41 protein-coding genes and 1 tRNA gene (2 of these 42 running past the window's edge) are annotated in these 57,671 nt (G+C 55.8%); 20 read left to right on the top strand and 22 right to left on the bottom strand.

Annotated elements, in window-relative coordinates; translation table 11 throughout:
- A protein-coding gene (locus KTE_RS09580) for an HAD family hydrolase (protein ID WP_201380539.1) crosses the window boundary here: on the bottom strand, positions 1 to 733 show its 5' portion. Its footprint begins 155 nt before the window's first position; only the first 733 of its 888 coding nucleotides appear in the window; its start codon is at positions 731 to 733; its stop codon lies beyond the left edge, outside the window.
- 429 nt (positions 734 to 1,162) lie between these two features.
- Between KTE_RS09580 and KTE_RS09575 the strand changes: the two genes are divergently transcribed.
- Positions 1,163 to 2,566 (top strand): HD domain-containing protein, encoded by a 1,404-nt coding sequence (locus KTE_RS09575; protein ID WP_236600338.1) that lies wholly within the window; start codon positions 1,163 to 1,165, stop codon positions 2,564 to 2,566.
- A gap of 63 nt (positions 2,567 to 2,629) precedes the next feature.
- On the opposite strand, the gene KTE_RS09570 is transcribed toward KTE_RS09575, so the two are convergent.
- Complete coding sequence (locus KTE_RS09570) at positions 2,630 to 3,727, bottom strand: tetratricopeptide repeat protein (RefSeq protein ID WP_201380537.1); 1,098 nt, start codon at positions 3,725 to 3,727, stop codon at positions 2,630 to 2,632.
- A 320-nt stretch (positions 3,728 to 4,047) separates the two neighbouring features.
- Here KTE_RS09570 and KTE_RS09565 point away from each other — a divergent pair, with 320 nt between their 5' ends.
- Positions 4,048 to 5,430 carry a S1C family serine protease gene (locus tag KTE_RS09565; protein WP_201380535.1) on the top strand — a complete coding sequence of 461 codons (1,383 nt, stop codon included), beginning with the start codon at positions 4,048 to 4,050 and terminating at the stop codon, positions 5,428 to 5,430.
- 240 nt (positions 5,431 to 5,670) lie between these two features.
- Here the strand turns inward: KTE_RS09565 and KTE_RS09560 are convergent, their stop codons facing one another.
- From KTE_RS09560 to KTE_RS09550, 3 genes are all read right to left on the bottom strand, one after another.
- Positions 5,671 to 6,447: a hypothetical protein gene (locus tag KTE_RS09560; protein WP_201380533.1), complete on the bottom strand. Its 777-nt coding sequence runs from the start codon at positions 6,445 to 6,447 to the stop codon at positions 5,671 to 5,673.
- A 137-nt stretch (positions 6,448 to 6,584) separates the two neighbouring features.
- Positions 6,585 to 7,322: an anti-sigma factor gene (locus KTE_RS09555; protein ID WP_201380531.1), complete on the bottom strand. Its 738-nt coding sequence runs from the start codon at positions 7,320 to 7,322 to the stop codon at positions 6,585 to 6,587.
- Positions 7,323 to 7,374: 52 nt separating this feature from the next.
- A complete protein-coding gene (locus tag KTE_RS09550) occupies positions 7,375 to 8,004 on the bottom strand; it encodes a sigma-70 family RNA polymerase sigma factor (protein WP_201380528.1) in 630 nt (209 codons plus the stop codon).
- A gap of 305 nt (positions 8,005 to 8,309) precedes the next feature.
- Between KTE_RS09550 and KTE_RS09545 the strand changes: the two genes are divergently transcribed.
- Positions 8,310 to 9,428, top strand: coding sequence for a citrate synthase (locus KTE_RS09545; RefSeq protein WP_201387035.1), 1,119 nt, complete (start codon positions 8,310 to 8,312; stop codon positions 9,426 to 9,428).
- Between the two features lie 163 nt (positions 9,429 to 9,591).
- On the opposite strand, the gene KTE_RS09540 is transcribed toward KTE_RS09545, so the two are convergent.
- Both KTE_RS09540 and sufB read right to left on the bottom strand, forming a co-directional pair.
- On the bottom strand, positions 9,592 to 11,508 hold the full coding sequence (locus KTE_RS09540) for a protein kinase (RefSeq protein WP_201380526.1): 1,917 nt from the start codon (positions 11,506 to 11,508) through the stop codon (positions 9,592 to 9,594).
- Between the two features lie 147 nt (positions 11,509 to 11,655).
- Positions 11,656 to 13,056 (bottom strand): Fe-S cluster assembly protein SufB, encoded by a 1,401-nt coding sequence (sufB, locus tag KTE_RS09535; protein WP_201380524.1) that lies wholly within the window; start codon positions 13,054 to 13,056, stop codon positions 11,656 to 11,658.
- Positions 13,057 to 13,529: 473 nt separating this feature from the next.
- Between sufB and KTE_RS09530 the strand changes: the two genes are divergently transcribed.
- The 3 genes from KTE_RS09530 (at position 13,530) to KTE_RS09520 (ending at position 16,280) form a co-directional block, all read left to right on the top strand.
- Positions 13,530 to 13,602, top strand: a tRNA-Arg gene (locus KTE_RS09530).
- A 428-nt stretch (positions 13,603 to 14,030) separates the two neighbouring features.
- Positions 14,031 to 15,056 (top strand): SRPBCC family protein, encoded by a 1,026-nt coding sequence (locus tag KTE_RS09525; protein WP_201380522.1) that lies wholly within the window; start codon positions 14,031 to 14,033, stop codon positions 15,054 to 15,056.
- A 168-nt stretch (positions 15,057 to 15,224) separates the two neighbouring features.
- Positions 15,225 to 16,280: an SRPBCC family protein gene (locus KTE_RS09520; RefSeq protein WP_201380520.1), complete on the top strand. Its 1,056-nt coding sequence runs from the start codon at positions 15,225 to 15,227 to the stop codon at positions 16,278 to 16,280.
- A 66-nt stretch (positions 16,281 to 16,346) separates the two neighbouring features.
- Here the strand turns inward: KTE_RS09520 and KTE_RS09515 are convergent, their stop codons facing one another.
- Both KTE_RS09515 and KTE_RS09510 read right to left on the bottom strand, forming a co-directional pair.
- The gene (locus tag KTE_RS09515) at positions 16,347 to 17,306 is read right to left on the bottom strand and encodes a sensor histidine kinase KdpD (RefSeq protein ID WP_201380518.1); all 960 of its coding nucleotides are present in this window, start codon (positions 17,304 to 17,306) and stop codon (positions 16,347 to 16,349) included.
- Between the two features lie 618 nt (positions 17,307 to 17,924).
- Complete coding sequence (locus tag KTE_RS09510; RefSeq protein ID WP_201380516.1) at positions 17,925 to 18,551, bottom strand: hypothetical protein; 627 nt, start codon at positions 18,549 to 18,551, stop codon at positions 17,925 to 17,927.
- A gap of 329 nt (positions 18,552 to 18,880) precedes the next feature.
- Between KTE_RS09510 and nth the strand changes: the two genes are divergently transcribed.
- Complete coding sequence (nth, locus tag KTE_RS09505; RefSeq protein WP_201380514.1) at positions 18,881 to 19,543, top strand: endonuclease III; 663 nt, start codon at positions 18,881 to 18,883, stop codon at positions 19,541 to 19,543.
- 371 nt (positions 19,544 to 19,914) lie between these two features.
- On the opposite strand, the gene KTE_RS09500 is transcribed toward nth, so the two are convergent.
- From KTE_RS09500 to KTE_RS09470, 7 genes are all read right to left on the bottom strand, one after another.
- Positions 19,915 to 20,436 carry a GNAT family N-acetyltransferase gene (locus KTE_RS09500; protein WP_201380511.1) on the bottom strand — a complete coding sequence of 174 codons (522 nt, stop codon included), beginning with the start codon at positions 20,434 to 20,436 and terminating at the stop codon, positions 19,915 to 19,917.
- Positions 20,437 to 20,661: 225 nt separating this feature from the next.
- Entirely contained in the window at positions 20,662 to 21,096 is a 435-nt protein-coding gene (locus KTE_RS09495) for a hypothetical protein (RefSeq protein ID WP_201380509.1), read from the bottom strand.
- A gap of 164 nt (positions 21,097 to 21,260) precedes the next feature.
- Positions 21,261 to 21,995, bottom strand: coding sequence for an ABC transporter ATP-binding protein (locus tag KTE_RS09490; protein ID WP_201380507.1), 735 nt, complete (start codon positions 21,993 to 21,995; stop codon positions 21,261 to 21,263).
- Positions 21,995 to 22,972 (bottom strand): ABC transporter ATP-binding protein, encoded by a 978-nt coding sequence (locus KTE_RS09485; RefSeq protein WP_201380505.1) that lies wholly within the window; start codon positions 22,970 to 22,972, stop codon positions 21,995 to 21,997. Before KTE_RS09485 ends, KTE_RS09490 begins: the two co-directional genes overlap by 1 nt.
- A 40-nt stretch (positions 22,973 to 23,012) precedes the next feature.
- Positions 23,013 to 26,081: an FtsX-like permease family protein gene (locus KTE_RS09480; protein WP_201380503.1), complete on the bottom strand. Its 3,069-nt coding sequence runs from the start codon at positions 26,079 to 26,081 to the stop codon at positions 23,013 to 23,015.
- Positions 26,082 to 26,203: 122 nt separating this feature from the next.
- Positions 26,204 to 29,431, bottom strand: a complete 3,228-nt coding sequence (locus tag KTE_RS09475) for an FtsX-like permease family protein (protein WP_201380501.1) — start codon at positions 29,429 to 29,431, stop codon at positions 26,204 to 26,206.
- Between the two features lie 300 nt (positions 29,432 to 29,731).
- Positions 29,732 to 32,788 (bottom strand): FtsX-like permease family protein, encoded by a 3,057-nt coding sequence (locus tag KTE_RS09470; RefSeq protein ID WP_201380500.1) that lies wholly within the window; start codon positions 32,786 to 32,788, stop codon positions 29,732 to 29,734.
- Positions 32,789 to 33,095: 307 nt separating this feature from the next.
- Here KTE_RS09470 and KTE_RS09465 point away from each other — a divergent pair, with 307 nt between their 5' ends.
- The 4 genes from KTE_RS09465 (at position 33,096) to KTE_RS09450 (ending at position 36,281) form a co-directional block, all read left to right on the top strand.
- Positions 33,096 to 33,311, top strand: a complete 216-nt coding sequence (locus KTE_RS09465) for a hypothetical protein (RefSeq protein WP_201380499.1) — start codon at positions 33,096 to 33,098, stop codon at positions 33,309 to 33,311.
- Between the two features lie 209 nt (positions 33,312 to 33,520).
- Positions 33,521 to 33,877, top strand: a complete 357-nt coding sequence (locus KTE_RS09460; protein ID WP_007907440.1) for a DUF2089 domain-containing protein — start codon at positions 33,521 to 33,523, stop codon at positions 33,875 to 33,877.
- Between the two features lie 4 nt (positions 33,878 to 33,881).
- The gene (locus tag KTE_RS09455) at positions 33,882 to 34,283 is read left to right on the top strand and encodes a hypothetical protein (RefSeq protein ID WP_201380498.1); all 402 of its coding nucleotides are present in this window, start codon (positions 33,882 to 33,884) and stop codon (positions 34,281 to 34,283) included.
- Positions 34,284 to 34,403: 120 nt separating this feature from the next.
- Positions 34,404 to 36,281, top strand: a complete 1,878-nt coding sequence (locus tag KTE_RS09450; protein ID WP_201380497.1) for a hypothetical protein — start codon at positions 34,404 to 34,406, stop codon at positions 36,279 to 36,281.
- A 97-nt stretch (positions 36,282 to 36,378) separates the two neighbouring features.
- On the opposite strand, the gene KTE_RS09445 is transcribed toward KTE_RS09450, so the two are convergent.
- Positions 36,379 to 37,632, bottom strand: coding sequence for a cysteine desulfurase-like protein (locus KTE_RS09445; protein WP_201380495.1), 1,254 nt, complete (start codon positions 37,630 to 37,632; stop codon positions 36,379 to 36,381).
- A gap of 428 nt (positions 37,633 to 38,060) precedes the next feature.
- Here KTE_RS09445 and KTE_RS09440 point away from each other — a divergent pair, with 428 nt between their 5' ends.
- From KTE_RS09440 to KTE_RS09425, 4 genes are all read left to right on the top strand, one after another.
- Positions 38,061 to 39,029, top strand: coding sequence for an aldo/keto reductase (locus tag KTE_RS09440; protein ID WP_201380492.1), 969 nt, complete (start codon positions 38,061 to 38,063; stop codon positions 39,027 to 39,029).
- A 236-nt stretch (positions 39,030 to 39,265) separates the two neighbouring features.
- Complete coding sequence (gene ung, locus KTE_RS09435; protein WP_201380489.1) at positions 39,266 to 39,943, top strand: uracil-DNA glycosylase; 678 nt, start codon at positions 39,266 to 39,268, stop codon at positions 39,941 to 39,943.
- Between the two features lie 103 nt (positions 39,944 to 40,046).
- Entirely contained in the window at positions 40,047 to 40,970 is a 924-nt protein-coding gene (locus KTE_RS09430; protein WP_201380487.1) for an FGGY family carbohydrate kinase, read from the top strand.
- Positions 40,967 to 41,554: an FGGY-family carbohydrate kinase gene (locus KTE_RS09425; RefSeq protein ID WP_201380485.1), complete on the top strand. Its 588-nt coding sequence runs from the start codon at positions 40,967 to 40,969 to the stop codon at positions 41,552 to 41,554. The genes KTE_RS09430 and KTE_RS09425 overlap by 4 nt, the downstream gene beginning before the upstream one ends.
- A 95-nt stretch (positions 41,555 to 41,649) precedes the next feature.
- Here the strand turns inward: KTE_RS09425 and KTE_RS09420 are convergent, their stop codons facing one another.
- The 4 genes from KTE_RS09420 to KTE_RS09405 form a co-directional block, all read right to left on the bottom strand.
- Complete coding sequence (locus tag KTE_RS09420; protein WP_201380483.1) at positions 41,650 to 43,413, bottom strand: FAD-dependent monooxygenase; 1,764 nt, start codon at positions 43,411 to 43,413, stop codon at positions 41,650 to 41,652.
- Entirely contained in the window at positions 43,410 to 44,684 is a 1,275-nt protein-coding gene (locus KTE_RS09415; RefSeq protein WP_201380481.1) for a beta-ketoacyl synthase, read from the bottom strand. Before KTE_RS09415 ends, KTE_RS09420 begins: the two co-directional genes overlap by 4 nt.
- Complete coding sequence (locus KTE_RS09410; protein WP_201380479.1) at positions 44,668 to 45,993, bottom strand: beta-ketoacyl synthase; 1,326 nt, start codon at positions 45,991 to 45,993, stop codon at positions 44,668 to 44,670. The genes KTE_RS09415 and KTE_RS09410 overlap by 17 nt, the downstream gene beginning before the upstream one ends.
- Before the next feature lie 105 nt (positions 45,994 to 46,098).
- Entirely contained in the window at positions 46,099 to 47,016 is a 918-nt protein-coding gene (locus KTE_RS09405; protein WP_201380477.1) for an alpha/beta fold hydrolase, read from the bottom strand.
- A 223-nt stretch (positions 47,017 to 47,239) separates the two neighbouring features.
- On the opposite strand from KTE_RS09405, the gene KTE_RS09400 reads away from it, so the two are divergent.
- A complete protein-coding gene (locus tag KTE_RS09400; protein WP_201380475.1) occupies positions 47,240 to 47,725 on the top strand; it encodes a nuclear transport factor 2 family protein in 486 nt (161 codons plus the stop codon).
- 104 nt (positions 47,726 to 47,829) lie between these two features.
- Here KTE_RS09400 and KTE_RS09395 read toward each other — a convergent pair whose 3' ends face one another.
- Positions 47,830 to 49,299 carry an MFS transporter gene (locus tag KTE_RS09395; RefSeq protein WP_201380473.1) on the bottom strand — a complete coding sequence of 490 codons (1,470 nt, stop codon included), beginning with the start codon at positions 49,297 to 49,299 and terminating at the stop codon, positions 47,830 to 47,832.
- A gap of 522 nt (positions 49,300 to 49,821) precedes the next feature.
- Between KTE_RS09395 and KTE_RS09390 the strand changes: the two genes are divergently transcribed.
- From KTE_RS09390 to KTE_RS09375, 4 genes are all read left to right on the top strand, one after another.
- Entirely contained in the window at positions 49,822 to 52,116 is a 2,295-nt protein-coding gene (locus tag KTE_RS09390) for a protein kinase (RefSeq protein ID WP_201380471.1), read from the top strand.
- 96 nt (positions 52,117 to 52,212) lie between these two features.
- Positions 52,213 to 53,979 (top strand): VWA domain-containing protein, encoded by a 1,767-nt coding sequence (locus KTE_RS09385; RefSeq protein WP_201380469.1) that lies wholly within the window; start codon positions 52,213 to 52,215, stop codon positions 53,977 to 53,979.
- Between the two features lie 232 nt (positions 53,980 to 54,211).
- Positions 54,212 to 56,428 (top strand): protein kinase, encoded by a 2,217-nt coding sequence (locus tag KTE_RS09380; protein ID WP_201380467.1) that lies wholly within the window; start codon positions 54,212 to 54,214, stop codon positions 56,426 to 56,428.
- A gap of 319 nt (positions 56,429 to 56,747) precedes the next feature.
- On the top strand, positions 56,748 to 57,671 hold the 5' portion of the coding sequence (locus tag KTE_RS09375) for an MDR family MFS transporter (protein ID WP_201380465.1). The gene runs 639 nt beyond the window's last position; the window shows 924 of its 1,563 coding nt (coding positions 1-924); it begins with the start codon at positions 56,748 to 56,750; the stop codon falls past the right edge of the window.

The raw sequence follows: 57,671 nt of genomic DNA, 5'->3' as shown, positions 1-57,671 counted from the left end.
CCCAGCCCACGCTTTGCAGCATCTCGATATCGTTATTCCCATCTCCTATGGCCATAACCTGGCTGAGTGGAATAGCTAGATAGTTTGCCAACGCCTGGACACCGCTGGCCTTGGAGCAATGTTGATGCATGATGGATAGCTCGGCTGTGCGATAACTGCCCAGGGGAGTTGTATTCCAGGCGCACTCAAGGGCTGAGATCTCAGGAAGCATACGCTGAATAATCTCCTCCGATGTAAAGGCGACGACGCGTAGGGGATCAGGCTGGCCGAGACAGCAGTGCTGATAATGCAGACGCCGGAGACCTTGCGCGATTTCGAGGTAGGGCGCGATCCAGGTCGTATCAAACTCCTCTGGGCCGGTCCAGGTCTCCTCTTGCTCCTCATGGTAGTGATGAATGATAGGCTGGACCTTGTGCCGAACCAGGATCTCCAGGGCCTGGTGCGCGATCTCGGCCTGCAACTTCTGCGTATGGAAGATGCGCCCACCAGGATGTTCAAGGATCAAGGCGCCGTCATACATAATGATCGGGAGGTCTATGCCCAGCTCGGAGGCGATATAGCCAGTGTTGACGTAGCGCCGGGCCGTAGCTAGTGTCACGATAATGCCTTCCTCGCGTGCCTGCTCTATCGCGGCGCGTGTACGCGGCGTGATATGTTTGTGTGGGTCGAGGAGCGTACCATCAATATCGATTGCGATCATTTTGATAGATGTGGGTGAAAGAGGTTGTTGCATAGCTTTTAGATAAATTATCTCATTCTAGTAGTTGATAGAGAAACTGCTCATATCTGTTGTATGGGATCTGCTATCCTCTATGCTCTGGCCTGGGTGCTAAGGCGTATTCCAGGTGCATAGTGCTCTTGTGCTTATTATAGGAAGTATGAAGCGACCTTGCAATGTTGAGCAAAAAAAGTACCGTGTGTGCAGCTCACAGACATTTCCATACTCTCTTTGTCGGCAGAGAAGAAGAATAAGAGCAGGGGTATCATACCCCTGGTATGGGGATGTCCTGGCATCATAAAATATGTATAGGCTTTTTTGTTTGGAACTAGATGGTAGAAAGATAGGGCGATACTGGTGGGTACGAATATGCAAGAAGAACAATTTGCTGAAATGGAACATACTCCTCACTTTGAGGTGAATGATAGAGAGCAGAGTACTAAGATGGAGAGAACACAACCAGTGGATACGAGCGTGATTCAGCCGCATATGCGCCATCACTGGATTGATAATGAGGACCTGCCGCTGTTGCCTGATATGCAGCCGATCAGCACAGTGCGCGATAGCCTGTATGAATTGATCCCCCTGGGACCACGCGAGATTAAGCTGATTGGAACCCCTGAGTTTCTCCGTTTGCAGCAGGTGAAGCAGCTTGGCTTTGTCTACCGCATCTGGCCGGGGGCGACGCATACACGCTATGAGCATAGTCTTGGTTGCTATCACCTGACTGTGCGGGCCTTACGAGCGCTGCTCCAGCGTGGCGAGCGTGGTGGTTTGGATGGGGTCGCGGTCAGCAGCATCCAGGCGCTTGTCGTGGCGTCTCTGCTGCATGATATTGGCCACTATCCCTACTCACACACGATTGAGGAGTTGGGTTCCCCGATTCTGTTGCACGAGCGTATCGGGCGCACGGTGATTGAGAAGAGTTCTATCGCGGATGTGCTGGAGCGCGACTATCATCTCTCGCCTGAGCGCGTAGCCGATTTCATTGATCCCCCCAAAAACCGGCAGCGCCATCCCGATGATGAACTGCTCAGCCACCTCTTGAGTGGCCCCCTGGATGTCGATAAACTGGACTACCTACCACGGGATGCGCGTGGCTGTAACGTTCCCTATGGAGGCGTGGATGTCTCGCGCCTGTTGGGGTCGCTGCTGGTGCATAAGGTGGATGGGAAGCGTAGCATCGTCGTTACCCATAAGGGTGTCAGTCCCCTGCATTCTCTCCTCCATGCGCGCCAGGAGATGTTTGACAATATCTACTGGCATCATACTAGCCGCGCCTTCCAGGTGATGCTGGTGCGCGCGGTCCAGGATGCGCTCCAAAGCGGGCAGCTGAAGGCGGACCAACTGGTGGGCCTGGATGACTACTCGCTGATGACCCTGTTGCGCAGTGAGCCCATGCCGCAGAGCACACGCGCCCTGGCTGAGAGCCTGACCAATCGTCAGCCACATAAAGTCGTGCTGGAGATCAGCCGCATGGCCGGTCGCTTCTTTAACCGCCTGGATGCGTTGTTCTGGGACGCGGAACGCAGACGGCGGGTGGAGTGCCAGCTAGGCGAGCGTCTCTCGGAGGTTCTGGATACCGAGATTGCCGAGCATGAGCTGCTCTTTGACATTCCGCGACCGGAGAAGTGGGAGATGGATCTCAATATCGTGTTTGAGCATCCGCCCGTGGGCATGAAACCCTTTATGAGCTGGGTTGAGGTGACCGGACTCCAGCCCGATGACCTGGCGCGTTATGAGCAGCACCAGCGCCGTATTCGCCTGGTGGTGTCGGAGCGCCTGCGGTCATCATTGACCTCGCATCGCGACGATATTGTCCTGCCCACCCTGGAAGAACTGGTATAAGATAACGATAATGCGTGTGGGGTAGGCTTCGCCTACCCCACACGCATTATCGTTATCTTATGTTTATGCTTGAGGGTTTACCGTGTGCAAGACTGCCTTCTCGCGCTTCTGATACATCTGCTTTAAGGCTTTTTCGCGTAGGCGGAGCGCGGGCGCATACTCCATATCCAGGCGAAGCGCATGCTCGGAGCAGCGGGCGGCCTCGCGGTAGCGCTCAAGCCTGAAGAGCGTATCGGCCTTGAGCGTCCAGAAGCGAACGCTATCGGGGTCAAGCTGGAGTAGTTGATCGAGCGTCTCGTCGGCCTCTTCATAGAGGCCCAGACCACGCCAGGCACGCATATAGTTCTCCCAGGCAAAGAGATTATCAGGCACCTGGGCGATGAGTTCGCGGGCCACCTCTTTGAGGGCGTCGTACATCTCAAGCGAGCGCAAGGCCTGTACGGCCTGGATGAGTGAGGGCGTATGACCAGGATGCATGAGGAGCGCCTCGCGCGTCACTGCTATAACCTCTTGCATACGGCCCAGGCGGCAGAGGATCTCGCCCTTCATTTGCAGCACAAAGAGATTCTGTGGGTCCAGCTCAAGGGCTTTACTGAAGTTTTCGAGGGCTTCGTTAAGGCGATTAAAGTTGAGCAGAGCAACGCCCTGGTTGGCCCAGGCTCGTGCATCATCAGGAGCGAGCGTGACCGCGCGTTGGGCGCTCCGCAATGCCTCGGGGAAGCGTTGTTGCAGCAGTTGTAGCCCGCTTCGATTCAGCCAGGCGAGCGGGAGGTTAGTATCGAGCAGGAGTGCCTGGTCGTTGGCGATGGTGGCTTCAGAGATGCGCTCCAGTTTCTGTAAGGCACGCGCCTTGAAGGCCAGGCCTTGTGCTGAATTGAGCGCGGCCTCAAGCATACGCCTGGCCGTCTCCAGGAGAGCTTCATAGTCGCCCATGGCATCGAGCGCCGTTGCCAGGCCGATAAGCGCCTCTTTATCCTCCTCATTCTGCTTGCTTAGCTCGCTGAAGTAGAGAATGGCCTGCGACCAGTTCTGGGCTTGCAATTGCTCCTGAGCCTGCTGGCGTAACTGGTCAGGTGTAAGCTTGTTCTCGCCTGGATATTTATGCGTAGGTTGCTGCTCGGGCTGATTGAATGTATTCACCTTTTGTGTATTCTCTTCCATTTATACGCTGCTCTTCTCTGCTCGGTTTCGTCCCATTATCTCATTAACAGCAGTTATGGGCAACCCCTTTCCTTCTTATGCGAAAACTAACGCCACTCTCGTGGCTAGCGCTAAATTGCTCAGGTTTTCGAGTAGGCACCCAATATTTGAAACTATACAAAATTTTTACAAAACCTATAAAGATTTCTAAAAATACCCTTGTATAGTATGAACAAGCAAGTAGAAGTTGACTTGCTATGGTCCTTATCGTTATCTATAAGGCATAAACACCAGGGCATGAACACCGCTTTCTTATATGCATCGTGTCAGGAGGATACTAGATGCTCAACGAAAATGATTCCGCGAATGATGTGGCAAATGATACGACAAATGGTACAGATTATACAAAAATTGATATGTATTCACCATCTACGCAGGATGCCGAACAGTATTCTGGTTCGCAGGAGACCTTAGATGAGCATGAGAAGGTGCAGCCACTGCCACAGGCAGGGCAGCCCGCTTCCTGGGCTCAACAGACGCAGGCTGGTACCTATGCCGCCTCAGCGCCCACTGGGTCGGTACCTCCGCCCGTTGGACAGCCGCCGGTGCGCAGGGGACCCAGTACGGCATCTATAGTCCTATTGGCAGTAGTACTCCTGCTCGTCTTTGGTACGGGCCTCTTCGCGGGCTGGCAATTTGGGCGCGGTGGTGTAAGTGTACCCAGCTCGTCACAGGCTGGCCTCCAAACAGATAGCAGTTCACACTCGCAGGTAACCATCCCTGCACTGAGCGATAACAATATTCAAACTGTACGTGAAGCGGTGGTGACAAATATTCAGCCCGCGGTCGTACAGATCTCGACCGGCTCCAGCCTTGGTTCGGGCGTCGTAATTGATAAGCGTGGATATATCGTAACGAACAATCACGTGGTCGCGAATGCCCAGAGCCTGACCGTCAAGCTCTTTGATGGTAATCAGTTGCGCGCAACCCTGGTTGGTACGGACGCCACGGATGACCTGGCGGTGGTCAAGATCAATCCGCCTGCCAACCTGGAGACTGCTAACCTGGGCGACTCATCCTCGCTCAAGGTGGGTCAAGAAGTGCTCGCGGTCGGCAATCCGCTGGGGAACTCGCAGACGGTAACTCACGGTATCGTGAGCGCGCTGGGGCGCAATGTCTCAGAGGGTAACGGCGCGACGATTCCGAATACGATTCAGACGGATGCGCCAATCAACCCTGGTAACAGCGGTGGCGCCCTGGTCGACTTGCAGGGCAATGTCATTGGCATTCCAACCCTGGTCGCGATTAACTCAGAATATAACACGCCTGCCAATGGTGTTGGCTATGCCATCCCGTCCAACCGGGTGAAGTTTATCGCCACACAGTTGATCAATGGTGGAAAAGTGACGCATACTGGTCGTGCAGCCCTCAATGTAACTGTGGTTGCTGTCGATGCCAGTATGGCGCAGCGCAACGGACTCGCAGTGCAGCAGGGTGTGATGATCGTCGAGGTGACACAGGATGGAGCAGCAGCCAAGGCTGGCTTGCAGGTGAATGACGTCATCGTACAGATAGATAACAAGAATGTTACCGATTCATCTTCGCTCTCAGATGCTCTTCTGAGCAAGAACGTGGGCGACAAGGTAGCCGTCAAGGTCTACCGTGGCAACCAGCAGTTGACCATTAATGTGGCCCTGGGTGAGTTGCAGGCGCAGACCAAGTAGACAAACAACTTTGACAACACCTCATCGGCCCTTACAGGTTGATGGTGTCACTATATAGCGCTTTTCCTTGTGCTTGGGATTGGGGGAGGGCGGGTAAGGTTACTTATAAGTAACTTAACCCGTCCTCCCTTATTTTTGGCGTGACGCCTTGCGCCTGCGGCGCTTGTTTTGGTTGGTGATGTGATGCCCCTGGCGGCCTTAGGCCGCCAGGGGCATCACATCACCAACCAGGAATTGAACTTATGGGGTCACAGGCTGGGACTGTGTGGATGCGTTTGTAGGGGGAGCTGCTGTCTGGCTCTTCTTGGAGCGCCGCCCGGTCAGCAGGACGCCCGCGAAGAAGACGATCCAGCCAAGAGCCATAATGATCCAGAAGGTGCTCTGTAGACCCAGGACACGTGCCAGGGTACCGGCGGCGGCATCGATCAAGGCTCCGGCCATGATCAGGACGTTGGCCCAGAGCAGGTTTAGCGATTGCAGGCCACCAACCTGGCTCTGCTTGCGCACGAGCTTCAGGCCAGAATAGAGGGCTACTCCAGCAATGGCGACGACTCCCAGCGTGTTGAGCAGAATCGTGGTGACCAGCCAGGGGCCAGGATGCAGGATGCCTGTACCGGGTGTGCCTGCGATCTGGCTCAATTTCTGCATATCGATAGATCCATCGAAGGTAAAGGCTGTGGCGATCACGCTCAGGAACGAGAGGAACATCAGGCAGGAGCGTGTCAACATGGGTTTGCCCCGAAGGGCGATACTGCCCAGGCCCAGCCAGGAGGGCATAAGGGCCGCCCCGAGAGTATAGTAGATGCGGAAGCAGAGGATGCCCAGGCTACTGGTTGGTTGGGCCATGATCATCACCACATAGGCGATAGTCGCTGCGAAGGCCATCAGCAGGGCGATTGACCAGTAGAGTTGATAGACGCGCCTCCGGCGTAGGTACTGGCGCGTAATCATGCCCGCGAAAATCCCCGTCACCAGGACATTGATGATGGGAGAGGCAAATAGAAGTACGGTGTTCATATTTACAACCTGTGTCTGATTGGTTTAATTGAAAGTATCATTGCTCTGCATAGACTATACAAAAAACCACGCTTACGCGCAACGCATAGAAGCTCTACATAGGGTGGGAAGAAGGCCAATGGCAGCACCGGATTGGATTAGAGGCGCAGGGGAACTCTCAAAGCAAACAGGCCTATTCCTCCTATCAGGAGGAACAACAGACCCAGTCCCACACGTCCCAGCACCGTATTCAGATCGAAGAAGAACACTACTGGCCAGCTTGAGGTTGGACTGGGAACAGGAGTTGTCGTGGGTGACTTTGTTGTGATTTGAGGTGTATTAACCTGGGGCGAGGCTTCCGTCGCGCGAGGCATCGTACTTCCTGGCTGCTCTGTTTTAGTATTTGATTGTGTGCTGGAGCCACTTGAGTTGGCCATATTAGAATGGGACGTCCCACTGGAGCTTGGCAGCATCGCAAGCAGACTAGAGCCCAGGAGGAAGAGACCGATGACTGCGGCGAGTGCGCTCAGGGTACGCAGCCCACTTCTCGCATAGAGCGACCAGCGAGCGCGTGGCCGCGTTGGCGTATATGAGGCACTCTCCCTTTCGTCATCTTGCGTTTCGAGGAATATGTTATCAGCCTGGGCAGTTGCATACAGTGGTGGCGTATCGGGGAGGCTGCTGGCATTGCGCGCAAGGGTAAAAGACCTGGGTAGGGCTGGGCGTGGGAGGGCCTGGAGGAGCGCGATGGTACGACGTAGCTCATCGAGTTCCTGTTCACATATGGTACAGGAGCTCAAATGGCTTGCCAGGCGTTCCTGTTCGGAGGAGGTAAGCTCCCCATCCAGGTACGCTGAGAATTCTTCTGATGTCAGGTGTTGTTCGTCGTATGCCAAGCGTCTACTCCGTCTCCTCAAACATAAGCTGTGTCTATTGGTAGAGATCCATTCAACTGGTTAGACGGTAATCGCGGGGTAAAAGTTCCCGGTGTTGTGAGAGATACTGGCGGAGCTTCGTACGTCCACGCGAGATGCGGGACCGGACCGTTCCTAGCGTTGACTGAGTGCTTGCGGCCACCTCCTCATACGAGAAGCCCTCGATATCGCAGAGGATGACCGCGACTCGCTGATCAAGTGGCAGCTGTTGCAGGCCCGTTTGAATCAGCTCCTGAAGCTCCTGGTTGAGCAGTCGCGCCTCGGGATTATCGCTGAGATGGGTATCGACCAGGGCACCAAGTGCCTCCTGAGTGTGGGGTTCGTCATCGTCGGTAAGCTCATCCAATGAGGCGGCGGGATGGCGCTGCTTATAGCGCCAGTAGTCGCAGGCCAGGTTGGAGCCGATGCGCAGGAGCCAGGCCCGAAAGGAGGAGCCGCCTTTGAAAGATTGAATATGGCGAAAGGCGGAGAAAAAGGCATCCTGCGTCACATCGGCTGCGGCATCAGCATTGCCGAGCACGCGTAGGACAGAGGCATACATAAGCTGCTGGTAACGTTCAACCAACTGATTAAATGCCTCAAGGTCGCCGCGCTTACTGCGAGCAATAAGCCATGCCTCATCTTCTGGCGTGTGCTTGCTCATACCCTCTTTTGCCTCTCTCCTGGGCGATACCGCTTTTCCGGTGTCACTCTTATGCCTGCTTCGTCCGCTAGTGTAGCACAGAATCCCATTTTGTGCACGTCCCAGGTCTCTTCTGTTAGCTAGCTTCGTTGACACCCTTCTTTTTTGACGATTATAATTATTTTGAATCAACTTGCTTCTGTTTGTGCAAGAAATGGCCGTTGATTGTGCTTGTCCGTTTCGCTGATGAGGCGGATGCTGGTTCGATGATAGGAACCGCCCAGGCGTATTCCACCAAAAATTTACATCTCTTCGGAGGAATTGCGATGACCACTGAAGGTCTTGAAGATGTTGTGGCTACAACATCGCGAATTTGTGATCTCGATGGTAAACTTGGTAAGTTAACGTATTACGGTATAGATATTCATGACCTGGCTCGTCATTCGAGCTTTGAAGAGACCGCGTACCTGCTCTGGCATGGTGTTCTGCCTACCAAAACGCAACTGGCGGAAGTGGAGCAGCAGTTACGCGCCAACCGCGCTCTGCCGAGCCGCATCATCGATCTGATGCACTTATTGCCACCTTCCACTTCTCCGATGGATGTGCTCCGCACAACTGTCTCCGCCCTTGCAGCCTTTGACGATGACTTAAACGATAAGTCTACCGCCGCCGATGAGCGACGCGCCATCCGCCTGACATCCGCGCTGCCCACGATCATTATGACCTGGAATAGCATCCGCGAGAAGCGTAACCTCGTTGAGCCTCTCCAGACTGGCACGCACGCGGCGAATATGCTCTACATGCTGACAGGCAAAGAACCGGATGCCTATACTGCCCACGCCCTGGACGTGGCCTTGATCCTGCATGCCGATCATGAACTAAACGCCTCGACATTTGCCGCGCGTGTGACCGCTGGCACCAAGGCTGACATGTATGCCTCGGTTGTTGCGGCCATCAGCGCCCTCTCTGGCCCCCTGCATGGGGGCGCCAATGAGCAAGTCATACGCATGTTGCTCAGGATTGGCGAGGTACGAAACGTTGAGTCGTACCTGGAGGATGCCCTGGCGCGTAAAGAGCGTATCATGGGCTTTGGTCATCGCGTCTACCGCACCGAGGACCCACGCGCGACCCATCTGCGGGCCATGTCCCAGGAGCTGGGCGAGCGCACAGGCGATTTACGCTGGTACGAGATGTCGCGCGCGATTGAGGAGTATATCAAGGAACATAAGGGCCTCAACGCGAACGTCGACTTCTACTCTGCCTCGGTCTACTACATGCTGGGTATTCCCATTGACCTGGATACGCCCATTTTTGCCTCCAGCCGCATCTCTGGCTGGACTGCGCACATCCTTGAACAATACGCCAACAATCGCCTCATCCGCCCACGTGCCGAATACGTTGGCGCGAAGGCCACCGAGTACGTTCCACTTGAACAGCGCGGCTAATAAACCGCAAAACAACATGTAGGGTCCATGCTGGCATGGACTCCGAGGTCCGCAGGCCGACACCCCGCGTGGGGAGGTCGCTTCGCTCGGCAGCCCATGCCAGCATGGACCCTACATATTTGTGGTACGACCAGCTCCGCACCTTCATATGTAGACGCGTACTTTAGTAGCGTCGTGCCCCCAGGAGGTCCTGTTTGAGGCTGGCATAGCTCTGGTAGCGCACCTGGGGATCTTCGGCCAGGGCGCGGCTCAAGATGGCCTCAAACTCGGCTGAGACATTGGGGTTGAGGATGCGCACAGGCGGATAGGTTGGGTAGTGGGGCGGCGCGACATTCGTGATGGCGTGGTGCATGCTGGCTGCCAGGGCATAGATACAGGTCCGGATATCGTAGGGTTTATCCTGGATGGGGAGATAGGGCGAGATCACTAGCTTGCGCGTGGTACGCTTCCCGTGCTCCAGGCGACCGCCCGCTGACTGCGAGGGGGGCGGAACCTGAAAGCCCGTCAGGTGGACGCGGTTACGCTGCTGCTCAATAATGATATTGGCGGGTGAGAGATCATAGTGGCGCACGACGGGCTGTTGCTGCTCCAGGGCGATCAGGATGTTGAGCACGGCGAGCATGTAGGTGCGCACCTCGGCCTCGGGAATGGGGCGCAGCAGCTTCTGTAGACGTTCTTCAATGCTCTCGCCATTAATGTAGGAAAGCACAAGATAGTAGTGGCGTCCCTCCGCGAAGCGATCCAGCACGCGTGGTACCAGGGGATGGCGTAGGCGTGTCAAGGGTTCGGTCACGTGATCATAGTGGGCCACATCCTTGGCGCGCTGTGCCAGGGGGAGATCGCTGCACTCCCAGCGCTTGAGAACGACGCGCTGATCGTTCTGGCGTTCATCGGTCGCGATGGCGACCATGGTATTGCTTTCTTCAGATTGCTTAAGCACATGTTTGATGGCATAGCGACCCTGGCGGAGCGTGACGCCTATCAGCGGGCTGCGAGGGACCATGGCGGCGGGAACGGTAAGGCGTCCACATTGGGAGCAGCAACGCTGGCCAAAGCGTACGGGGGCCTCGCAGTAGGGACAGCGCCGGTTGTCGTATTCAGCGCCACAGAAGGAGCAGCGCGCGGCGCCACTACGATTTTGTTGTCCACAGCGCTGGCAGACATAGCGCTGTAGCGCGATCTGCACGGCCTGAGTATAGCTCCTGGCGAAATCGCTGATGCTGTTGTAACGCTGGTGATAGTTCTTAGCGAGAGCGCGCATCAAGACCGCGCTGACCTCGGAGGGGATGCGCGTATTTAAATGGTGAGGTGGCATTGGTTGCTCGCCTGCGTGCGCGTGCCACATCTCCTCCAGGCGTTTGTAGACAAAGGGTGTGCGCCCGGTAAGTAGTTCATAGCAGCAGATCGCCAGGGCGTATTGATCGGAGTCGCGGCGGGGGGTCCCCTGCCATTGCTCAAGCGGCATGTAGGCAGCGGTCCCCGTGATTTCGCCCAGCGAGGCATGCGTCTGCATTCCCAGGTAAAACGTTGTGCCGAAGTCGGCAAGCAGCACCTGGCCATTGCGTCCAATGAGCAGGTTGCCAGGTTTGACATCCTGGTGAACCAGGCCATTGTTATGCACATATTGCAGCGCTGAGGCCGTCTGGTGGATATAGGGAATGAGCTCTTCGACGAAGGCCAGGCGGCGTGTCCCATCCTCGCGGCGGAAGAGATCGAGAATGGTCTGGGGAGCATACTCGGTGACCAGGTAGGGGCGTTCGTTCCCTGTGAGTTGGCCAAAGTTATATACAGGCAAAATATTGGGGTGGTGCATGGCCGCAATCCGGCGTGCCTCCTGAAAGAAGCTGGCCTGAGCCTTGGCGGTGAGCTGGTCAAGACGCAAGACTTTTAAGGCCAGCGTGCGGCTTAGGGGCGCGGGTTCGCGTATTTTATATACCTGTCCATAGCTTCCGGCGCCAATGAAGGCCATAATTTCATATGAGCCAATGTGTGACCCTTGCACGAGGAAGTCACAGTGTTGGCAGCAAACCGCGTCAGGGGGATTGGAGTGTGTCCCACGCGGATTCAGGCAGTAGGCCAAGGACGTCTCCTACATCTTCTCTATCTGTATTAGTGGTCTTGTCTCTCTACCACATGTACGCCTGTAAGGGGGATGAGTTGCGTTCCTGACAAAAAAGCGGAAGAGGTATATGACCTCTTCCGCTTTGAGCATGTTTGCTTATCTCTACTAGCCCACGCTACCGGACATCTCAAGCTGGATCAAGCGATTAAGCTCGACCGCGTACTCCATCGGTAGCTCTTTGGTGATGGGCTCGATGAAGCCGTTGACGATGAGGGAGTAGGCCTCGGACTCGTCGAGACCGCGACTCATCAGGTAGAAGAGCTGATCCTCGCCGACCTTGGAGACGGTCGCCTCGTGGCCGATCTCGGTCTGGTTCTCCTCGACGCGAATCGTCGGATAGGTATCGGTACGAGCATTCTCGTCGAGCAGGAGCGCGTCACAGCGTACGCTGGACTTGGTGTGGTGCGCGCCTGGGTTGATGCGTACGAGACCGCGATACGACGCGCGACCGGTGCCCTTGGAGACCGACTTCGACAGGATCTGTGAAGTGGTGTGAGGGGCGAGGTGCGTGATCTTCGCGCCCGCGTCCTGGTGCATACCGTCGTTAGCGAAGGCAACCGAAAGGACGTCACCACGCGCGCCCGGCTCCATCAGCATGACCGCGGGATACTTCATCGTGACCTTAGAGCCCAGGTTACCATCGACCCACTCCATGGTGGCATCGCGGTAGGCCGCGGCACGCTTGGTCACCAGGTTATAGACGTTCTTCGACCAGTTCTGGATGGTCGTGTAGCGGATGCGTGCGCCCTCCATGGCCTTGATCTCGACCACGGCGCTGTGCAGGCTGTCGCTGGTGTAGCTTGGCGCGGTACAACCCTCAACGTAGTGGACATAGGAGCCCGGCGCGGCGATAATCAAGGTGCGCTCGAACTGGCCCATGTTCTTCGCGTTAATGCGGAAGTAGGCCTGTAGAGGAATCTCTACGCGTACATTCTCCGGCACATAGACGAAGCTGCCACCGCTCCAGACGGCGCTATTGAGCGAGGCGAACTTGTTATCAGAAGGCGGAATGATGGTGCCAAAGTGCTCCTTGATCAGGTCGGGATACTCGCGCAAGGCTGTATCCATATCTGTGAAGATAACGCCCAGTTTCTCAAGGTCCTCGCGCATCTTGTGATAGACGGCTTCGCTCTCGTACTGCGCGGTAACGCCCGCCAGGTATTTCTGCTCCGCCTGGGGAATGCCAAGGCGGTCGAAGGTGTCTTTAATCTCAGCTGGGATATCATCCCAGGTTTTGCCCTGCTGTGGCACGGGCTTAATGTAGTAGTAGATATCGTCGAAGTTGATGCCTGAGAGATCAGCCCCCCAGGTGGGCATTGGACGCTTCTCAAAGAGTTTCAGGCTCTTGAGACGGAAGTCCCGCATCCAGCTGGGCTCACCCTTCATCTCAGAGATCTGGGCGACGACACGCTCATCGAGTCCCTTCTCGGACTTGTATGTATAATTTTCTGCTACATGGAACCCGGCAGTGTAGTTGCCCTGCTCCAGTTCAAATGCCTGACTCATAAAGAATTACTCCACTCGCTGGCTGATACCTTATTCTCTATTGGTAATGGAAGCGTGACGCTTCCTGCAATCCATCCTGCTAATCCTTACTGGGCTACTCGGATTTTCTTTGGTATTATATGTCTTTTTATGCTGCTTGTCAAGGAGAACACCGCTTGCCGACGCCCCGCCTGGCCTCTAGACGCATGTGTGACATGTGCCAGGTAAGTTGACAGGCAGGAAGGAGGGGGACGACGCTGCTGAAGCACGCGTCTACATATGATGGTACGAGGCATATCGCCCATCATATGTAGACGCGTGCTTCAGCAGCGTCGGTGCCTTTCTTATACATCCCTCTAGAATCAATCGACCAGGAGGACGTTTCTCTATAGGAGATATGGGCATGTGCTTTTTGTGGTAAGAGCTTGACAGAAGGCGCATAAAGTTGCTATTATGGTGGCGTGTTTGGGGAGAGGTATCTCCCCAAACCATACGCGCCCATAGCTCAGTGGATAGAGCAACCGCCTTCTAAGCGGTTGGCCGCAGGTTCGAATCCTGCTGGGCGCGCCCTAACTTACAATCTCGTCATGGTGGCGGGATTTTTTTGTTTTCGCGCTGGACACACCGCATCGTGATATGTAGGCGCGTGCTTTAGCGGCGCAGTCGGGTGGTACATTGCAGCGCGGGCCATTAGTAGGAGCTATACATTTATCTGTTTCATGCTATACTATAGTATGTCTTTTTGACTCCTGTTGCAGAACTCAGGGGCGTTGTGGCGATGCTGGCTACGGCGTCCGTAACGATTCACCTTCTTACAGACACATGTTGGACTGTATTTGTAGGCGCAAGTTGTGTTGTTTGTCTTTCTTATGCGGAAACCAACGTCGCTCACGCGACTAGCGCTTCGCGCTCAGGTTTCCGAAGAGGCACTTTGTAATGCGTTTGGGTGAACAGGTCTTGTCGCGCCCCCGCGACACTGAGCAAAGGGGTTTCATATGGTAGAGCATAGTGCATCGGTGACAGTCAAAGCCCCGGTCCACCAGGTTTATGAACTCTTTACGCACTTCAATGACTTCCCCAAGTTTATGCGCTTCGTCAAAGAGGTGACCTATTATGACGATCAGCGTAGCCACTGGGTTGTGCAGATGTTGGGGCGTCATGAATGGGATGCGGTTAATGAGGATTGGATTCCAGACAAGCAGGTTGGTTGGCGCTCAGTTCGCGGCTTAAAAAATGGCGGACGCGTCAAATTCCGTGCGCTGAGCCCGCAAAGTACAGAAGTCGCGGTGTATATCTACTACGTCCCGCCTACGGGTACGCTGGGACGCCTGGGTGAAAACCTGGGGGTGAATAGTTACATCGATACCGTGTTGCAGACCGAGTTGACCCATTTCGCGCGCATGGTCGAGGAGGCTCCAGAGGGGGCGCTCGATCCTATGTCATCACACTACCTCTTCCATAAAGAGAGCGTGGTGTCTCGCGGCGAGATGACAGAGCGCCAGCGGCTCTCCATGCAACATGATCCGATAATGACTACCCAGGCTCTGGCTGAACGCGAGCAGCGCATCGCGCGGGAGAAGGACCGCAAGCAGCGCGAGTTCCAGCAGGCAAGCGAAGTGACACGTTTGCGCCTGGAACGCGAGAAGCAGGCCCGCGAGGCCTTTCTCAAGAGCCTGGAGGAAGCACGCCAGGAAAAGCTGCAAGCCATGGCTAATGTCATCGCGGATGAGCCCCTGGAAACCTATGCGCCACACCCGGTCTATGATACGCTGGGAGGTCGCCACGCGGGCCTGGAGCGCACCAACTTTGGCGATAAGGATTCTCTGCGCCCGCGTTATCCCTGGTATACTCAGGACCCGATGATGTCGCGCTTGCCTCCCAAGGAGAAGAATCCCGAGCAGAAATCCGTCGAGGATCTCTACGAAGAGTCGCCCTGGATGATGCTTATTCGCGGCAATCGCGATGTCTGCATTCTTAGCGACTACTATGAGCCTGGTAGTAGCGCCAATCCACCCCAGTAGGGTCATGTAGCGGCAAAGAAAAAGGTTGTGGTTGGTGCGCGAACGCGCACCAACCACAACCTTTTTCTTTGCCGCTACGAAACTTCTCTAGCTTATGATGCGTGCTAAGAGATACATCATTGGTAGTTTGGTAATGTGAGAAGATGAGGAGATGAGGAGAGATATCTTATGGCAGAACATCATGTTTCCGTCACCGTTCGTGCGCCTGTACAGCAGGTCTATGCCTTGTTTACGCATTTCAACGATTTCCCCAAGTTTATGCGTTTTGTGAAGGAAGTGACCTACCATGATGACCAGCGTAGCCATTGGGTAGCCCGGGTTGGAGGACGACACGAATGGGACGCAGTTAATGAGGGCTGGATTCCTGACCAGCAGATTGGTTGGCGCTCAATAGATGGACTGCAAAATACTGGTCGCGTCAAATTTACTCCGGTCGGTACTGGACAGACGATGGTGGATGTGTTCCTCAACTACACCCCACCTGCGGGCGTCCTCGGGGTCGCCGTCGAGAAATTAGGCATGGACTCACATTTTCAGTCTGTCTTAGAAGAGGACATGCAGCATTTCGCGCGTATGGTTGAGGAGGCGCCCCCAGGCGCGCTTGATCCTATGTCATCGCACTATCTCTTCCATGAGGGGAGCGCCGTCGCGCGTGGCGAAGCCACCAGCCGCCAGGAAGAATCCATGGAGCACGATCCGATGATGGCCGAAGAGCGCCTTCGTGAGCGCGATACAACCATTGCCCGGCAGCAAGCCGCGTCCTATAGCGAGGAGCAGCGTCGCCAGGCAGAAGAGCAGGCGCGTTTACAGCAGGTGGAACGTGCGAGCGCCGAGCAGGAGGCGGTACTGCTCGAGCAAGACAGGCGCAATCGCCAGGAGGCCGCGGCCCGGCGCGAGCAGGAAGCGGCCATGGAGAAACCCCGCGAGCCACACCCGGTGTATGACACGCTTGGTGGGCGCAATGCCGCCATGGCCAATACGCCCTTTGGCGACCAGGATGCGCGCGGCGAGCGCTTCCCCCAGCATAATCAGGATCCGATGAAGGCGCGTGCAGCCTATGAGAATGCCGGAATGACTCGGACGCCCGTCGAGGGCGAAGAGGTCGCCTCTCCCTGGGAGAGCCAGATTCATGGGCGCCCCTTCGATGTTGAGGAGGAGGGCCAGCGCCCCCTTGAAGAAGGCAAGATCCACAGACAGCAGGAGCAGCGCGATCTGAACGAGTAAGGTTATAGATAAGAGATGTGGTACACCCGGGCAGCCACAGGCTGCCGGGTATATCACATCTCTTATCTAGGCAATAAAGGGAAGCGTGAACCAGAAGGTAGAACCCTCTCCCTGGATGCTGTCGACGCCGAGGTGCCCACCATGCCGCTCGATGATGGTGCGGCAGATATGCAGGCCAAGTCCAAGGCTTACGCCAGAGCCATTTTGCACGCTGATGCCCGGGACACGGTAGAAGCGTTGCCAGAGCTGAGCTTGCTCCTCGGTCGATATGCCTGGGCCAGCATCTTGAACCGCGACCTTGACTTCTTGCGCGGTCGAGGAAATAGCTACGTTGACCCCTGTCTCGGGGGCTGAGTATTTGAGGGCATTGGTCAGGTAGTTGGTGATGACCTGCCCGATCCGGTCTGGATCAGCCTCGATACGAATTTCCTGTGTACATGAGAAGTTGTCCAATACAATCAAGCGTTTTGGCCAGGACGCGCGCTGATCCTCGACGGCCTCTTTGATTACGGTGATCAGATCACACTCTTGAAAGTGTAGTTCAAGGCGATTGGCCTGGATGCGTGAAATATCGAGGAGGTCGCCAACCAGGCGATTTTGTACGCGTACCTGGCGCTCGGCGCGCTCCAACATTTCGCGAATGACGTCAACTTTATTCGCAAAATCCTCTCTGGTGTCATCCAGGCGGAAGGCCTTCAGGCGACGTTTGGCCAGCTGAATATTGCCATTGATAGTCGTTAAAGGCGTACGTAGTTCGTGGCTGGCGATGCCTAAAAATTCGTCCATGCGCTGGTTGGCATCGAGCAAGGCATTGATGTTGTCCTGGGCCTCAGTAAGCTCTTCTATCAGGCGATCACGCTCATTCAGGACCGTATGCAGGCGTGTTTCTAACGCCTTGCGAGCCTCCTTTTCCTGGTGGAGGGCAAGGTTCTGTTCCTGCTGTATTTTCTCCAGCTCAGCAATACGCACGCGCAACGCGCGCACCTCTTGGTAGTTTGTCTGTTCCTCTTGGACTGAACCTTCCAACGGTTCATCTCCTTTGAATAGTTCTGTAACACGCCTGGCTAGTGATGAGCTCATATATCCTGTCTCTCGCAGTTTTCGCTTTATGCCCATGAATGAGAAATCCGTTTGGCGCGCTGTGGCGCAAGCTCTTATGCGGAAACCAACCCCCATTCGGGGGCGCGGCGTCACTCTCGTGACTAGCGCTTCCCCCATTCGGGGACAAGCGCGCTCAGGTTTCCAAATAGGCAGTAACTGTCCTTTACTAGTAATCGTTGCCTATTCACTACTATTCTTAATCGCCAGCACAAATTCAGCATAGTGGGGCGAGGTAATAAAAAGGCTTAAACCTAAGGAGCTTTTAGCAGATGGTATGTGTATTATACCACTTACCTGTGCGGTTTTTCCCTGGTCCGGTCTGTGTTGCGGCTGTTAAGCTCTTAAATAAGCAGGATATCTCCAGGTATAAGCCTGTTTGCCTGCTAGGACTTTCTAGCTAGCCAGCCGACGCTGGGGGGGCCGCGCAGTCCCTCGCAGCGTCGGTTGGATGGTACATTCTCGGGCTCATTTGCTTTTGTCATGTAGACAAAGGGGTAGGCGCCTCCGTTTGTTTGTTTGTTGCTCAATGAAATTGATAGCTCATCAGTTCTCTCTCTGTTGTGTCCAGGTAGGTTGCGTACGCAGGCGTTCGTCGATGAGTTGGAGGAAGTGGACGCCTGCGGAGATGGTTTGTAGGGCCGCTCGGGTGGTGTGTGATTGGGAGAAATAGCTGGATACTTGTTGGTGGAAGTGGCGTATGGCCTGGCCGAGGGCCTGGTTCTCTGGTAGGAGGGCGAGCACTTTGTCCTTGGGGAGACCCCAGATGGCGAAGGGCTGGCCTGTCTCGATGGAAAGGTAGCTATAGAGGATGGGCCAGACGCTGGTGCAGAGAAAGCGGACGGAGCGTTCAAGCCTGCCATCCCCGTGGTGGAGCATGTCTTCGGCTGGCTCGCTGATAGCTTTGGGCAGGCGCTTCAGGGTGGCGCGACATTTCTCCAGAGTTTCGGTCTCGCTCATTTCCTGGGCGGGAAGTTTTCCAGCTAGCATATGATAGGTGCCGGGGATGGGCCTGGACCAGTCATCGGGGCGGTTCCCTCCCGCCTCTACAGTGAGGATATAGGTCTGAAAATATTGGAAGGGGGCTGGATCGATGCGCGATAGGTCTTCTTGAATGGCTTGTCCAATCTCTAAAGGGAGTTCGCCATAGAACGAGAGAGCCTCTCCGCGCAAAAAGAGCTTAAAATCAATGTCGCTGCATCCAGGGATATAGCCACCTTTGTAGGCTGAGCCGTGCAGGGCCAGGGCGATAAACCAGGGCCGGGTATGTTTGTAGTAAACTTCAGCGGCGGCCAGTACAAGTGGCGGACGAGTGGATCGAGTGGGGTGACATCAAACATGCGCATATCTCCATCTGCTGGTAAGAGCTGGACGATCTTTATCGGACTGCCATTATAGTACATGCGTTTTATTCGCCGCCACATTCCTGCTACAATGAGGTCAGGCAGAAAGAAGCATAAGATATACTTTTCTACGAGGACAGAAAGGATGTGTGTAGTTACATGAGTAGTTCCCTCTCATCCGGGGTACAGGTTGGCTCCGGCGAGCAGGTACAGGCCATTATCGACGAGCTGTATCGCCTCTATCCCCAGGCGCGCTATGATCTTGACTTCACGACTCCATTGGAGCTATTTGTTGCGACCCAGCTCGCAGCCCAGTGTACCGATGAACGCGTCAATGCCGTCACGAAGACGCTTTTCCAGAAGTACCGTAGCGCCGCCGATTACGCGGGGGCCAATCAGGAGGAGCTGGAGCAGGATGTCAAGCAGACTGGCTTCTACCGCAAGAAGGCCAACCAACTGCGTGTCTCCTGTCAGTACCTGCTCGATCACTATGGTGGCGAGGTGCCAGGAACGATGGCGGAGCTGGTGCGTATCCCCGGTATCGCGCGTAAGACGGCCAATGTGATCCTGGGGAATGCCTTTGGCGTGGTGGATGGCTTTATCGTGGATACCCACGTGGATAGGCTCTCAAAGCGCTTTGGCTGGTCGAATCAGAACGATATCGTTAAAATCGAGCGTGACTTGATGGCGCTGGTGCCGCGTGAGCATTGGTTGGAGGCGGCCCATCGTATTATCTATCATGGCCGCGCAGTATGTAACGCGCGCAAGCCACTCTGCGCCCAGTGCACGCTTGCTAGCTACTGCCCCTCGGCCAACATGTAGGGTCTATGCTGGCATGGACTCCGAGCGAAGCGATATCCCTCCATGCAGTGGTATCGGCCTGCGGGCCGGGCGAGTCCATGCCAGCATGGACCCTACAACTTGTTTCGCGCATAAAAAGAGTCCGCCAGGCTTTTTCCTGCGGACTCTCTGTGCGGGCGAATAGGGAGTGGAGATGTAGAACGTAGGTTCTATGCTGCGTAGTATACCAGCAAAAAGCTGAAATGACAACCCTTATCCTCATCTTTTAAATGCCAGGCAAGCAGGCGTTTCACGTGAAACACCTGAGCTTATGCCCCAGACCGACGCTGCTAAAGCACGCGTCTACATATAATAGTGTGAGATGCCCGAACTATTATATGTAGACGCGTGCTTTAGCAGCGTCGGTCTGTGAGGTCGATCCAGTAGCGGAGTTTGCGGATGGGCGAGCCTTCAACGAGGGTGGCGTTCTCGAATTGGCCTCCATTGGCCTCGATCACCTTTTTGGAGCCTATGTTGTTCTCATCGCAGGTGACCAGGGCGCGACTCAGGCCAATTTTGTGCGCCTCTGCGAGTCCAAGGGCAAGCATCTTTTTGCCGTAGCCCTGGCGCCGCCTGGAGGGGCGAATCTCATATCCGATATGTCCACCAATTTTCAGCAAGAAGTCATTGAGTTCATGGCGTAGCGAGAGGCGGCCAATAAACTCTTCATGCTCTACCAGCCAGAAATCCGTGGAGGGCACGGCATAGGGAGAGCGTCGCTGCTGCTGCGCCTGGAGCTGAGCAAGAAAGGAAGTGAAATCGGCTGTGAGGCGCTGCACGTCTTTCTCCATGTGGCGTCCTTCAAGTTGAAATTCGCGAATCGCCTCAATAAACTGCTGTTTGTACTCATATGATGGTTCAATTAAACGAAGCATGAGCCGAGATCCCTTCTGTTCTTGCGCTATCGGGCTTAGCGAGATATGGTTCCTGGTTGAGGGGCGTAAAGCAATACATACGAATATAGTGGTGGTATTGTTAAGTATAGCGCTTTGGACGGGTGTTGAATAGGGGGTGAGAGAAAGTTTATGAGTGCATCCGACAAGTTGGAGGGACCACGCCAGCATGGCTCCTCCAACTTGTCGGATGCACTCATAAACTAGTTATTTATACCATTGAAATTTTATGTGATTGGTATTAAAAGTGGCGCGTACTTCTTGATTAAAAAAGAGGTAGCCCATAATCAGCAAGGGGGCCAGGCTATTGAGGATGAAGGCTACTGGCGTGTAGACATGCATAAGCCAGAGCACGATATTCTGGATTAAGAGGATTACTTCAAGTGCCAGGGTTGACCAGAAGGCCCAGCGTTTGAGTGTCCAGAGTCCATACACGAGTGCAAAGGTGTAGATGCTCAAGAAGGCTGAAACGACGCCTAGAGTGAGTAAGAAGGCGGCGGTGTGATTGGGCATGCGCCCGAATTCTCGGCTTACACTTACAAAGTTGAGCATAGCACCAGTCAGGGCCAGGAGGCCGGAGAAGGCCAGGAAGATGGCGATAATGCTAATCCCGATTGGACGTTTACGAGATAGAGTGCTCATATCGCTCATAAGTTATCCCTCCCGTCGTAATAATGCTTATGGACATTGTCCATCCCTATTGCAGACAGCGAACGGAGAACTTGAAAATGCGGATGCGTGTATTCTTAGTGTAACTCTTCAATCCAAATACGCGCCGCAGGCGCGTATTTGGATTGAAGAGTTATCTACTCTTGAGAGGCTTCGGTGGTGACGAGGCCATCGTTGATGTAGAGAACACGGTCGGCGGCCTTGTAGAGGACGGCGTCATGGGTGGCGATGAGCATGCCGATGCCCTCCTCGTGGGCAATGGTGCGTAGGAGCATGATGATGTCGCGTCCCGTGAGGGAGTCGAGGTTGCCGGTCGGCTCATCGGCGATGATAAAACGTGGTTTGTGGACCAGTGCCCTGGCGAGGGCCACGCGTTGCTGCTCGCCGCCTGAAAGCTCCATGCCGCGATGATGGGCGCGTTTGCCCAGGCCAACGTGTTCAAGCGCCTGTAGGGCCATTTCTGTGCGTTTGCGTCCAGGCACGCGGGCCAGGCGTAGGGGAATTTCGACGTTCTCCTGCGCGGTAAGCGAGGGGAAGAGGTGAGCGTTCTGGAACATCATGCCAACGCTTTCGCGGCGCAGGCGCGCGCGTTCAGCCTCGTTAAGCGTGGAGAGATCTTTCTCCAGGATGGAGACCTTGCCGCCGGTAGGGTTATCCAGCCCGATCAGGATATTGAGCAGGGTAGTCTTGCCGGAGCCGGAGCGCCCGCGCAGGGCGACGAATTCGCCTGGGAGGACACGCAGATCGATTCCACGTAGGGCATGCACGACTCCACCCCCTGAGGGGAAGTCGCGTGTGACGCCCCGGGCCTCGACGATAGTGCTAATGGGCGTGCCGTTTGGCTGCTGAGCGGTCAGTGCTTGTGAATCCATTAACGTTTCTCTCCCTTCATGGAGGGCTCGGATGTGATGTGCCCATTTTTGCCGTTGCCATTACCATTACCCTCGCTCTGGAGGGGCCAGAGTTCGACATGGTCATCGACGATACGTACCTCGGCGCGACCATTGAAGGGCAGACGCTCGATGGCCTCTTTGGGAAGTTGCAGGCGCCCCGCGCGGTCAATCAGAACCGATTCGCGGTGAGTGCGTGTGGAGAGGCCAATAATGGCGCTGGCCTCCTGCATATGCTCGTGTAGCTCTTCTAGCTCGGCCTCGCGGCGCACGGTCTCAGTACTGGTGCGCCCATCGCGGATGGCGATGGTGCGGTCAACGTTGGCTGCCAGGGCCGCGTCGTGGGTAACGGTAACAATGGTCAGTCCTAGCTGCTGATTAAGGTCGCGTAGCAGGTTGTAGATAGCGTGTGCCGTGACCGAGTCCAGTTCACCTGTTGGCTCATCGGCTAGCAAGATCTGGGGCGAGTTGGCCAGGGCGACGGCGATAGCGCAGCGCTGTTGCTCACCACCTGAGAGCTGTTCAGGTTTCTTGTTTAGCTTATCGCCGAGCCCGACCAGGCCGAGGAGCTCGTGGGCGCGTTGATTGCGCTGACGGCTTCCCACGCCACTGAGCATCTGAGGAAGGGCCACATTGGCCTCGGCGCTCAGTTCGGGCAGGAGATTACGCCCGCTTTGCTGCCAGACCTGTCCCACGATGTAGCGGCGATAATTCAGGCGCTGAGCTGCCGTGAGTCGCGTCAGGTCATTGCCTGAGACACGACAGCCACCCGCGCTTGGCACATCGAGGCCGCTAAGAATATTGAGTAACGTACTTTTTCCTGAGCCCGAGGCTCCAACGATGGCAATCATTTCACCTGGCGCCACCTCCAGATCCAGCCCTTGCAGGGCCACAACCTCGAGGTCGGCGACTTTATAAATTTTTACCAGATTATCACAAATAATAATAGGTTCCGACATGCTAGCTCCTTAGGTTCCCAATTTATCGTAGGGTTTGCTCTTAATCCTCATTCAGGCGTAGGGCCTGCCCCATGGATGGTTTTGAGACGACACGAATCATCATTGTAAGCGCGCCAATGCAGATCACAATCAGGGCTATTAGTGCCAGTAGCAACTGGCTTGAGATGATAATTCTGGTAGGTAGCAGGCTCTGGAGCGCATAGAAGGCGTTCTCTCCACCAAAGGTTCCGGCCGCGATGGGTGGAATACTGGTGACCGCCAGGGACGGTACGACGGTATAGGAGAGTAGCGCGCCAAAACCCAGGCCGAGCAGGAGCGCCACCAGGTAGATAATAGACTGCTCCCATGTGAGCACACTAACCACCTGCGCGGGTGTTGTCCCAAGCGCGCGTAGGACCGCGAAACTGGTCAGGCGAGCGCGGGCATTGATCCAGGAGGAGAGCAGGCTGCCAACGAGCGCGAGCAGAAGCGCTGTGGAGGCGCCAATGATCAGTATACCAATCAAGTTGAGGTAGAGCGGATCATTCTCCATAGAATTATAGAGTGCGCGCCGATCTATTAGCCCGCCAAGGCGCAGAGGGGTAGCTGTTAGCGCGTTGCGCACCTGGCCCAGCGTGGCCGCGTCATCGCTCGTTTTCAGCCAGATGTGGTTGATAGGCAGATGAGTATCCTGATTCTTTATGACGGATTGATATGCCGCGTTTAAGCCTATATAGCTGGTCAGGATACCTCCCTGCGCTTGGATCTGGCCATTGGCGGTATCAGAGGCATTATCGATAATAGTGGGTATATGCTCCACCTGCCCAAGAACATAGATATCGAGTGACACATTATCGAGTGAGACCGAGAAGGTCGAACCTGGATGGAGTTGCAGGGTATCCCAGATGACGCTATCGACGAAGGCGGGTATCTTACCTGGTTCGTCGGCAACGCGCAATTGCTGCATCATGGTGGCAAGCGATTGCGTTGAGCTCTGGGCGGGCCAGGCGGCTGTCTGCGCGAATGAATCTGGATCAACTGCCTCCAGTTGGAGCGTCAACGATGGTGAGATGCCATTGGTGGCCCCATTGACCTGATAATCCGCCGAGGCTGAGACGATACCGGGTAGCTGGCGGTAGCGCTCTTGCCAACCCTGGATGGAAACAGGTGGTTGGGCAATGGTGTTGGGGGCCGGGAGGGCGCCGCTGAAATCGGCTCCCGCCTGATAAGCAGCCAGGTCCTGCGTACGCTGTGCCTGGGTCGCGGTAAAAACAAGCGTAAAGATCGCGAAGGCGGTGGCGAGCGAGAGCAGGAGCGTCATGCGTAGCGCCTGCCTGGGCGAGCGCGACATCTGGGCCAGGGCCAACATCGTGGCGGCTCCGCTCCCACGTCCCGCCAGGTTCGATCCCCAGCGTAGTAAGACAGGAAAGACGCGCATAAAGAGCAGGACACAGGCTATGAGCAGGAAGACAGGCGCGATAAGCGCGAGAGGCGAAGAGACCAGGGTCTGAGTGCGAATATCGAGCAGGCCGCCACTGCTAATAGTGGTGATATAGAGCGAGGCAAAGTAGCCAGCCAGGGCGATAATTGCGGCCACGACATCGAGGTAGAGGCGCTGCCAGAAGGGGCGGCGCTGCGTGCGCGCGGCCTCGCGTCGTACCGAGAGAACATCCATGTGTGTGGCGCGGTTCAGGGTAAAGAGCAGCGCGAGAACGGCGATACCCGCTGCCAGAAGCGCGTAGGGAGCCTCGGCAATCAGAGCCAGGAGCGGCGCATTGGCGATGAGGTTGAGCGCGTCCTGGTCGGTGACTGGCAGTAGGGTATGCGCCATGAGATTCACCAGAGGGAGTGCCAGGAGCATGCCCACGATGAGCGCCAGCACACTGATCAGCAGACCCTGAACGGCGAGCGAGCCAAAGACCTGGCTAGAACTGGCACCTCGACTGCGAAGGGTCGCGATAGAGTCCGCCTGGCGATCTACCAGGAGTTCCGATATCATGCTCACAAAGATCAGGATCAGGGCAATGATCTGGAGCGAGAGGACGAGGATGGGAATACGCGCAATGGAGATGCGGTCACGGAACTGACCCAGAATGCCGCTGCTATTGCTAGAGTCAATCAGGGGACCCGAGAGCTTCACCTGCTTGAAGTAGGGATAGGGCGGAAGAGTAGTCGCGGTGAGCGAAAGCGCGCCATATTTATTGGCCATCCCGGTCTGGACCAGGTTCATCTGGCTACTAAAATCATCCAGGTTATTCATCGAGACGCTGGTCGGATTGATGTAGTAGATCCAATGCAGTGTCACAGGCGAGGTGATAAGCGTCGCCTGTGAGTGGGTAAGCCGGGCCACGCTATCAAAGGTCTGGTAGAGCGTGTTATCGCTGACCAGGCCATTGTAATACGTCCACTCGCCAGCCTTCGTCGGTTGGAAGCTTGAACCATTCCAGAAGCGGTCATTAGCGGTGGTTGGTTTGAAGATACCAACCAGGCGCATACTGACAGTCGTGTTCTGGGTATTCTGAGACGTGGGACTGATCATATAGGGGAGCTGTACCACGACCATATCGCCTACACGGGCATGCATACCCAGCGCGCTCTCACGTGTGAGGAGCAGTTCAAGCTCGCCACTGGTAGCGCTGGGAAGCTTGCCCTCTATGAGTGAGATATGGGCCTGCAATTGTGGGGATGTCGAGGCGAAGAGTTGTAACTGGTCGCCAGAGTGTTGAGGTTTAGGGGTCAGGATGCTCATGCCCGGGAATTGCAGGGAGGACTGGACCTGATTTGTCAGGTAGGGATGGAGGCGTTGCTGGACCAGGGGATCGACCTGGTTATGCACATCCTTAATCAATTGCGAGGAGAGACCTTGAATGCTGGTATCGATCTGTAACTCACGATTGATTGGGGACGCGTTGAGGGTCGAGCGTAATCCCGCTGTATTGGTGACGGTCGAGAGCAATGGGACCGTACACATGATCACAATTGCCGCCATGATTCCCAGCCCGGTCAGCAGCAGGAGTGAGCCACTTTGACGCCAGCGCCAGCGTGCGAGCGTTGTCACCGCCGAGAACGAGGCGCGTGGCTTTCTCGCGAGCGGTTGCTTTGTCCTTGTCTGTGTTGTACTGGCTGCCATACATATATCCTTTATGTTCAGTGTATGATATTGATCTCCCCTCCTGTTTTCTGGGCAAGGGGGAAAGGAATTTGGGGACACCCCAAACCCCGTCATGGGCTCTGCCCCTGGACCCCGTTCGCTTAGTCCTGGTTGAGGCGCAGGACCTGTCCCATGGAGGGGCGCGATACCGTGCGGATCATCAGGCCGAGCGCGACAAAGAAGAAAATCACGAGCACGCCAAAAGCCAGAAAGAGCGTCGAAGGAAAGGTTGGCTGCACTGGAATGATCTGCTGCAACGCGTAAAAATCTGGCAGTGAGAGGGTGCTCAGGATGCCGATATTCGGCACGCCGCTAAAAACCAGGTTGGGGACCAGGGTCAGCGAGAGCAGCATACCCGCCAGAATTCCCAGAAGCACACCTGTTGTGTAGATCAGGCTTAACTCCCAACCAAGCACACTGGCGACCTGCCCCGGTGAGGTTCCCAGGGCGCGTAAGACGGCGAAGTTTGCCAGGCGTGGGCGTACGCTCAGCAGGGAGGCAAGCAGGTCGCCCACGATAGCCAGCAGGAGCGCTATGATGGTACCCACTTCCAGGATGCCCAGCAGGTTCAAGCTCAGAGGATCGGTGCGCAGGCTATTGAAGATCGCACGCCGGTCATAGACGCCCTGCGTATACTGTTGCGAGCCCAGTCGATCACGCAGAGAACCGCGCAAATTGGCGAGCTGGGTGGCATCATCAGTAGTGTGCAGCCAGAAGTAATTCGGGGCCAGAGGCTTGCCTCCACTGGTAAAGCCGCTGTCCCGCGCCTCTTGCTGATAGGCCTTCAGGTAGGTTTGATAATCGACGATGACGCCCGCTGAAGGCTGCGTCTCGTTGGGCAGACCTCCCTGCGTACTATCATTGACAGTCGGAAGGTGCTCTACCTTGCCCACCACCACGCATTTCAGGTCAGCAATATCCAGGTTGCTGACTTGAATCGTAAAGACAGAACCCATATGGAGATTCAGCCGATCCCATGCCAACTGGTCAACGTAGGCCGGAACGGCTCCCTGTGGTCCATGAGGCGAGCGTAGCTGCTGCATCATCGTCGCGAGTTGTGGTTGATCGGGCCAGTAGGCGGTCGCGGCAAAGGTACTGGTATCGACTGCGCGTACCTGAAAAAGCGAGGTGGGGCCGCTGTTATTAGCGGTATTAATCGCGGCTGGACCCGCGAAACCGATGCTGGCGGCGCTTACGCCTGGAAGCTTTGCGTACTCTTTTTGCTGCGTCTGTTGGGGTGGGATATAGGTGCCATGTACTGGCAATGGGCCGCTAAAGTCCGCACCTGCCTCATAGCTCGCCAGGCTCTGGGCGTGCTGGTTCTGCGTCGCCGTGAAGACGCTGGTAAAGATGGTAAAGGCCAGGGCCAGCGCGAGCAAGAGAATCATGCGCACGCTCTGTCCGGGCGCGCGTGAGATCTGAGCCAGGGCCAGCATCGAAGACGCGCTCTTCCCTCGCCCTGCCAGGCGAGCAGCCAGGTTGAGCAGAGCCGGGTAGAAGCGGAAGAAGAGCAGGACCGCGGCAATGATCAGGAAGAGGGGGGCTGCCAGGGAGAGGGGCGTTGCGATGAGGGACCTGGTGCGCACATCGAGCAGGCTATTCAAGCCGCTCAGGTAGGTCGAGACCCCAAAGCCACAGAGCGCTACAATCGCGGCCACAATATCCAGGTGTAGACGCTGAATCAGCCCCCGGCGCGTGGAGCGAGAAGACTCACGGCGCGTCGCCAGGACATCCATGTTTCTGGTGCCATAGAGCGCGATTGCCAGAGTGAGAAACGAGACCAGGGCCACAAGCAGCGCGTAAGGAGCGATCAGTTGGAGTATCTCACGCTGGCGCTGGGAAAGCACAAGTAAGGCGCTCAAATCGGTGCTGGCAAGCTGACTACGTGCCAGGAAGTAAGCCGCGATCATCGCCAGGATTGGACCACTAAGCAGCGCGAGAATGCAGAGCCAGAAGCCCTGGGTTAACAAAGCGACATAGACCTGCCCTCCACTGGCTCCCCGGCTGCGTAGGATCGCGATGGTATCACGCTGGCGCTCAATTAATAACCCTGACATCATGCTAATGAAGAACAGGATCAGAGCAATGATCTGCGCTGAGATGATCGCTACGGGAAGCTGCACGACCGAGAGGCGATTATGGTACTGATCGACCACACCGGGCGCATCCTGACTACTGAAGAGCGCGCTGGTCAGAAACATGGAGTTGACATTGGGTATGGAGGAGCTTCCTTGAGAATTGGCACTGAAGGGATTGGTATAGGTATCGTGTCGTGAAAGCAGGTCGCCATGCTGGCGCGTCATATCGGATTGCAGTCCTGAAATATTACTTGAGAAGCTGTCAAACTGGGTGAAATCGACTCTCTGGGGATCGACGCGGTAAGTCCAGGTTTCGTCAGGTACTGAAGAAGTGGTGATATGCGTTAGATACGCGGCACTTTGGTTATAGAAGAAGGAGACATAGGAATAGGCCTGGTCGATATGGTGCGCCTGTGCGAACTGGTCATAGGGGGTGAGCAGGAGTTCATTGGCGCTCAGGAACTTATAGACGGGAATGTCGCGAGCGCCTACGGAATGTATGTCTGGTGTGAAGTCGTTTTGATGCCAGTAGGCGCGTTCTGTCTCAGGGACCGCGAAGATCCCGACCACGCGCGCGGGAAAGTTTAGCGTGTATGTATGCTTATTGATTCGAGCCTGGAGGCCTTCAGGCGTTGAGATATTTCGCGACACTTCCTCAAAGGGGGCATCCATAACCGTTGTGGTCAGGGTCAGGGATGAACCAACAACAAGTTTGTTGATGCTGGCAGTATCCGCTGTCAGAATAATCTCATACTCTTTACTATGTACATTGGGGAAGCGGCCAGAGAGTAGGTGCAGATGCTTCCCATCTTGAGGGAATGAGGCGGTATAGTTAGTTAATTCATAGGAGTTGCCGGCAGGGAGTTTGGGTGAGGCAACAGAGATACTGCTTGAAGAGAACATCAGTGATGGCTGATCTGATATATAAGGGCCAAGGTGCTGGCGCATCAAGGGATCGAGTGCCTTATAGTTCGCCTGTAGGGTCTTGCTAGAGAAGCCCGCTGGATTGAGCCCCAAGCTTACCTCGGGTGTATTCACCGTTGTACTGAGGATGCCACGCAGGCCGGCGGTTGTCGTTATGGTCGAATAGAGTGGAATGGTGCAGGCAATCGCGATGGCCGAGATGAGTCCAAGTGTAATAATGAGGAGGAGGAACCAGGTGCGGCTGAGACTCCAGAGCGCCAACGTCACGGCTGGCGGCGTTAGCGTGCGGTTACTCGAACGAGGCGGTGCATGAGTAATACTGGACATCGAGCAGTTCCTTTATCTAGTACTTCCTATCCGAACACCCTGAGCGCGAAGCGCTAGACACGCAAGTGAAGGCTTGCCGTGCCACCGCTTGCCCCCGAATGGGGATGGGTTTCGGAATAAGATCTTAGAGGTGATGGCAGGCTTGCAATCAGGAGTTGTAGGCGGCAGTGCCTGAACGCCAGGAGTCATAGATAAGTACGTCCTGTCCCATAAAAATCTCACGACAAGCAAAAAACTTACGGTTAAAAGAAGCTAGAGTAATGCCAGGCTGCACGCCTGGCATTACTCTAGCTTCTTGCTTTAATCTTCGTTCAGGCGGAGCATGTGAGAGAGCGTTGGGCGTAGCACCAGGCGAATCATCATCAGGATTGCGAGTACGCAGATGGCAATGAAGAGGCCCAGCGCCAGCCAGAGCGAGGAGGGATAGATGATGTGTGTTGGCACAATATACTGGAGCGCATAAAACTCGGCGCCTCCTAGATAGGTATTCTCGCCACTCACGGGAGTCGTGGTAAAGACGAGGTTGGGCACGACCAGCAGTGCCAGGACCACCGCGAAGAATATGCCCAGCACCAGCGCGGTGCCGTAGATCGTGCATTGCTCCCAGAAGAGCACCTGGGCAACCTGGCGGGCGTCGGTGCCTAGCGCGCGGAGAACCGCGAAGTGGGTCAGACGAGCGCGCGCGCTCTGCCAGGCCGCGACAAAATTGCCGAAAAGCGCGAGAACAAAAGCTGTGACCGTTCCAATCAGAATGAGTCCCAGCAACTCCAGGGTCTGCGGATCCTGGTGCAGGGAATCAATCATCGCACGCCGATCCTCGATGTTGACCAGCGATAACATGGGATCGCTCAAGGCATTGCGGAGCGCCTTGAGGGCTGTGCTTGAGTCCTGGGAGCGCATCCAGATCATATTAGGGGTCGTGATCTGTCCGCCGTCCTGTACCTGGTAGCGGTTCATCGTCTCATAGTCAATCAAGACGCCGCTGGGCAGAGGATTACTGAGGTTAAAGGCGGCATCGGTGCTATTGTTAAGCGACTGGATATGGTCGACGCTATCAATAATGACGAAGTGTAGCGTTTGATCGCCGAGTGAGGCCCCATTGATACTGAAGGTACTGCCGACATGCAGGTTGAGATTATTCAACGTTGAGGTATCAACGATGGCAGGAATGCCATCTTTGAAGTTTGCGTTTGTGCTCTTCTCGGCTAATTCATGCATAAGAACTGACAGCGACTTGCTTGAATTGGACGATTGCCAGAGTGTGGTTTGCGCAAAGGTCTGGCTATCGATGGCGAAGAGGCGACCGGGAGTCTCGCCGGTGAGGGTTCCGTCATTAACATAGCCGATGGAGAGCGAGGTGACGCCAGGAAGTGAGCGGTAGCGAGCATAGGTATCTCGCAGCGGCTCTTCGGCGAGGTCGGAGATCTGGGCGGAGAAGTCGGACATCGTCTGATAGTTCGTGACATCGGTCAGGTGTGTATCCTGGGTTGTGGCAAAGATCAGCGACATAAAAGCGAAGGCACAGGCCAGGGAGAGGAGCAGGATCATCTGCAAGGCCCGTTGTGGCGAACGCGTCATCTGGGCGAAGGCCAGCATGGGCGCTGCTGATTTCCCCCGCTGAGCCAGGTGTGCCACCAATTTGAGGAGAAGCGGGAAGAGACGCAAAAAGAGCAGCATCAGCGCAATAACCAGGAAGATGGGCACCAGGATGCGCAGCGGTGAAATTACCAGCAGGTAGGTGCCAATGTCGAGCAGGCCCGGGAAACTAGAGGTATAGAGAACCAGGATATAGGCGACAAGCGCGACTACCAGGAGAATGACGTCCAGGTAGAAGCGCTGCCAGAGAGGTGCCTGTGAGGCACGCGCTGCCTGGCGGCGCTGATCAAGAATATTGCTACGCAGGGCTTGCTGAAGGGCGAAAAACATAATGACAAGGCTGATGAATATGGCCCCAAGCGCATAGGCCGGGGTAAGAGAGAGTACGGGCAAGGGATTGGGCCAGAGCACATTGAGCGCATCCAGTGTTGAAGTGGGCAGGAGGCGCGGAACAAAGAACGCGACCAGGGCCAGTGCGAGCAAGGGACCCAGCAGTAAGGCCAGCAGGGCCAGGATCAGGCATTGCGTGGCCAGGGTTAGAAAGACCTGGCGCCCGCTGGCTCCCCGACTACGCAACATCGTAATCGTGCTGGCTTGATGCTCAACAAGCAGAGAGGTCATAATTGCCACAAAGTAGAGTACGAGGGCCGCGATCGCACCTGAGATAAGGAATATCGGAATATTGGAGACCGAGAGGCGGTTTTGTAAGCGCTCTAGAATCCCTGGCTGATTGTAATAGGAGATCGCGGCCCCGCTCAGAAAAATGTTGGAGATATCCAGGGCCTGATTATTGGCATTGCTACCAAATTTATTAGCGTAGATGGCCTGCAAGAGATGTAGCCGTTGCTCCAGGTCAGAGAATTGTAGAACCGAGATCTTTGAGATATCGAAATGCCGGTACCAGTAGAGGGAAAAAGGTTTCTCTAAGACGAGCTGAGAGCCTGGGACCTCGTGCGTAGCCAGTCGATCGGCCTGCTTAAGGAGAGCCGGAAGCGAGAGCAGTAAGGGATAATGGATATTCTTAGGCGGGTCACCCTCTGCGGTGGGATCAAGCGTGTCTCCATGCCAGTAGGGATCGTTCTCGAGCGTTTGAAAAATGCCCACGAGACGAAATTGCAGGGGGCGCGGTGTATACTTTGTGGGATCTGGGCTGCTATCCAATCTACTATTGAGGGTTGTGCTGAAGAGGGTGCCGATATGCAGCGGCTCTTTGGTCAGTTCGTGCGCCGTCTCTTGTGAAAGCGCGATTTCGAGAGGCCCGGACGTGTTTTCCTGGGGGAGGCGCCCCTGAAGGATCTTTAGATGGGAAGATGTCTCTGGCACGTTGACGCCCGTAAGAGTAAACGTCGCGACATGAGAAATAGGATGAGGCGAGATAACAGGCAAGTTGAGCAATTGTAAAGTTGCTTGCGGAGGAGCGCTGGTTAAATAGGGGGACATCTGTTGCGTAAAGGGTTGCCCCAGTTGCTGGCTTTGTTGGGCGTACCTGGCGCTGGCAAGGGTCCTGGAACTGACCTGGACCATAAGTTCTGAATTTGAAGGTGTAGCGCGTAGCAGATCGCGCAGAGCCGCCGTCGTCGTAACGACTTGAAGGACAGGGAGGGCGCAGACGATCATAACTGCGCACACTGTACCCAGGCCAGTCATAAAGAGCATAAAGGCGCTGTAGCGTAGACGCCACAGCGCCAGAGTAATCATAGAAAGAAGCTCAGACTGTTTAGAGTGTGGTGTCATGAGGCGTGGCCTGGTAAGTGTCGTCATCTCGATATCCTTCGCCTTACAAGGTGTCTATCCTGACTCATAGATGCATTCTCTTATGTATACGAATTTTTCGCTGCAATGCTCACGATGGGAAGACCTGCTTTTCCCCTCTCGATTGAAATAGCAGCGGGCAATGCCAGACTGTAAAAAATATCTCTGTTTTAAGCGATTATTGTCAATGCCTTGATTTTAATTGCCAAATATATTGACATTTATTGTTGTTGGATGGTATTATTGCCATGTGGTTAATAGAAAATTCTAGTCAAGTGCAAATATTCGTTAGTCACAAGGAAAGGACGTGTTAGTGATGGGTATGCAGAGGCCAGAAGAGATGATGGCGTTGCGCTATCAGGAACTACAGGCGATGGCGGAGCAGTGTTGCTATAGCGATGCCGTGGCACGCCTGCGCGATCCAGGTATGGGTCGGCGTGCCATTGCCGGGATGGGGCGCCGTGTCGCCGCCCTGGGTCGCAAGATGGAGGCCATGGGAGCGGTTAGAAGCTATGAACTCTTCTTGCGCTAAGGCAAAGAAGCCTTGATCGGTAGCATCATTCCCATTTGGGGCGCCTTAACAAAAGCGGTCTGGCAGTGTAAACACTGAGCTAGCAAGTATTTGCACGTGTACGATCCACAAAAAGAACCATATTCCATGTCTCTGGCAGGCCATGGCAGCAGGTTGCGAGCGCACCTGCGCAAGTCGGAGCGTGGCGAAATGAGGAGAGAGAAACGCATATGCATCCATTGATTACACGGGATCCCGTTAGTGGAAATGAACTGGTAGTGACGCGGCTGGAGTGCCCCGAGAGTGGTATTGTGATTGAAGGTCAATTTAGCCTGGGATGGATTGGCCGCTTGACGCGAGAGCAACTGGACTTTGTGGAGCTTATGGTCAAGTACCGGGGGAACATCCAGAAGCTGGCCGCTGAAATGAATGTGGCCTATAACACGGCGCGTAGCCGCCTGGATGAGATCGTCGCCGCGCTGGGTGGAACTCCAGAGGAGACGCGCGTCGACCGCCGGGCTGTTCTCGACCGCCTGGCTTCCAAGGAGATCAGTGTTGAGGAGGCGATGCGCCTGCTGAAGGGATAGCGCCATGGCTGCGACAAAAGACGAGCGGGAGCAAATTCTGCAACTGGTCGAGACAGGCCAGCTCAGCTCCAGGGAGGCCAGCGAACTCTTTGATGCCCTGGAGGACGAGCAAGAGCGTCATGACACGCGTAGCCTGCTCGCAAGCAGAAGAGATCGTCTGCTACGGGTGCGCGCGACCACGCTGGGAACCCAGACGAAGGCTGGTAAACAGCGTGTGCATGTAACTGCGACGATACCAGTCAGCCTGGTGCGGGCGGCCCTGCGCCTCGGTGTACAGGTGTTGCCACAGCTCAAAAGCAACAGCATAGAAGATCTATTGAGTGCGATTGACCGTGGAGCGAGCGGGCGTCTTTTAGATCTGCAAGACCTTGAGAACGGCGAGCGTCTCGAGATTTTTATTGAGTAACTGCCTATCCGGAAACCTGAGCGCGCTTGTCCCCGAATGGGGGAAGCGCTAGCCGCGCCAGCGGCGCCGCGCCCCCGAATGGGGGTTGGTTTCCGCATAAGAGCTAAGAGGAGCATTATTATGGAGCAGACATTCGCGGCAAACGGCATCCAGCGTATCGTTCTTATAGACATCTGGAATGATGTAAGTGTGCGTGGCTGGGGCGAGCAAAACATCAAGCTGGAGGCGGATGGACATGTTGAGAGTGTGCAGCCCGAGGGGGACACGCTGACCATTCGTGGCAGTTCCGACGACCTTGAGCTATGGGTCCCTTATGAAAGCTCGATCAGGATCAATAACGCCCATGGCGATACACTGGTAAGCGATGTGCAACGTGTGGAGCTGCGCCAGGTAGGCGGCGATGTCGAGATTACCAAAATTCATGCCGAGGCGTTGCTGGAACACATTGAGGGGGACCTTGAAGTTAGCGAAGTCCACGGCGACGTCACCTTAAGAGAGGTACAAGGTGACGTTGAGATTCACAATGTCGCGACCCTACGGGCGGAAGGAGCGATCCAGGGAAGTCTGGAATGTGAGATCGCGCGCCTGGTCGAATTGCAAGAGGTCCAGGGTGATGTGGAGCTCAGAGCGGTAGGTGAAGTGAGTGCACGCCATTGTGCGGGCGATTTTAGCGCTACAGGTATCGATGGCGCATTGAGGCTGGCAGATGTTGGGGGAGACCTGGTAGTTCGTGGCTTCCTGAGCTTGCAGGCCAATAATGTAGGTGGAGATGTCTTAACCGAGGGGAATGGCGAGGTCACGGTTGGCAACGTAGGTGGGGATCTTGAGGCTAAGGGGGCTTCACAGCTCCAGGTGGGGAACGTCAGCGGAGATTGCGCGCTGCGTGGTATCTCAGGTGAGGCGAAGCTGGGCATGATCGGCGCAGACCTGGACGCGGTTGGGGTTACAGGAGAGCTTGCCTTTAGCGAGGTTGGAGGTGACGCTACACTTAAAGCCATTCAGGGGAGCGTCAAGGCGGGCAACATTGGTGGCGACCTTACCTTGCAGGCCAATTTTCCGCCAGATAGTGTGACCCAGTTGCATGTTGGCGGTGATGCCGCCATCACTCTGCCACCTCAGCCTGACCTGACCCTGCGCGCGTTTGTCGGAGGCGATATCAGTGGGCGCGCCGTCGTCGCGAGCCGGGCTGGTAATCAGGTAAACCTGGTCTATGGCAATGGATCGGCGCATCTGGATCTGCATGTGGGTGGAGATCTCAGGTTGCGTGGCAACGAAGATCCGCGTAGCAGCAGTAGCGCGGGTGGAGCGTGGGATTGGAGCGACTTTTCCTCTGAAATGGCGCGTATGGGCCAGGAGCTAGGCCATGATATCTCACGCATGATAAACGATGCCCTCGCGCAGACAAACGAGGAGCAGATGCGCCGGGCACGCGGTTTCGCCGAGAAGCAGGAACGCATGGCTGAGCGTATGTCACGCCGAGCCAGCAGGCAAGCTGAGCGCGTGAATATACGCATCAATAATCGCGAATGGCATATGGATCGTGGGCGCCTGGAGCGCATCATGGACCAGGCGCGTAAGGCCACAGCGGAAGGCGTCTATGGAGCACTGGACGCGGTAGAGCAGGCTCTGAGAAACCTGCAAATTCCCGTACCACCTACACCATCGACACCTCCAGCGCCACCACAGGGGGCTCCCATACCTCCCGTACCCCCGGTGCCACCAGTGCCAACAATACCGTTGGTAACCCCGATACCGCCTGTGACCCCGATACCGCCCTTTTCTCCTGAGGGTGACCAGGAGCACGTCGAGGCTCCCGATGAGCGGAGCATGCCTGAGGTGCCCGTGGCTGCCGGTGAGGTTGAAGAAGAGGAGAAGGTTGGTACCCCAAAGGCTCCAGTGAATGCCGAGCAGGAGCGCCTGGCGATCCTACGCATGATCGCCGAAGGTCGCGTCTCGCCCGAAGAAGGCGATATGCTGCTTGAAGCCCTGGGAGAGTAAGCGCCTGAAGCGGCACGACGCTACTAAAGTACGCGTCTACATATAACGGGTATATGTAGACGCGTACTTTAGTAGCGTCGGCCAGGCAGCACATCATCTATTTCTTTAAAGCACTCAGTGTCTGAGCCAGGCGCTCGATCTCTGTGTGGGTGTTGTAGTGCGCGAGTCCGACGCGTAGCAGGCCGCCCTGTTCTTCCAGCCCCAGGCGTGCCATCACTTCAACGGCGTAGTAGTTGCCGTTCCAGACATTGAAATGCTCGATGGCGAGCTGCTCCGCCAGTTCGCGTGGTTGCCAGCCTTCCAGAGAGAAGGAGAAAGTGGGAACGCGCTCTTGCAACCGCTGTGGATCGGCAATGCCGTAGAGCTTGAGGCCGGGCAGTGGTGTTAGCGCCTGCAAAATGGTCTGGCTCAGCTCGTTTTCGTAGGCGTTGATGACCTCCATGGCCTGGCGTAGAGCCAGGCGCCGTCCCGTGAGTAGCTCCTGGTGCTGATGCGTGAACGAGGCGCCAAAGGTCGTACCAAGCCAGGCCAGGTACTCCAGGCAACCCAACAGGCCAGCGATCGACTCAAAACTCTGCGTGCCCGTCTCAAACTTTCCGGGAGGCTCGTTATCGGCGGGACGGACCTTGTAGGCCTCCAGCTTTTGCAGCAGCTCATACTTTCCATAGAGGATGCCAATATGCGGACCAAAGAACTTGTAGCCTGAGCAAGCTAGCAGGTCACAATCAAGCTCCTGCACGTCGATAAAGCGATGCGGTGCATATTGGACTGCATCGATAAAGCAGAGCGCGCCAACCTGGTGAGCCAGTTCAATGGCACGCTTGACATCGTTGATGGTCCCCACCGCGTTTGAGGCGTAGCCAATGGCGACTAGCTTTGTACGCGGTGTGACCTGGCGTTCCAGGTCCTGCATATCAAGCGTACAATCCTCTGGATGAATGTCTACCCAGCGGATAGTACATCCTCGGTCACGGGCAATGAGCAGCCAGGGGGCAATATTGGCGTCATGGTCCAGGCGCGTGACAACGATCTCATCGCCGGGCTGGAGCAGAAGCGCGATACTCCGGCTGATATGGAGGGTCAGGCTAGTCATATTCTGCCCAAAGACAATCTCCTCTGGGCGTGCGGCATTGAGAAAATCGGCCATGGCCTGCCGGGCCTCGTAGACCACAGAGTCTGAGCGCAGGCTGGTCGTAAAAGCCCCGCCGTGATTGGCATTGGTATTGAGTAAATAGTGTTGCATGCGGCGCAGCACATCCTGCGCGATCTGCGTTCCACCGGGATTGTCAAAGAACACCGTTTCATTATTGAGTGACGGGAAGCGAGAACGTACCGCCTCGATATCAAGCATAGAAACCTCCAGTAACTAGCGATCAGTCAAGCCCTTCATTCTATCACGCTCAACATCCTATCACGCCCAATATCAGGAGATTCTTCGCGTCAACGGCACTCGGGGTAAGGGATGTTGGTGGAGTCATAGGCCTGCTAGGCCCTTGCGCAAGTTTGCGAGAAAGGGGTCCAGGGGCAGCGCCCCTGGCGGGGTTTGAGGCTTCCTCTCCGCTCACCTGAGCCGAAAGGCTAGCTGCGAAGCAGCGTTGGTGAGCGGAATAAGAAGCCAGTCCCCAATTCCTTTTCCCTCTTGCTGCTGCAGGCGGCAGAAACAACGTATATATGGCGTTCGTTAAGACATATAGGCCCATATCTGTAACATGGAAGAAGAGCACCCCGTGTAGAAAACAGTATGGTATGAGAGTGCTTAGAAAGAAGGTTAGAGAACGCATGCATACGCGACCGTTTGGAAAGACTGGCATGGAGATCACTCCCATTGGCCTGGGTGCCTGGGCTATTGGCGGCGGCAACTGGCAATTTGGCTGGGGTTCGCAGGATGATAATGAGTCAATTGCGACCATCCACCGCGCCATTGACCTGGGGGTCAACTGGATCGATACGGCGGCCGTCTATGGCCTGGGACATGCCGAGGAGATCGTTGGCAAAGCCCTTCAGGGGCGAGGTGAGAAGCCTTATATCTTTACCAAGTGTGAGCGCACCTGGAATGAGCGGCGCGAAATTGTACCCAGCTTAAAGGCGGCCTCGATCCAGCGCGAGGTAGAGGATAGCCTGAGACGCCTGGATGTGGATGTCATCGACCTCTATCAGATCCACTGGCCACAGCCGGAGGAGGATATTGAAGAGGGTTGGAGCACGCTAGTAAAGCTCAAGGAGCAGGGCAAGGTGCGTGCCATTGGCGTCTCGAACTTTAACGTTGAGCAGATGGAGCGCTGTAAGAAATATGGACCCGTAGAGACATTACAGCCCCCATACTCGTTGCTCAATCGCGATGCTGAGAGAGATCTCCTACCCTATTGCGAGCGCGAAGATATCGGCGTTATCGCCTACTCACCCATGCGTTCAGGCCTGCTCTCGGGCCGCATGACGAAAGAGCGTGTCGCGCAGATGCCCGATGACGACTGGCGTAAGAATGATCCTGATTTCCAGTCTCCCCGCCTTGAGCGCAACCTGGAGTTGGCGAAGATGCTCACCGAAGATATTGGTTTTCCACATAACGTGGGGGCGGGCGTCGTCGCCATTGCCTGGGTCTTGAGCAATCCAGCAGTAACCGGTGCGATCGTTGGCGCCAGGCATCCAAACCAGATCGAGGATCTGTTGCCTGCCGCCGAACTGCGCCTCAGCGAGTTAGAGCTAGATCAGATTGAGCAATTCATGCAGAAACACCCGGTCCAGGCCTAATCTGGGTGTGCCGCACACCCAAAAACAGGGATAAGAAGTGTTGTGGCGGGAGGCTGCCGCTGGCAGCCTCCCGCCACAACACTTCTTATCCCTGGCGAGCGCCGCAGGCGCGAGAGGCCATTAACTAGTACGTCTGGGGGTAACCGCTATTCAAGAGAGCATAAAGAAGAGTAGAGTAGAGGGTATTACCAATACTCATCGCGACATATTACAAGAGAGGATGTTGTAGCGTCATTATGCTCATTAATATTCCTGAGAGCTGGCATGAAGTGCTCAATGGTGAACTGGCGAAGGACTATTTCAAGAAATTAGAGGCGTTCGTGGATAACGAGCGGGCGCATTATGAAGTCTTTCCTCCAGAAGAAGATCTCTTCTCGGCCCTGCGTTTGACCCCCTACGACAAAGTCAATGTACTCTTGCTGGGACAGGACCCCTATCACGACAACAACCAGGCGCACGGCCTCTGCTTCTCGGTGCGTCCAGGCATTAAGCCCCCACCCTCGCTGGTCAACATGTTCAAAGAATTGCGCAATGATGTCGGTTTTCAAATTCCGAACAATGGCTACCTGGTTCCCTGGGCGGAGCAGGGTATCCTGATGCTCAATGCCGTACTGACGGTGCGTGCCCACGAACCCAATTCGCATAAAAATCACGGTTGGGAGAAGTTTACGGACGAGATTATCCGGCGCGTCAATGCCAAGGATGACCAGGTTGTCTTTGTACTCTGGGGTGGTTACGCCCAGAAGAAGAAGGCCCTCATCGACACCACTAAACATCGCATCATTGAGTCGGCTCATCCCTCGCCGCTCTCAGCGCGCAACGGTTTCTTTGGCAGCCGCCCCTTCTCCGCCATCAACTCCGCCCTGCGCGAAGCGGGCAAGCCAGAGATCAACTGGCAGTTGCCTAATTTGTAGTAATATGAATAGTGTAGAGGAAGCTGTCCGGCGCTGCTGGCGTACGCCAGCAGCGCCGGACAGCTTCCTCTACACTATTCATTACCCCGAGAGGTGAAAGACCATGATTGAGAACCAGCAAGCATATATTGCCCCATATGTCCTGGCGCTTGATGTCGGTACCTCTTCGACACGCGCTCTGCTCTTCGACGCCAGGGGACAGGGAGTCACAGGCATTGGATCACAAAAAAAGTATCAATTGACGACCAGCCATGACGGCGAGGCCAGTCTCGATGCGGATATATTGACGGAGATCGTTGCTGCTACCATTGACGAGGTGTTGCATCAGATGGGGACGCGGGCCAGCGAGGTCAAGGCCGTGGCTCTGGACACCTTCTGGCATAGCCTGGTCGGCGTAGATGTCCAGAATAAAGCGCTCACACCGGTAATCACCTGGGAGGATACGCGCCCGGCCTCGATGGTGCAAACACTGGGCGAGCACCTGGACGAGCAGAAGGTACACCAGCGCGTTGGCACCCGTTTTCATGCCAGCTACTGGCCAGCGAAGTTAACCTGGCTGGCACGGGAGCAGAAAGAAGTGTACGGCAGGGTAGCGCAGTGGATCTCCTATGGTGAGTACCTGCATCGCATGTTCCTGGACAAATCGGTGTGTAGCCTCTCGATGGCCTCGGGCACGGGGATGCTCAACATTCGTGAGCGGGCCTGGGATGGCGAACTGGTGCAATATTTAGGGATCAAAGATGGGCAGTTGCCACAGCTTGGCGACTATAAGGATGGGATTACAGGGCTGACGGGCGCATATCAGCAGCGCTGGCCGCAGCTACAAAAGGTGACCTGGTTCCCCGCCCTGGGCGATGGCGCGGTGGCGAATGTCGGCTCAGGCGCGACAACGCTGGGATGTTGGGCCTTGACGATGGGTACCTCCAGCGCGATTCGCGCCATCGTGGAGCCGGAGCAGGTCGTTCCCTCCATGGGTCTGTGGCTCTACCTGGTCGATGGTAAGCGGGCCGTTGTTGGGGGGCCTTGAGCCAGGGCGGGAACGTACTCGCCTGGTTACGAGACACGCTGGGCCTGGAGGATCTCAAGCAAGCGGAACAGCTTGCGCAAGCCGTTGAGCCAGATGGGCACGGCCTGACGATCCTGCCCTTTATTTCGGGCGAGCGCAGCCTGGGCTGGCAAGGTTCGCGCCGCATGACGATTGCGGGCCTCTCGCTACATACGACGCCAGGTATGTTACTGCGCGCAGGTATCGAATCCCTGGCCTATCAGTTAAAGCAGGTCTATGATGAGCTGCATCGCGTGCTCCCGCTTGAGGAGCAGCATGTGCCGCAGGTGATCTGCAATGGCGGAGCGGTCCTGGGTATGCCATTGATGCAGCAGATTCTAGCCGACACACTTGGTGCGCCGATCTATCCCTCACGTGACTCCGAAGCCTCCTCGCGTGGTGCAGCCCTGCTGGCGCTTGAGGCGTTGGGCCTGATCGAGGATATCACAAAGGTCAAACCCAACCTCGGGGAGAGCAAGACATCAAACGCGAAGCTGGGCCGTATCTATCAGCAAGGGCTGGCACGCCAGCAGAAGCTGTACCATATGCTGCAAGAGCCCCTGTAGGGGCAGAGCTTGCTCGGCCTCCGAGCGCAGCGACCCCCAGCGTTCGGGTGTCGGCCTGCGGGCCGGGCGAGTCCATGCCTGCATAGACCCTACAACTATAGGTCCAGCAGACGTAGCAGGCGTTGCGCGAACGCGGTTGCTTCGTCGGTGCGGAAAACCCCGAGGATGTAGCGGTCGGGGCGCACCAGCAGGTAAAGATCGTGTTGTCCCTGAAAAAGGGCCTGCAAGGAGCCATCAAGATCATAAGCTGGTGTGAGGTGAGGTGGAATGTGCCGCTCCGAGGGGACGTGGCGCAAGCGTGGAATGAGCGTAATATAGCGAGGCTTAAGGTGTGACCAGGCGGGGTGCTGCAAGGGGTCCTCCACCAGGCCCTCCTCGGGGGCGAGCCGGATGAGGCTAAAACCCGGGCCAAGCAGGTCATCCAGGGCCAGGGGCTGATGCGCGCAGGTGAGCATCTGAGGTTGGGGCAGGTAGGAGCCGGGCAGGTGACGAAAACCTGGCAAGCGCGTGGGCAGGATGAGCCCATGGCTATAGCGGGGCTGCGGCTTGACGCGCATCTCGCGTAGACTCTCCGTAAATGCCGGGATGCGTGCTATGACTCCTCGCAGGAGGAGATCGCGCAGTAGTGCGACCACGCGGTTGGTGGGCATGATGATTCTACCCAGGGTGGAGGAGAAGAGAATCATCTCACGGATGTGTGGCACACGCTCGCCCTGGTAGCTGGCGAGGATCGACTGGCCCGCGCGCCGCTGGAGAACGAGCGCGACCTTCCAGCAGAGATTATGCACATCGCGCAGGCCGCTATTCATGCCTTGTCCACCAAAGGGCGGCATCAGGTGCGCGGCATCGCCGAGCAGGAAGACGCGATGATGAGCGAGGCGTGAGGTCATGGTCGCATAGAAGGTGTAGACCGCTTTGCGAGAGATCTGTGCTGGCTTCCCTGCGGACCAGTGTCGCTGGGCTAGCCGCGATTGCCTAATAAGCGACTGGATGCGCTCCTCGCGTAGCATATCCTCGCTCTGTTCCTGCGGGTGCAGCATAAACTCCCAGCGGCGGCCCTGAGCGGGCGCGGGTACCGTCACCGCGGGCCGCGTGGGGTTGCAGAAGAAAATAATGGCGTTCGTGGGATCATCGTCCTCGACACAATCCACGACCAGCCAGCGCTGGGGGGTCTGCCTCGCCTGTACGGGTTTCCTCAGTCTCGCTGCCAGGGGGAGAAGTGCCTGGCTTAAGGAGGGGGCGTGCATGCTGAGTGCGAGGGCATGGCGTACGGGGCTACGCCCTCCATCACAGGCCAGTAAGAAGGCGCACCGCACCTGGATCTGTTGCTCGCCTGGTGTGCGTAGGGTGAGCAAGACCTCGTTCTCGCTCTGCCTGAAGTTGAGCAGTTCATGTTGGAAGCAGACATGCACATGTGGGAAGCGTGCAAGCCCCTGGAGCAGGGCCTGCTCGAAGGTTGGCTGGTGAAAGGTTGAGATCAAGGGGAAGCCATTGCGCTGCTGGGTGGGGGCCACGCGCGCGAGGAGATGAGGTCCTGAGAGATAGTGTGCCTCTGTCCCCAGGCGCATAGAGGGCAGAAGTGCATCGCGTAGTCCTATGGCCTGGCAGAAGCGCAACCCCTCGTCATCAATCGAAATGGCGCGTGGAAATGTGCAGAGCCCCTCGTTGCGCTCTATGAGCAGTGTCGAGACGCCGAGCAGGCCCAGGAGATTGGCGGCCGCCAGCCCGGTTGGACCGGCCCCCACAATGATGACCGAGCTATAGGCTGGTAGCTTGCCTGAAATGGGTGTGTGCCGAGGATGATCTCCTGGATCATCCTCGGCGCTCTCTTCCTCCAGGTGTGGTTCCTCTTGCATCATGGTTCCCGTGTGAATGCCAGGACAACATTGGAGCCGCCCAGGCCGCGGCCTGCGACCAGCACCCCCGAAGATGCGTCCTTGTGCTCGATAGGTCGGGCCTCATTGCGCACCAGGTTCAGGTGGTAGCGTGGATCGGGATCATCACAGTTGAGCGTTGGGGGAATCACTCCATGCTTGAGGGCCAGGAGCGCGGTCAGAGCGTCAATGGCCCCGGCGGCTGCATAGCTATGGCCAATGCTGGTGCGGGGAACGCTGACCGGGATGCGCTCGCTCTCGGCATCAAAGGCCAGTCTGAGAGCCTCGGCCTCGCCCTGGTCCGAAGCGGGATGCGCACGTCCATCGAGCTGTACATAGGCCAGGTCGGAGGTTTGTAGCCTTCCCTGGTTCATGGCCTGGCACATGGCGCGTGCGTACTGGGTGCCATCACTGGAGGGGGCATGCAAGCCCTGGGCCTCATTGGTCTGGCCATAGCCGACGAGTTCGCCATAGATGGTTGCGCCACGGCGGCGAGCGTGCTCATACTCTTCCAGGATACAGATGCCCGCACCTTCGGCCAGAATCAGACCTGCGGCTCGTTGATCGAAGGGCCGATAGGCATTCGGATCATCGCTCGTCGTGCAAACGCCCTGCTGGGCCAGGACGCGCAGGAGTAGGGGATGGAGGAAAGCTTCGCAACCGCCAGCGATAATCATATCCGCGGTATTGCGACGAATGGCTCCGGCTGCCATGCCAAGCGCATTGAGACCGCTGACTGCGTCGTTAACGGGCGTTTTACAGTAGCCCTGGATGTTATAGCGAATAGCGGCCTGCCCAACGTTGGCCACATTGAGCCAGGCGATAGCTGTATAGGCGCTGACAAAGCGCGGCCCCCGCGTGTAGAGCGTATGTAATTGCTTAAGAACAAAGTCTACCCCACCCATGGCATTGGCGATGACGGCCCCTACGCGGCGTGGATTCTCCTGCGCCAGGTCGAGTCCAGCATCCATAATAGCTTCCTGGATGGCGGCAAAGGCGAAGTGCGTCATACGATCCGTGCGATTGGCGAGCTTGCGGTCAATATAATCTTCAGTCACGAAGTCGCGCACGGCCCCCGCTACCCAGAGAGGCAGGTTGGCATGTGCGTAACTCTCATGTGGCTCCAGGCGCGTGATGCCTGAGATACCATCGCGGCTGGCCTGCCAGAAGTTGGCGGTTCCAATACCATTAGGGGCGACCACACCCAGACCTGTAACCACTACCCGGCGTTGCTGATTATTAGCCATAATTTTCATTACCCATAGTTTCTTTTAGCCAGTCAGGTTGAGCGAAGACGAGGACGCTATTGACTCCGCCGAAGCCACTAGAATGAGAGAGCGCTACGTTGACGGCGCTTGCGCGAGCGACATTGGGAACATAATCAAGGTCACAGAAAGGATCGGGATGCTCCTGATTGAGGGTTGGGGGCAGCAATTGTTGATCGATAACCATGGCGGTCACGACGGCCTCAATCGCGCTGGCGGCTCCCTGGGTATGCCCGATCATCGACTTGGTAGCACTGATGGGTATTTTATAGGCATATTCGCCGAAGAGTGCCTTATAGGCCGCGGTCTCCGCGATCTCATTAGGCGGCGTCGAGCTACCATGCGAGTTGATGTAGCCAAGATCGGAGAAGCGCAGTTGGCAATCCTCAATCGCCTGCTCCAGGAGATGGTGCAGGGGCGCGCCATCGGACGGCAAGGCTGTCATATGATAGGCGTTGCTATTGGTGTTAAAGCCGATAATTTCCGCGTAGATGTGTGCACCGCGCGCAAGGGCGGCCTCGCGCTCCTCCAAAAGAAGCATGCCGGCGCCTTCGGCCATGACAAAGCCGTCACGTTTATGATCATAGGGGCGCGAGGCCTGTTCGGGTGTATCGTTATAGATGGTGCTGAGGGCACCCATGACGCAGAAGACGTCCAACCCTATGGGGCTGATCGCGGAATCCGTCCCCCCGGCCAGCATACGCTCTACCTGTCCCTCCTGAATAAGCCAGTAGGCTTCGCCGATGGCATCCGCGCCCGCTGAACAGCCAGTCGCGATCACCGTGCTGGGACCATGCAACTGATGATGGGCGGCGACGCTCATGGCGGAGGCGTGTGTCATCAGGGACGTGGCGCTAATGGAATCGTCGGCCAGTCCATGGAGACCGTCTTTGGTAAGTTGTAGCCAGAGCCGCTCGCCCTCTTCTACATAGGACATCGCGCTCCCCACGTAGACACCGAAGTGTTCGCGCTCCTCCTGTGTGAGAGAAGACGGAAGGCCCGCGTCTTGCCAGGCCAGATTGGCCGCTGCGACCGCGAATTGGGTGCAGCGATCCAGGTGTGTCATCTCCATAGGGGTGAGTCCCAGGCGTTGCGGCTCAAAATGCGCGACTTCGCCGGCGATACGTACAGGGAGGGTGCTGGCATCGAAGCGTGTGATGTGGCGAATACCCGATTGACCAGTCACGCACGCCTGCCAGAAATCGTCTTTCCCAATCCCATTGGGAGCGACAACCCCGAGACCTGTAATGACGACCCGGCGTCTGGAAGGGGCTGAGGAATAGAGCTGTAGGTCATCCATAAAAGATTCTCCCTCTAACCTGACTCTCTCAGACACAAATGCCTGAGCAAAGAGCGCTTTGAACCTTGAAGAAGGATCACTATAGGGACAATAGTCAAGAGAGTGTCACAGGGTCTGTGATTGTGGTAGCGGGCTTTGTGGTTTTTCTCCTTGTAGAAAGGCCTCAATGAGTGGCGTGACGACCTCGGCCTGCGAATACATAAAGAAGCGCTCTGCTCCTGGTACCACGTGATACGCGGCACAGTTAGGCAATTGCTTCGCCATCCAGCGCGTCTTGTATTCGGGGGAGAGCGCGTCATCGGCGCGATTGATCAAGAGCACAGGCATCGTGAGTGCTGAGATGCGTTGGCGCATCTCAAAATAGTGGATGACAGGCAGAACTGAGTACTTATAAACGAAGGGCCAGCGCGCGATTTTTTGAAACTGCTCCTCAATGAGATGGCGGGGCAGGGCAGGCCTGGTTGTGTTGTCTGGCGCGTGAGCCATGATATAGTTAATGACGGTACGGCGCAGAAACGCGGCGGGGAGTATATACTCGACAGGAAGGCGCACATATAGCTCATGGAGCAGCCAGATGAAGGGATGGGGAGCGATCTGGTAGTCGGCCCCCTGCGCGATGATAGTGAGCGAGCGGCAGCGTTGGGGGTAGCGTGCGGCAAACTCGAGCAGCACCATAGCGGCATCTCCATGCGCGAGCAGGTCCACCTGGTCGAGATGTAAGCCATCGAGGACGCCCCGAAGCTCCTCAACACGAGCGGCCAGGCTGATGGCCTGCGTGGTGCGTGTCTCGCGCCGGCGGTAGAGGATCACGCGTCTCTGCTGGCTAAGCGCGCGTACCTGGCGCGCATAGACGAACTCCAGGTGTTCAAGAATGGGAACCATGACCAGGGGCGTGCCCTGACCGTGATCGATAAGAGGAACGTCAAGGTTGCCAATAGAGGTACGTTGCCATAACGACTCAATATATGCGACATCCTCGTGAAAGGTAGCATCATCGATCTGGGCTGCGGTAAGAGCACTCAAGCAAAACCTCCCTGTCCGACACTCCATACTCCTGGTAAATAGAGTGATATCTATGTGATGGACAGCGTGCTATTTCAATAACACTGCCCAATCGCTTTTTCTTGCTTAGTATATAATACGACAAAGGCACGAATGAAAGTATGAGTGGTGTAACACCTCTCCTGTGAGGTGCCTAACAGAAAAAGGATGAGCTGGTATTTAAAAAAGGATGAGGTGTTAATAGATGAACGAGAATGCGGCGGGTTTATCGCACCCCACAGTGCGGCAGTGGATTACGGCCTTCAACGCACATGATGTGGAGGCTCTGGTGGCTCTCTATGCGGCGGAGGGCGAGCTATTTGATAGTGGTATGCCAGGTCCACGCCGTGGTAAGAACCAGATCGAGAACTGGTTTCGCTGGCGCTTCCGCAGCACGCCAACTATTGCCTATACAGAGCAGACGACCAGTAGGCGTGAAGAGGATACCTTTGAAGTGACCTGGATAGCCAGCGGGATTGGTCCCCGAGTCCTGGGTCTAGGTGGCAAGCCCTTTCAGTCTCCAGGGAAGAGTGTCTTTGTGCTCAAAGAAGAGCAGATCTGGCGCCAGCAGGGAAGCTATGACCACCTGGCCGTAATCCGGCAGATCGTACCCATATTGAACGTCTTGCCGAGGGCTGTAGCCGAGTGGATCTACAGCCTATATCTGAGGCGCAATGGCGTCAAACAATAAAGAAGGTCAAGAACAGTAGAGGGGTGGTGCAAAAATGCCGCGGCATTTTTGCACCACCCCTCTACTGTTTGTTTTTGTTCCAGTGGCTAGTCTGTGTTTGAACCTTAGGCGGGGACTTGTTCTTTCTTCATCTCTGCCAGCAGCTCGTGGTCGCCCGCGATCTCCTCCAGCGAGCGCTGATTTGGCTCGGGCAGGGTGAAGATGGTCAGGAGCAGACCCAGCAGGGAGACGACTGCCGCGACTCCCATCGCGCCTGGCAGTTTGAAACTGGTGAGCAGGTAGGGGAAGGCGAAGGCGCCGATGAAGGCTCCCAGCTTGCCCAGGGCGGCGGCCAGGCCGTGTGCCGAGCTGCGGACCATGGTTGGGAAGATCTCGGCGGGATAGACAAATGTCGTCACGTTAGGACCGAACTCTGTGAAGAAGTAGCTCAACGCGTAGAGTGAGAGGAAGGGCAGTGTGCTCTGTGTCAACCCCGGTACCAGTGCGAGCAGGCCATAGGCGAGCGTCATCATCGCGAAGCCGATGCACTGGATCTTCTTGCGCCCCAGGCGGTCGATGGTCAGGGCCGCGACGATATAACCGGGCATGGCCGCGATCACGAAGATCCCCAGGGTATAGAGCATATTAGTGACCGTATCGGCATGCGAGTTGAGCGACTTCAAGACTAAGGAGCCGGAGATGGTCGTGCCGTAGTAGGCGATATCGAGCAGGAACCATGCGCCTGCGGTACCAATGACCCATTTCAGGAAGCGTGGCGTAAAGAGCAGGTAGAACCAGGATTTCTTCGGCTGCTGTGTCTGCTGCTTCTGAACTTTGGCGCTCTTCTTCGCGGCCCCATTGCCGGTCACGTTGCTGATGGTCTGCTGCGCGGCCTCGGCGTTGCCATGCATCATCAGGGCATAGCGGGGAGTCTCCTCGATCTGGCGGCGCAAGTAGAAGGTCGCCAGGGCGGGAACCGCACCAAGCGCGAGCATGATGCGCCAGGTCAGGTCAGGATGCAGTCCAGAGACAAGTAGGATCAGTGCCACCAGGGGACCAAGAATCAGGCCCAGGCCCTGCATGGAGAAGACCATGGTGATTAGCTTGCCCCGGTCCTTGCGGTTAGAGTATTCGCTCATCAACGTGGCACTCAGCGGATAATCGCCACCGATGCCCAGGCCCATGATGAAGCGGAAGATGAGCAGAAAGTAAATGTTAGGGGAGAGTGCTGAAATGATGGCGCCCGCCGCCAGTACAATCAGGGTCAGGCCATAGATGGCGTGGCGACCAATACGATCAGCCAGAAGGCCAAAGATGTAGGAGCCTAAGGCTGCGGCGACGAGGGAGGTACTGGCGACTAGCGAGGTTTCTAGCGCATTGAGGTGCCAGAGAGGGTTCAGAATGGTCAGTGCGGCACCAATAATAAACAGATCATAGGCATCGGTAAAGAAGCCCATACCTGAAGTGATCATAGCTTTCCAGTGAAAGCGCGAGAGGCCACTATTGTCGAGTTGTGCCAGCACCTCATGTGCATGTGGCGTTATATGAGATGGTTCATTAGCCAGTGAACCAGTTTGACTATCTTTGACTAGCATATGGAACAAAACTCCTTGCTTAAGGGATAGGTTTATAAATCGGAATGTAACAATTAAAAGAATAGCGCTCAATTGTTATGGGAGTGTTAAACAGAGGTTAAATTTTGCTGAGACGTACGCAAAATCCCTGCCCACCACGTTCTATCCCCAGATTTCGGGGGAATGCAGAGGAAGAAAGTTGCTGCGTTTTCTCCCTCTCTTATAGATAGCTTCAACTAACTTTAGATATCTTTCTCTATTATTGATGAATAATCTGTTTTTGTGAAGGCCATCAGGATGAGGGAGATTACTTTTGGCTGGCATAGATGAGATTTAACAATCTATTTACAATGGGTTAATTGCGCAATAAAAAGAACGTTTTATGCTAAAAAGGAATAAATGTTTAACATGAATGAAAAGTACAAATAACGCTGTCTGTCAGCGCAGGGAGGGCGGAGGACGGCCGGGTATGAGGAGTCAGCATAGATATCCCAGGAAAAGTAAGGGATAGAAAAAGCAGCAAGCACCTCCGCAAATGAGAATATGAAACAAATTGGAGCTTCACGTATATGTCCCCATTGTGGCACGCGTAATGCCACCAGCGAACAATTTTGCGCCAACTGTGGCTTTAGCCTGGATACGACAGGGAATACGCATACCTTTGCCAGTAATGCTGGCAGTAATATCCAGAATCCCGTTTCAGCGAATGCGGGAGCGCACCGGGCTACAGGCCAGTTAGCTGTGGGTACCCCGGTGTTTCAGCGTTACCAGGTGGTACGGCAAGTAGGCCAGGGAGGCTTTGGCGCCGTCTATGAGGCGATAGACGAGCACTTTAAAAATCGTTACACTGTCGCGCTCAAAGAGATGAGTGACGCGCACCTTAGTCCTGCGGAGAAGGCCAACGCCCTCCAGGATTTTCATCATGAGGCCAATCTCCTACGCGGCCTGAGACATGCGCATCTGCCGCTGGTCACTGACATATTTGAGGAGGCGGGCAAGGCCTACCTGGTGATGGAGTTTGTGCAGGGGCAAACACTGGAGAAGTTGCAGGAGGATGCTGGTGGGGGACCATTAACTGAAGCGCGGGTGATGAACTGGGCTTTGCAGCTCTGTGACGTCTTACACTACCTGCATACGCAGCCACAGCCCGTCATTTTTCGTGATCTCAAGCCATCCAATATCATGGTGACCTCGCAAGATGAGATCAAGCTTATTGATTTTGGGATCGCGCGCGTCTTCAAATCTAGTGCGAGCAAGGATACTACCTCGCTTGGCTCCATAGGCTTTGCGCCACCTGAACAGTATGGAGGGAGCACAGATCCTCGTTCGGATCTCTATGCCCTGGGTGCTACACTGTATCAACTGCTCACAGGTGAGACGCCACCTGCCTCCATTTCCAGGCTAGTGAATCCCCAGAATTTGACTCCTCCCCGCCTCTTAAACCCGAGCCTTTCAGCCGCCAGTGAGGTAGTAGTGTTCAAGGCGATGGCGGTCAGGTCAGATGACCGTTATCAATCGGCCCGAGAGATGGCAACGGCCATCACAAATACGTTGCCCCAGGCTTTTACGGCGGGCGGGAGAGCTCCTGGCGGCAGCATACAACCAGTGTTTCCGCCTCCTGGACAACAAAAACAGCAGCAGATACCGCAGCAAGCGCCACCGCCAGCGAAGCCAACGAGGCGTGGTGTGCTGGCCCTGGGAGCGGTGGTTGGATTAGCTCTGCTGGGAGGGGCTGGCTATGTTGCTTATAGCCGAGGCATAGCGGCACCAACCCTGGAGCTGGAGGTTGTCTATAGTTCAGAGAAGGCGGCCTGGTTTGAGGCGGCGATTGAGGCCTTTCATCAGGGGAATGCGGCGCGCTATCAAGGAAAGAATATTCGCATCAAGCCCTATACCAGTGGTTCGCTCGACCTGGCTCAACGCATCGCCAGTGGTGAGCAGAAGCCCCTGGCCTGGTGCCCCGCCAGCACCCTGGAGATCAACCGGCTCAATATGCAGTGGCAGCAACAGCACCAGGGACGGGACATTGTCGTGATGAACGAGATCATGCCCCTGGTACAGAGTCCATTAGTGTTCGCCGTATGGGATGAGCGTGCTCAGGCGCTGTTGAAGCACTATCAGCGTATTGATTGGGAGACGATTGCCGATGCGCTGGGCAAACCCAATGGCTGGTCAGATATTGGTGGCCCAAGCGATTGGGGAGCCTTCAGGCTGGGGCAGACACGTCCGGACACCTCTAATAGCGGCCTGCTCACGATTACTCTGATGGCCTATGCCTACTATAAGCGTTCCGCGGGCCTCAGCGTCGTGGATATCGAAAACGCTGGCTTCCAGAACTACTTAAAGCTGTTTGAGAACAGTGTCACCGAGTATGGGCGCAGCAGTGGCACCTACCTGGAGAATGTGGTGCTGCTCAGAGGAGAGGCAAGCTTTGATCTCGTCTTTACCTATGAAAATCTCGTGCTCTGGGCACAGGCGCAGGGCAAAAAGGGTTTGCGCCCATTTTATCCCCAGCTCAACATCGTGAGTGATCACCCCTTTGCCCTGATGCAGGGGAGTTGGAGCAGCGACGAATTGTTAGGCGCGGCGCGGGCCTTCCGCCAGTTTTTGCTTAGCGAGCAGGCACAACGCCTGGCCCTGCACTATGGCCTACGCCCGGTCGCGCAGAATCTTTCAATAACAACCAATGAGCCAGGAAGCCTCTTTCAGTCTTCAATCCTGAAGAACGATATCCATAACGACTTCCGCTCGGTCCAACTCCCAGGCGCGCCCATCGTGGAAGAACTGATCACCACCTGGAAGCAGAGCTTTGACGGCGCGGCAACCTCAAATGGATGAGATAAATGTTTTTGGTAGGTGGTGTGGAGCGTGCAGGCAGCCTCCAGCTGCCTGCACGCTCCACACCACCTACCAAAATTTAGGAGCAATATAGATATGTTTCGTGATAGGAAACAAACACTGTGTATATCCTCTCTTTTGTGGTATCTGCTGGCTATTCTTCTTCTCTCTACTGCCTGTGGTTTACCCTGGGAGAGCGCTCAGCCAGCAACTACCCCGTCAACCGCCTTGAGCTGTGCGCAGCGAAGCTCTACGCCCGTCACCCTCTCGATGTACTATGGCAGCGAGAAGGAGAACTGGATGCGTGATGTCATCGCCGACTTTAATCAGCGTGGTCTGAAAGCCTGCGATGGTTCCATTAGCGTTCAGGCGGTCCCTATTGGTTCTGGAGCCTCGATGCAACAAATTCTCGCTGGCGGCATTAAACCCGATGTCTGGAGTCCAGCAGGCTCAATCTGGTTGAATCTACTCAATGATCAGTGGCGTAAGCAGCACAGTAGCGATATCATTGATGAGGGCGCTAATGCGACACCACCTTTAGTGAATAGCCCCGTCGTGATAGCGATGTGGAAGCCGCAGGCTGAGGCTCTGGGTTGGCCTCAGCGGTCTATTGGTTGGAGCGATATCGCTAAGCTCAGCACCGATTCTCGTGGCTGGGCCAGCTATGGACACCCTGAATGGGGCGACTTCAAGTTTGGCCATACCCATCCCGATTACTCCAACTCTGGCCTGGATGCCGTGATCGCTGAGAATTATGCCGCGCTCAATAAGCGTGGTGCGTTGAGCGAGGTCGATATTGAGCAGGCGCGGACCAAAGACTTTGTCGCCAATGTCGAGAGTTCTGTAATTCACTATGGCGACAGTACGGGCTTCTTCGCGAATAAGATGTTCAAGGGAGGCCCGAACTACCTGAGCGCAGCCGTCATGTATGAGAGCTTGGTAGTGGAGGCCAACCAGGAGCAGACCTATGGTCACCTGCCCTACCCGGTCGTTGCCATCTATCCCAAAGAGGGAACCTTTTATAGCGACCATCCCTTCGCCGTCTTACAGGCGGATTGGATGACCTCGGCCAAAAAGGCGGCCGCCCAGGTATTGCGCGATTTCTTGCTTGACAAGGTGCAGCAGCAAAAGGCCCTGAACTATGGTTTTCGTCCTGCCAAACTCGATGTCCCGGTCGCCGCTCCCCTGGATAGCCAGCATGGCGTCGATCCCAAGCAGCCACAGAGCGTATTACAGATCCCCTCGGTCTCGACCGTGAACGCCATCAAATCCTCCTGGAATCAGCAGAAACGCAAGGTAGATGTGATGCTAATCCTGGATCGCTCGGGCAGTATGAACGATTCCATTGGTGGGAGCAGCAAGATCGAGGCCGCGAAACAGGGACTCAGCGACTTTGTGAACCTGCTGGGTGATAGTGATGGCCTGGGCGTAACATCCTTTAGCGATGAGGCGCAGACGCTTACACCCGTGAATGCCCTTGGTCCCAAGCGCCAGAACGTGCTGGAGCAAATCAAGGGCATTCAAGCCGGTGGCAGCACACGGCTCTACAATACCATTGATGAGCAGGTCGAGGCGCTGCAAAATCAAGCATCCAGGCATATCAAGGCCGTCATTGTCCTCACTGATGGCCAGGACACCGTGCAGCAGATGAACTTGCAAGAACTACTGAGTAAAATCAAGCCTACAAGTGATGATCGCAACGCAGGGAATCGCGTCAAGGTGTTTACCATCGCTTATGGCAACCCGCAGGATATCGACGAGAACGCCTTGAAGCAGATCGCCGAGGCCGGTGGCGGGCAGGAGTATGCGGGTACACCCCAGAATATTCGCGAGATATATAACCAGATCAGCGAATTCTTCTAAGAGTAATATGTCAAGGGTAGAGAGGTTTTCAAAAGGCTGGTTGGTGCCGCACGGCACCAACCAGCCTTTTGAAAACCTCTCTACCCAAAATTTCCCCTGTTTTGTGAACTGCTTCACAGTTCTTGCGTATCAGTAGTAAATATACTACAGTGGTAGTAAACTGCATTGTTAGAGATATATTTGCCTTTCATGTTTTTTAAAATGCTTAAAATGCCTATATAAGGAGCTTGTCATGGCTTCCGATGCACATGAATTTTGCCAGCATTGTGGCGCGGCCTATCCGTCACATGCGCGCTTCTGCCCTCACTGTGGTCAGGGAACAAAGGAGCAGAGCCAATCGTCTCTGCCTGTGGTCCAGCACGCGATGGTGCTTCCCGCTCCCAATGTGCAACGGGTGCTGAAGGGGCGCTATCGAGTTCTCAAGCATATCGGTAGCGGTGGCTATGGCAAGGTTTATAAAGCAGAGGATAGCGAATTTGGCGATCGGCTCGTGGCCATTAAAGAGATGGAGACGAGTGGTAGCCCGGAGGAGATCAGGGAGGCGGAGGAGGCCTTTAAGCACGAGGCCCTCCTGCTGGCCCGGCTCACCCATCCCGGTCTCCCCAGTATTTTTGATTATTTTAGCGAGGGCGGACGCTGGTACCTGGTCATGAGCTTTGTCGAGGGAGTAGCGTTGGAGGAGTACCAGGAGCGGAGTCCGCGTAAGCAGGTCAGCGTGTCAGAGGCGCTCCAGATTGGCATTCAGCTTAGTTCTGTGCTGGGCTACCTACATTCGCGCCAGCCGCCAATTATCTTCCGCGATCTCAAGCCCGCTAATGTGATGCGCACCCCCGAAGGGCAGATCTACCTAATCGATTTTGGTATCGCGCGCCTCTTCAAGCAGGGGCAGACGAAGGATACCATTGCCCTGGGATCTCCCGGCTATGCAGCCCCCGAGCAGTATGGCAAGAAGCAGTCTACCCCGCAGACCGATGTCTATAGCCTGGGGGCTACCTTGCATCACCTCATCAGCGGTACAGACCCCTCGCTGACCCCCTTTATCTTCGCGCGCCTGGATGTGCCTGAACACCTGGGGCTAAACGAACTCCTCCTGGCGATGGTGGATACGGATATTCGCAAGCGTCCCGCCAACATGACAGCGGTAAAGCAGGGCTTGCAGCGTATCGCGCGTGAATGTCCTCCTGGTATTTATGCCAGAGTTGGCGTTCCCCACCAGGCCTTCCCTGTACGGCCAGGCCTGGCGCCTCAACCAGCCCCCGTGCCAGCGCGTTCGCGTGGTCCCGTCTCGGTCGAGGCTGTGATGCAGCGCAGGCAGGTGTTGCGCCCCTCGGCATATCGCCCGCGCCAGGAGCAGCTTCAGGTGCTCTCCCCTGTTCAGTCACAGCCCCAGGGGACAAAGATTGAGACCTATTTCTCTCTTCCCAAAAGTAATCCGTTCTCGCGCCGCGCGCTCTTGATTGGTGGGAGCATGTTCGCCGTCGGCGCCGTGGGTTTCTGTGGTCTCTCCTCGTTCCTGTTGCAAGTACGAGCCGCTCTGCCTGCCTCCAAACCCGGAGTACCTGTATCAGATAAGCCTGCCGGCGAGGGGGTATTGCAGAATGGCGCTCTTGCCGCAAGCTGGGCGCCTGATGGGCAACGTTTCGCTATGGCTGAAGCGTCGTCGGAGGGTCTGATCACAATAGGCGACGCCAGTGGCAATCCACTGTACCAGCTAAGCGGGCATACTGGCAAAGTTTCGTCTTTAGCCTGGTCGCCAGATGGAAAATACCTGGCCTCGGGCAGCTACGATACAACCGTGCGTATCTGGGATGTGGGGCAGCAGAATGCAATATATCAGTATTCTCAGCATGATAGCCGGGTGATCGCCCTGGCCTGGTCGCACGATGGAATGTGGATCGCCTCATCTGATGAACATAGTCCCGTCCAGGTCTGGCAGGCTCAGCCTGGTTCGTATGGTGACGGTATGTGGACTATTGATCAGTATGGACCGGCGCAGACACTCGCCTTCTCTCCTGATAGCAGATACCTGGCATCAGGTCACGCTGCGAAGCATGGAATGGGCCTGACCGAGGTTTTGAGCAAGCAGCCATTGTCATTTAGTGGTGGAAGCGCTCAAGCTTTGGCATGGTCGTTTGATGGGCAATATCTCGCTTATGCTGACGAAGATACAATCTGTATAGTGCAGTCTAAGCAGGGGAAGCTTTCTACGCCGATATGTGTGTTTCATAATGAGCATAAATGGGTATTGGCGCTAGCTTGGTCGCCGTATGGAAACTTTATCGCTTCGGCACACCTGGATAGCGCGGTACAGATCTGGAGCATGTCAGACATCTCTACTCCGAGGCTAGTTTCTGCCGGGGGTAGTATCATGCTCTCGCTCTCCTGGTCGAAGAGACATCAACTGCTTGCCTCTGATGATGTTGGAGGCAAGCATATCTGGTCAGTTTAAGGTGGGGTGCACGACGCTGCTAAACGCACGTGTCTACATATAAAGATACGGGCGATCTCATACCTTCATATATAGATGCGTGCGTTTAGCAACGTTATTAAGGGCTTCGCAAGCTCTCCTCCTGGTAAGGTGTGTATGGTGGCGAGCGGGCGGCGCTCGCTCGCCACCATACACACCTTACCCCTGAGCGCCGCAGGCGCGAAGGCCATACTTATGAAGGGGAATATATCAACCCCGGTAGGGTGTTGTGAAGAACGAAGAGTTCTTTACAACATCTTTTTTGTGTTTCTGTTGCTTGATGGAGAGGGATCTGGATTCTATGACAAAGCAAGCAAAAATTATAGTCACAATTGGGTTGATGTTGGGGATGGCGCTGACGGCATTGGATACGACGATTGTAGGAACGGCCATGCCGAGCATTGTGGGAAAGCTCGGGGGCGTCACATTATATGCCTGGGTCATTTCTATCTATTTACTTACATCTACTGTTACGGTACCTATCTATGGGAAGCTCGCGGATCTGTATGGACGCAAATTGCTGCTTCTGGGTGGCACGGCCATTTTCCTGGCTGGCTCAATCGCCTGTGGCCTCTCCCAGAACATGGTGGAGTTGATTATCTTTCGCGCCATTCAAGGTCTGGGGGCGGGCGCGGTGCAGCCGCTGGTCTTGACGATTATCGGAGATATCTTTGCCCTGGAGGAGCGGGCGCGAGTGCAGGGCCTCTTCAGTGGGGTCTGGGGTCTCTCCAGCATCGTTGGCCCCGCCATTGGTGGCGTGATTGTGGATCGCCTCTCCTGGAGTTGGGTCTTCTATATTAATATTCCCTTTGGTCTCCTCTCAGCACTTTTGCTGATTATTGCTCTCAAAGAGAATGTTACGCGCTCGAAGCACCAGCTAGACTATCTGGGGGCGGCGACCCTTACTGGTTCGGTGGTGGCGCTCCTCTTTGCTATTCAAGAGGGCGGCAGTACCTGGGCCTGGGGCTCGCCACAGAGTATAGGACTCTTCGCCGTGGCAGTGCTACTGCTGGCGCTCTTCCTCCGGGTGGAGGCGCGGGCGAACGAACCTGTACTGCCACTCGCGCTCTTCAAGAATCGCTTTGTCACGCTGGCGAGCATCGGCGGCGTGATTTTGGGAACGGTCATGTTTGGCGTCAGCTCATACCTGCCGCTTTATGTGCAGGGCGTGCGGGGTGGCTCAGCGACCGAGGCGGGCCTGATCTTGATGCCGCTGCTCGTCTCC

The sequence above is a fragment of the Ktedonobacter sp. SOSP1-85 genome, from assembly GCF_016587415.1.
Lineage (GTDB): Bacteria > Chloroflexota > Ktedonobacteria > Ktedonobacterales > Ktedonobacteraceae > Ktedonobacter.
Note: the sequence above shows the minus strand (reverse complement) of the source record. Positions and strands in the feature narration are given on the sequence as shown.

Bases quoted from the DNA above. Each gene is read 5' to 3' on its own strand.
- KTE_RS09575 (WP_236600338.1), top strand. From the start codon at position 1,163: ATGGAGAGAACACAACCAGTGGATACGAGCGTGATTCAGCCGCATATG.
- KTE_RS09570 (WP_201380537.1), bottom strand. From the start codon at position 3,727: ATGGAAGAGAATACACAAAAGGTGAATACATTCAATCAGCCCGAGCAG.
- KTE_RS09565 (WP_201380535.1), top strand. From the start codon at position 4,048: ATGCTCAACGAAAATGATTCCGCGAATGATGTGGCAAATGATACGACA.
- KTE_RS09560 (WP_201380533.1), bottom strand. From the start codon at position 6,447: ATGAACACCGTACTTCTATTTGCCTCTCCCATCATCAATGTCCTGGTG.
- KTE_RS09550 (WP_201380528.1), bottom strand. From the start codon at position 8,004: ATGAGCAAGCACACGCCAGAAGATGAGGCATGGCTTATTGCTCGCAGT.
- KTE_RS09545 (WP_201387035.1), top strand. From the start codon at position 8,310: ATGACCACTGAAGGTCTTGAAGATGTTGTGGCTACAACATCGCGAATT.
- sufB (WP_201380524.1), bottom strand. From the start codon at position 13,056: ATGAGTCAGGCATTTGAACTGGAGCAGGGCAACTACACTGCCGGGTTC.
- KTE_RS09525 (WP_201380522.1), top strand. From the start codon at position 14,031: ATGGTAGAGCATAGTGCATCGGTGACAGTCAAAGCCCCGGTCCACCAG.
- KTE_RS09520 (WP_201380520.1), top strand. From the start codon at position 15,225: ATGGCAGAACATCATGTTTCCGTCACCGTTCGTGCGCCTGTACAGCAG.
- nth (WP_201380514.1), top strand. From the start codon at position 18,881: ATGAGTAGTTCCCTCTCATCCGGGGTACAGGTTGGCTCCGGCGAGCAG.
- KTE_RS09500 (WP_201380511.1), bottom strand. From the start codon at position 20,436: ATGCTTCGTTTAATTGAACCATCATATGAGTACAAACAGCAGTTTATT.
- KTE_RS09495 (WP_201380509.1), bottom strand. From the start codon at position 21,096: ATGAGCACTCTATCTCGTAAACGTCCAATCGGGATTAGCATTATCGCC.
- KTE_RS09490 (WP_201380507.1), bottom strand. From the start codon at position 21,995: ATGGATTCACAAGCACTGACCGCTCAGCAGCCAAACGGCACGCCCATT.
- KTE_RS09485 (WP_201380505.1), bottom strand. From the start codon at position 22,972: ATGTCGGAACCTATTATTATTTGTGATAATCTGGTAAAAATTTATAAA.
- KTE_RS09480 (WP_201380503.1), bottom strand. From the start codon at position 26,081: ATGGCAGCCAGTACAACACAGACAAGGACAAAGCAACCGCTCGCGAGA.
- KTE_RS09475 (WP_201380501.1), bottom strand. From the start codon at position 29,431: ATGTCCAGTATTACTCATGCACCGCCTCGTTCGAGTAACCGCACGCTA.
- KTE_RS09470 (WP_201380500.1), bottom strand. From the start codon at position 32,788: ATGACGACACTTACCAGGCCACGCCTCATGACACCACACTCTAAACAG.
- KTE_RS09465 (WP_201380499.1), top strand. From the start codon at position 33,096: ATGGGTATGCAGAGGCCAGAAGAGATGATGGCGTTGCGCTATCAGGAA.
- KTE_RS09460 (WP_007907440.1), top strand. From the start codon at position 33,521: ATGCATCCATTGATTACACGGGATCCCGTTAGTGGAAATGAACTGGTA.
- KTE_RS09455 (WP_201380498.1), top strand. From the start codon at position 33,882: ATGGCTGCGACAAAAGACGAGCGGGAGCAAATTCTGCAACTGGTCGAG.
- KTE_RS09450 (WP_201380497.1), top strand. From the start codon at position 34,404: ATGGAGCAGACATTCGCGGCAAACGGCATCCAGCGTATCGTTCTTATA.
- KTE_RS09445 (WP_201380495.1), bottom strand. From the start codon at position 37,632: ATGCTTGATATCGAGGCGGTACGTTCTCGCTTCCCGTCACTCAATAAT.
- KTE_RS09440 (WP_201380492.1), top strand. From the start codon at position 38,061: ATGCATACGCGACCGTTTGGAAAGACTGGCATGGAGATCACTCCCATT.
- ung (WP_201380489.1), top strand. From the start codon at position 39,266: ATGCTCATTAATATTCCTGAGAGCTGGCATGAAGTGCTCAATGGTGAA.
- KTE_RS09430 (WP_201380487.1), top strand. From the start codon at position 40,047: ATGATTGAGAACCAGCAAGCATATATTGCCCCATATGTCCTGGCGCTT.
- KTE_RS09420 (WP_201380483.1), bottom strand. From the start codon at position 43,413: ATGATGCAAGAGGAACCACACCTGGAGGAAGAGAGCGCCGAGGATGAT.
- KTE_RS09415 (WP_201380481.1), bottom strand. From the start codon at position 44,684: ATGAAAATTATGGCTAATAATCAGCAACGCCGGGTAGTGGTTACAGGT.
- KTE_RS09410 (WP_201380479.1), bottom strand. From the start codon at position 45,993: ATGGATGACCTACAGCTCTATTCCTCAGCCCCTTCCAGACGCCGGGTC.
- KTE_RS09400 (WP_201380475.1), top strand. From the start codon at position 47,240: ATGAACGAGAATGCGGCGGGTTTATCGCACCCCACAGTGCGGCAGTGG.
- KTE_RS09395 (WP_201380473.1), bottom strand. From the start codon at position 49,299: ATGCTAGTCAAAGATAGTCAAACTGGTTCACTGGCTAATGAACCATCT.
- KTE_RS09390 (WP_201380471.1), top strand. From the start codon at position 49,822: ATGAAACAAATTGGAGCTTCACGTATATGTCCCCATTGTGGCACGCGT.
- KTE_RS09385 (WP_201380469.1), top strand. From the start codon at position 52,213: ATGTTTCGTGATAGGAAACAAACACTGTGTATATCCTCTCTTTTGTGG.
- KTE_RS09380 (WP_201380467.1), top strand. From the start codon at position 54,212: ATGGCTTCCGATGCACATGAATTTTGCCAGCATTGTGGCGCGGCCTAT.